Source organism: Achromobacter pulmonis (assembly GCF_002885955.2).
GTDB lineage: Bacteria > Pseudomonadota > Gammaproteobacteria > Burkholderiales > Burkholderiaceae_B > Achromobacter > Achromobacter pulmonis_A.
Map to the genome: position 1 here is coordinate 472619 of NZ_POQS01000005.1, position 48570 is coordinate 521188.

43 protein-coding genes and 5 pseudogenes are annotated in these 48570 nt (G+C 67.1%); 41 read left to right on the forward strand and 7 right to left on the reverse strand.

Annotated elements, in window-relative coordinates; translation table 11 throughout:
* The 9 genes from odhB (C1I89_RS21055) to C1I89_RS21095 form a co-directional block, all read left to right on the forward strand.
* Positions 1-930: 2-oxoglutarate dehydrogenase complex dihydrolipoyllysine-residue succinyltransferase (gene odhB / locus C1I89_RS21055; protein WP_102774500.1), on the forward strand; the 930-nt coding region annotated here is incomplete at its 5' end.
* Between the two features lie 102 nt (positions 931-1032).
* Positions 1033-2460, forward strand: a complete 1428-nt coding sequence (gene lpdA, locus C1I89_RS21060; RefSeq protein ID WP_102774501.1) for a dihydrolipoyl dehydrogenase — start codon at positions 1033-1035, stop codon at positions 2458-2460.
* A 243-nt stretch (positions 2461-2703) separates the two neighbouring features.
* Entirely contained in the window at positions 2704-3930 is a 1227-nt protein-coding gene (odhB, locus tag C1I89_RS21065; RefSeq protein ID WP_102774502.1) for a 2-oxoglutarate dehydrogenase complex dihydrolipoyllysine-residue succinyltransferase, read from the forward strand.
* Positions 3931-4032: 102 nt separating this feature from the next.
* Positions 4033-5460 carry a dihydrolipoyl dehydrogenase gene (gene lpdA, locus C1I89_RS21070; protein WP_102774501.1) on the forward strand — a complete coding sequence of 476 codons (1428 nt, stop codon included), beginning with the start codon at positions 4033-4035 and terminating at the stop codon, positions 5458-5460.
* Positions 5461-5540: 80 nt separating this feature from the next.
* Positions 5541-6632: a cell division protein ZapE gene (zapE, locus tag C1I89_RS21075; protein ID WP_102774503.1), complete on the forward strand. Its 1092-nt coding sequence runs from the start codon at positions 5541-5543 to the stop codon at positions 6630-6632.
* Positions 6633-6794: 162 nt separating this feature from the next.
* Positions 6795-7076 carry a DUF3649 domain-containing protein gene (locus tag C1I89_RS21080; RefSeq protein ID WP_102774504.1) on the forward strand — a complete coding sequence of 94 codons (282 nt, stop codon included), beginning with the start codon at positions 6795-6797 and terminating at the stop codon, positions 7074-7076.
* Complete coding sequence (locus C1I89_RS21085) at positions 7073-8701, forward strand: PepSY-associated TM helix domain-containing protein (RefSeq protein WP_102774505.1); 1629 nt, start codon at positions 7073-7075, stop codon at positions 8699-8701. Before C1I89_RS21080 ends, C1I89_RS21085 begins: the two co-directional genes overlap by 4 nt.
* Entirely contained in the window at positions 8698-9021 is a 324-nt protein-coding gene (locus C1I89_RS21090; protein WP_102774506.1) for a DUF3325 domain-containing protein, read from the forward strand. Before C1I89_RS21085 ends, C1I89_RS21090 begins: the two co-directional genes overlap by 4 nt.
* 67 nt (positions 9022-9088) lie before the next feature.
* Entirely contained in the window at positions 9089-10432 is a 1344-nt protein-coding gene (locus C1I89_RS21095; protein ID WP_102774507.1) for a tryptophan--tRNA ligase, read from the forward strand.
* 79 nt (positions 10433-10511) lie between these two features.
* Here C1I89_RS21095 and tex read toward each other — a convergent pair whose 3' ends face one another.
* Positions 10512-12884: an RNA-binding transcriptional accessory protein Tex gene (gene tex, locus C1I89_RS21100; protein ID WP_102774508.1), complete on the reverse strand. Its 2373-nt coding sequence runs from the start codon at positions 12882-12884 to the stop codon at positions 10512-10514.
* Positions 12885-13087: 203 nt separating this feature from the next.
* On the opposite strand from tex, the gene C1I89_RS21105 reads away from it, so the two are divergent.
* Entirely contained in the window at positions 13088-15184 is a 2097-nt protein-coding gene (locus C1I89_RS21105) for an ATP-dependent DNA helicase (RefSeq protein ID WP_102774509.1), read from the forward strand.
* A 33-nt stretch (positions 15185-15217) separates the two neighbouring features.
* On the opposite strand, the gene C1I89_RS21110 is transcribed toward C1I89_RS21105, so the two are convergent.
* On the reverse strand, positions 15218-16006 hold the full coding sequence (locus tag C1I89_RS21110; RefSeq protein ID WP_102774510.1) for an outer membrane protein assembly factor BamD: 789 nt from the start codon (positions 16004-16006) through the stop codon (positions 15218-15220).
* Between the two features lie 107 nt (positions 16007-16113).
* Between C1I89_RS21110 and C1I89_RS21115 the strand changes: the two genes are divergently transcribed.
* The 12 genes from C1I89_RS21115 (at position 16114) to C1I89_RS35620 (ending at position 26062) form a co-directional block, all read left to right on the forward strand.
* The gene (locus tag C1I89_RS21115) at positions 16114-17124 is read left to right on the forward strand and encodes an RluA family pseudouridine synthase (protein WP_102774511.1); all 1011 of its coding nucleotides are present in this window, start codon (positions 16114-16116) and stop codon (positions 17122-17124) included.
* Entirely contained in the window at positions 17112-17879 is a 768-nt protein-coding gene (gene pgeF, locus C1I89_RS21120) for a peptidoglycan editing factor PgeF (protein ID WP_102774512.1), read from the forward strand. The genes C1I89_RS21115 and pgeF overlap by 13 nt, the downstream gene beginning before the upstream one ends.
* Before the next feature lie 123 nt (positions 17880-18002).
* Positions 18003-19640, forward strand: coding sequence for a class I poly(R)-hydroxyalkanoic acid synthase (gene phaC / locus C1I89_RS21125; RefSeq protein ID WP_102774513.1), 1638 nt, complete (start codon positions 18003-18005; stop codon positions 19638-19640).
* 73 nt (positions 19641-19713) lie between these two features.
* Entirely contained in the window at positions 19714-20451 is a 738-nt protein-coding gene (gene phbB, locus C1I89_RS21130; RefSeq protein ID WP_102774514.1) for an acetoacetyl-CoA reductase, read from the forward strand.
* 117 nt (positions 20452-20568) lie between these two features.
* Positions 20569-21135, forward strand: coding sequence for a polyhydroxyalkanoate synthesis repressor PhaR (phaR, locus tag C1I89_RS21135; protein WP_042792481.1), 567 nt, complete (start codon positions 20569-20571; stop codon positions 21133-21135).
* Between the two features lie 225 nt (positions 21136-21360).
* Positions 21361-21897 (forward strand): iron transporter, encoded by a 537-nt coding sequence (locus C1I89_RS21140; protein ID WP_102774515.1) that lies wholly within the window; start codon positions 21361-21363, stop codon positions 21895-21897.
* Positions 21894-22253: a cupredoxin domain-containing protein gene (locus C1I89_RS21145; protein ID WP_440130656.1), complete on the forward strand. Its 360-nt coding sequence runs from the start codon at positions 21894-21896 to the stop codon at positions 22251-22253. The genes C1I89_RS21140 and C1I89_RS21145 overlap by 4 nt, the downstream gene beginning before the upstream one ends.
* A 14-nt stretch (positions 22254-22267) precedes the next feature.
* On the forward strand, positions 22268-23119 hold the full coding sequence (locus C1I89_RS21150) for an FTR1 family iron permease (protein WP_102774516.1): 852 nt from the start codon (positions 22268-22270) through the stop codon (positions 23117-23119).
* A gap of 39 nt (positions 23120-23158) precedes the next feature.
* Positions 23159-24556 carry a 4Fe-4S binding protein gene (locus C1I89_RS21155; protein WP_102774517.1) on the forward strand — a complete coding sequence of 466 codons (1398 nt, stop codon included), beginning with the start codon at positions 23159-23161 and terminating at the stop codon, positions 24554-24556.
* Positions 24557-24614: 58 nt separating this feature from the next.
* Positions 24615-25487 carry a PhzF family phenazine biosynthesis protein gene (locus C1I89_RS21160; protein ID WP_102774518.1) on the forward strand — a complete coding sequence of 291 codons (873 nt, stop codon included), beginning with the start codon at positions 24615-24617 and terminating at the stop codon, positions 25485-25487.
* A 66-nt stretch (positions 25488-25553) separates the two neighbouring features.
* Complete coding sequence (locus C1I89_RS21165) at positions 25554-25844, forward strand: nucleotidyltransferase family protein (protein WP_102774519.1); 291 nt, start codon at positions 25554-25556, stop codon at positions 25842-25844.
* On the forward strand, positions 25841-26062 hold the full coding sequence (locus C1I89_RS35620) for a HepT-like ribonuclease domain-containing protein (protein ID WP_102774520.1): 222 nt from the start codon (positions 25841-25843) through the stop codon (positions 26060-26062). The genes C1I89_RS21165 and C1I89_RS35620 overlap by 4 nt, the downstream gene beginning before the upstream one ends.
* Before the next feature lie 134 nt (positions 26063-26196).
* Here the strand turns inward: C1I89_RS35620 and C1I89_RS21175 are convergent, their stop codons facing one another.
* The 5 genes from C1I89_RS21175 to cphA (C1I89_RS21195) all read right to left on the reverse strand — a co-directional run bounded on the left by C1I89_RS21175 (position 26197) and on the right by cphA (C1I89_RS21195) (position 32815).
* Entirely contained in the window at positions 26197-26535 is a 339-nt protein-coding gene (locus C1I89_RS21175; RefSeq protein ID WP_102774521.1) for a BON domain-containing protein, read from the reverse strand.
* A 73-nt stretch (positions 26536-26608) separates the two neighbouring features.
* Positions 26609-26773, reverse strand: a complete 165-nt coding sequence (locus tag C1I89_RS21180) for a DUF1328 domain-containing protein (RefSeq protein ID WP_006389411.1) — start codon at positions 26771-26773, stop codon at positions 26609-26611.
* A 27-nt stretch (positions 26774-26800) separates the two neighbouring features.
* The gene (locus C1I89_RS21185) at positions 26801-27001 is read right to left on the reverse strand and encodes a CsbD family protein (protein WP_042792487.1); all 201 of its coding nucleotides are present in this window, start codon (positions 26999-27001) and stop codon (positions 26801-26803) included.
* A 565-nt stretch (positions 27002-27566) separates the two neighbouring features.
* Positions 27567-30137 (reverse strand): cyanophycin synthetase, encoded by a 2571-nt coding sequence (gene cphA, locus C1I89_RS21190; RefSeq protein ID WP_102774522.1) that lies wholly within the window; start codon positions 30135-30137, stop codon positions 27567-27569.
* Between the two features lie 62 nt (positions 30138-30199).
* A complete protein-coding gene (gene cphA / locus C1I89_RS21195) occupies positions 30200-32815 on the reverse strand; it encodes a cyanophycin synthetase (RefSeq protein WP_102774523.1) in 2616 nt (871 codons plus the stop codon).
* Between the two features lie 260 nt (positions 32816-33075).
* Between cphA (C1I89_RS21195) and C1I89_RS21200 the strand changes: the two genes are divergently transcribed.
* From C1I89_RS21200 to C1I89_RS21290, 19 genes and pseudogenes are all read left to right on the forward strand, one after another.
* Entirely contained in the window at positions 33076-35361 is a 2286-nt protein-coding gene (locus tag C1I89_RS21200) for a cyanophycin metabolism-associated ABC transporter (RefSeq protein ID WP_102774524.1), read from the forward strand.
* 20 nt (positions 35362-35381) lie between these two features.
* Positions 35382-35894, forward strand: coding sequence for a cyanophycin metabolism-associated DUF1854 family protein (locus tag C1I89_RS21205; RefSeq protein ID WP_102774568.1), 513 nt, complete (start codon positions 35382-35384; stop codon positions 35892-35894).
* A 23-nt stretch (positions 35895-35917) separates the two neighbouring features.
* The gene (locus tag C1I89_RS21210) at positions 35918-36550 is read left to right on the forward strand and encodes a hypothetical protein (protein ID WP_440130651.1); all 633 of its coding nucleotides are present in this window, start codon (positions 35918-35920) and stop codon (positions 36548-36550) included.
* 149 nt (positions 36551-36699) lie between these two features.
* Positions 36700-37121, forward strand: a pseudogene (locus C1I89_RS21215) (transposase); the annotation flags it as partial.
* Positions 37122-37247: 126 nt separating this feature from the next.
* Complete coding sequence (locus C1I89_RS21220) at positions 37248-37460, forward strand: AlpA family transcriptional regulator (protein ID WP_003158604.1); 213 nt, start codon at positions 37248-37250, stop codon at positions 37458-37460.
* A gap of 42 nt (positions 37461-37502) precedes the next feature.
* Positions 37503-38378, forward strand: coding sequence for a ParA family protein (locus C1I89_RS21225; RefSeq protein ID WP_102774525.1), 876 nt, complete (start codon positions 37503-37505; stop codon positions 38376-38378).
* Complete coding sequence (locus C1I89_RS21230) at positions 38362-38610, forward strand: hypothetical protein (RefSeq protein ID WP_022579828.1); 249 nt, start codon at positions 38362-38364, stop codon at positions 38608-38610. The genes C1I89_RS21225 and C1I89_RS21230 overlap by 17 nt, the downstream gene beginning before the upstream one ends.
* Positions 38611-38637: 27 nt before the next feature.
* Positions 38638-39210 (forward strand): annotated as a pseudogene (locus C1I89_RS21235) (ParA family protein); the annotation flags it as partial.
* Positions 39194-39442 (forward strand): hypothetical protein, encoded by a 249-nt coding sequence (locus tag C1I89_RS21240; protein ID WP_022579828.1) that lies wholly within the window; start codon positions 39194-39196, stop codon positions 39440-39442. The pseudogene C1I89_RS21235 and the gene C1I89_RS21240, both read left to right, overlap by 17 nt.
* Before the next feature lie 88 nt (positions 39443-39530).
* Positions 39531-39995, forward strand: a pseudogene (locus C1I89_RS21245) (ParA family protein); the annotation flags it as partial.
* Positions 39979-40227 carry a hypothetical protein gene (locus C1I89_RS21250; RefSeq protein WP_022579828.1) on the forward strand — a complete coding sequence of 83 codons (249 nt, stop codon included), beginning with the start codon at positions 39979-39981 and terminating at the stop codon, positions 40225-40227. The pseudogene C1I89_RS21245 and the gene C1I89_RS21250, both read left to right, overlap by 17 nt.
* Positions 40220-41910 (forward strand): annotated as a pseudogene (locus C1I89_RS21255) (ParB family protein). The gene C1I89_RS21250 and the pseudogene C1I89_RS21255 overlap by 8 nt, the downstream one beginning before the upstream one ends.
* A 15-nt stretch (positions 41911-41925) precedes the next feature.
* Positions 41926-42486, forward strand: a complete 561-nt coding sequence (locus C1I89_RS21260) for a DUF2857 domain-containing protein (RefSeq protein ID WP_022579830.1) — start codon at positions 41926-41928, stop codon at positions 42484-42486.
* Between the two features lie 3 nt (positions 42487-42489).
* Positions 42490-43734, forward strand: a complete 1245-nt coding sequence (locus C1I89_RS21265) for an STY4528 family pathogenicity island replication protein (RefSeq protein WP_102774527.1) — start codon at positions 42490-42492, stop codon at positions 43732-43734.
* Between the two features lie 317 nt (positions 43735-44051).
* Positions 44052-44858 carry a PFL_4669 family integrating conjugative element protein gene (locus C1I89_RS21270; RefSeq protein WP_102774528.1) on the forward strand — a complete coding sequence of 269 codons (807 nt, stop codon included), beginning with the start codon at positions 44052-44054 and terminating at the stop codon, positions 44856-44858.
* Positions 44855-45382 carry a DUF3158 family protein gene (locus C1I89_RS21275; RefSeq protein ID WP_023124754.1) on the forward strand — a complete coding sequence of 176 codons (528 nt, stop codon included), beginning with the start codon at positions 44855-44857 and terminating at the stop codon, positions 45380-45382. The genes C1I89_RS21270 and C1I89_RS21275 overlap by 4 nt, the downstream gene beginning before the upstream one ends.
* Before the next feature lie 73 nt (positions 45383-45455).
* Positions 45456-45896, forward strand: coding sequence for a single-stranded DNA-binding protein (locus C1I89_RS21280; RefSeq protein ID WP_023124755.1), 441 nt, complete (start codon positions 45456-45458; stop codon positions 45894-45896).
* Positions 45897-46165: 269 nt separating this feature from the next.
* Positions 46166-46594 (forward strand): annotated as a pseudogene (locus C1I89_RS21285) (toprim domain-containing protein); the annotation flags it as partial.
* Between the two features lie 166 nt (positions 46595-46760).
* A partial coding sequence (locus C1I89_RS21290; RefSeq protein WP_102774529.1) for a DNA topoisomerase III occupies positions 46761-48570 on the forward strand: 1810 nt, incomplete at its 3' end.

Genomic DNA, 48570 nt, shown 5'->3' on the forward strand with positions numbered 1-48570 from the left:
GCCGCCGCCGCCGCCGCGCCGGCCGCCGCCGCCCCGGCCTCGACCTCGGCCGCCGGCGTGGCTTCGCCCGCCGCCTCCAAGATCCTCGCCGAGAAGGGCGTGGACGCCGCCAGCGTCGCCGGCACCGGCCGCGACGGCCGCGTGACCAAGGGCGACGCCCTGGCCGCCAGCGCGCCCGCCAAGGCCGCTGCCGCCGCCGCCCCGGCCCCGACCACGCTGTCGCTGGACGGCCGTCCGGAACAGCGCGTGCCTATGAGCCGCCTGCGCGCCCGCATCGCCGAGCGCCTGCTGCAGTCGCAGCAGGAAAACGCCATCCTGACCACCTTCAACGAAGTGAACATGCAGGCCGTCATCGACCTGCGCGCCAAGTACAAGGACAAGTTCGAGAAAGAGCACGGCATCAAGCTGGGCTTCATGTCGTTCTTCGTCAAGGCCGCCGTCGCCGCGCTGAAGAAGTTCCCGCTGATCAACGCCTCGATCGACGGCAAGGACATCATCTACCACGGCTACTTCGACATCGGCATCGCCGTGGGCAGCCCGCGCGGCCTGGTCGTGCCGATCCTGCGCAACGCCGACCAGCTGTCGATCGCCGACATCGAAAAGGCCATCGCCGACTTCGGCCGCCGCGCCGCCGACGGCAAGCTGGGCATCGAAGAGATGACCGGCGGCACGTTCTCGATCTCCAACGGCGGCGTGTTCGGCTCGATGCTGTCCACCCCCATCATCAACCCGCCGCAATCGGCCATCCTGGGCGTGCACGCCACCAAGGAACGCCCGGTGGTGGAAAACGGCCAGATCGTCATCCGCCCGATGAACTACCTGGCGCTGTCCTACGACCACCGCATCATCGACGGCCGCGAAGCCGTGCTGGGCCTGGTCGCCATGAAGGACGCCCTGGAAGATCCGCAGCGTCTGTTGCTGGACCTGTAATCTCGACGCCCCGGCCCGGCGCCCGCGCGGCGCCCGGGCCCGGCTTGCAGCCGGCCCGCAGGGCGGGGCGTGTTTCACTCCCTTCCTCACCGCGAGAACACTATGTCCCAACAATTTGACGTCGTCGTGATCGGCGCCGGCCCCGGCGGCTACATCGCCGCCATCCGCGCGGCCCAACTCGGCATGTCGGTGGCCTGCATCGACGCCTGGCAGAACGGCCAGGGCGGCCCGGCTCCCGGCGGCACCTGCACCAACGTCGGCTGCATCCCCTCCAAGGCGCTGCTGCAGTCGTCCGAGCACTTCGAACAGGCCAACCACCACTTCGCCGAACACGGCATCGAGCTCAAGGGCGTCAGCCTCAAGCTCGACACGCTGATCGGCCGCAAGAACACGGTGGTCAAGCAGAACAACGACGGCATCCTGTACCTGTTCAAGAAGAACAAGGTCACCTTCTTCCACGGCAAGGGCGCCTTCGCCGGCCAGGTCGACGGCGGCTGGTCGATCAAGGTCACCGGCACCACCGAGGCCGACCTGGTCGCCAAGCACGTCGTGGTCGCCACCGGCTCCTCGGCGCGCGAGCTGCCGGGCCTGCCGTTCGACGAAAAGGTCGTGCTGTCCAACGACGGCGCGCTGGCCATCGGTGCCGTGCCCAAGACGCTGGGCGTGATCGGCGCCGGCGTGATCGGCCTCGAAATGGGCAGCGTGTGGCGCCGCCTGGGCTCCGAAGTCACCATCCTGGAAGCGATGCCGGAATTCCTGGCCGCCGCCGACCAGCAAGTGGCCAAGGAAGCCCTCAAGGCCTTCACCAAGCAGGGCCTGAACATCCAGATGGGCGTCAAGATCGGCGAGATCAAGGCCACCGCCAAGTCGGTGACCGTGCCCTACGTCGACGCCAAGGGCGCCGAGCAGAAGCTGGTGGTTGACAAGCTGATCGTCTCGATCGGCCGCGTGCCGTACACCGGCGGCCTGAACGCCGAAGCCGTGGGCCTGAAGCTCGACGAGCGCGGCTTCGTCGCCGTCGACGGCGACTGCAAGACCAACCTGCCCAACGTCTGGGCGGTGGGCGACGTGGTGCGCGGCCCGATGCTGGCGCACAAGGCCGAAGAAGAAGGCGTGGCGGTTGCCGAGCGCATCGCCGGCCAGCACGGCCACGTCAACTTCGACACCGTGCCGTGGGTGATCTACACCTCGCCGGAAATCGCCTGGGTCGGCAAGACCGAGCAGCAGCTCAAGAAGGAAGGCCGCGAGTACAAGGCCGGCAGCTTCCCGTTCCTGGCCAACGGCCGCGCCCGCGCGCTGGGCGACACCACCGGCTTCGCCAAGGTGATCGCCGACGCCAAGACCGATGAGGTCCTGGGCGTGCACATCGTCGGCCCGATGGCCTCGGAACTGATCTCGGAAGCCGTGACCATCATGGAATTCCGCGGCGCCGCCGAAGACATCGCGCGCATCTGCCACGCGCACCCGACGCTGTCGGAAGCCGTCAAGGAAGCCGCCCTGGCGGTGGACAAGCGCGCGCTGAACTTCTGATCGGCGCGCAGCCGATGCAAGACGAGGGCGGGTTCTCGGATCCGCCCTTTTTTCATGTTGCTTCTTAACCGCTTTCCCACANCAGGAGCAGCAGAAGGCGCTGATCGAAGCGGCTTTCGCTCCCAAGTTCAAGGTCATGTTGACGAAGTAACCATCGCTAGCTGCGCGCGTGGCGCGCGGCAGGTTTGCTGAAAGCCTGCCGCGCCTCGCGGTCAGAACTCAAACCTCTACGGAATAAACAAAATGGCTATCACCGACGTCGTCGTCCCCCAACTTTCCGAATCCGTCTCCGAAGCGACGCTGCTGACCTGGAAGAAGCAGCCGGGCGCTGCCGTCGAAGCGGACGAAATCCTGATCGAAGTCGAAACCGACAAGGTCGTCCTGGAAGTGCCGGCTCCCGCCTCGGGCGTGCTGGCTGAAATCGTCAAGGGCGACGGCAGCACCGTCACCTCCGGCGAAGTGCTGGCCCGCATCGACACCGCCGGCAAGGCCGCCGCCGCCGCGACCGCCCCGGCCGAAGCGCCCAAGGCCGCCGAGCAGGCCGCCGCCGCCGCCGCGCCGGCCGCCGCCGCCCCGGCCTCGACCTCGGCCGCCGGCGTGGCTTCGCCCGCCGCCTCCAAGATCCTCGCCGAGAAGGGCGTGGACGCCGCCAGCGTCGCCGGCACCGGCCGCGACGGCCGCGTGACCAAGGGCGACGCCCTGGCCGCCAGCGCGCCCGCCAAGGCCGCTGCCGCCGCCGCCCCGGCCCCGACCACGCTGTCGCTGGACGGCCGTCCGGAACAGCGCGTGCCTATGAGCCGCCTGCGCGCCCGCATCGCCGAGCGCCTGCTGCAGTCGCAGCAGGAAAACGCCATCCTGACCACCTTCAACGAAGTGAACATGCAGGCCGTCATCGACCTGCGCGCCAAGTACAAGGACAAGTTCGAGAAAGAGCACGGCATCAAGCTGGGCTTCATGTCGTTCTTCGTCAAGGCCGCCGTCGCCGCGCTGAAGAAGTTCCCGCTGATCAACGCCTCGATCGACGGCAAGGACATCATCTACCACGGCTACTTCGACATCGGCATCGCCGTGGGCAGCCCGCGCGGCCTGGTCGTGCCGATCCTGCGCAACGCCGACCAGCTGTCGATCGCCGACATCGAAAAGGCCATCGCCGACTTCGGCCGCCGCGCCGCCGACGGCAAGCTGGGCATCGAAGAGATGACCGGCGGCACGTTCTCGATCTCCAACGGCGGCGTGTTCGGCTCGATGCTGTCCACCCCCATCATCAACCCGCCGCAATCGGCCATCCTGGGCGTGCACGCCACCAAGGAACGCCCGGTGGTGGAAAACGGCCAGATCGTCATCCGCCCGATGAACTACCTGGCGCTGTCCTACGACCACCGCATCATCGACGGCCGCGAAGCCGTGCTGGGCCTGGTCGCCATGAAGGACGCCCTGGAAGATCCGCAGCGTCTGTTGCTGGACCTGTAATCTCGACGCCCCGGCCCGGCGCCCGCGCGGCGCCCGGGCCCGGCTTGCAGCCGGCCCGCAGGGCGGGGCGTGTTTCACTCCCTTCCTCACCGCGAGAACACTATGTCCCAACAATTTGACGTCGTCGTGATCGGCGCCGGCCCCGGCGGCTACATCGCCGCCATCCGCGCGGCCCAACTCGGCATGTCGGTGGCCTGCATCGACGCCTGGCAGAACGGCCAGGGCGGCCCGGCTCCCGGCGGCACCTGCACCAACGTCGGCTGCATCCCCTCCAAGGCGCTGCTGCAGTCGTCCGAGCACTTCGAACAGGCCAACCACCACTTCGCCGAACACGGCATCGAGCTCAAGGGCGTCAGCCTCAAGCTCGACACGCTGATCGGCCGCAAGAACACGGTGGTCAAGCAGAACAACGACGGCATCCTGTACCTGTTCAAGAAGAACAAGGTCACCTTCTTCCACGGCAAGGGCGCCTTCGCCGGCCAGGTCGACGGCGGCTGGTCGATCAAGGTCACCGGCACCACCGAGGCCGACCTGGTCGCCAAGCACGTCGTGGTCGCCACCGGCTCCTCGGCGCGCGAGCTGCCGGGCCTGCCGTTCGACGAAAAGGTCGTGCTGTCCAACGACGGCGCGCTGGCCATCGGTGCCGTGCCCAAGACGCTGGGCGTGATCGGCGCCGGCGTGATCGGCCTCGAAATGGGCAGCGTGTGGCGCCGCCTGGGCTCCGAAGTCACCATCCTGGAAGCGATGCCGGAATTCCTGGCCGCCGCCGACCAGCAAGTGGCCAAGGAAGCCCTCAAGGCCTTCACCAAGCAGGGCCTGAACATCCAGATGGGCGTCAAGATCGGCGAGATCAAGGCCACCGCCAAGTCGGTGACCGTGCCCTACGTCGACGCCAAGGGCGCCGAGCAGAAGCTGGTGGTTGACAAGCTGATCGTCTCGATCGGCCGCGTGCCGTACACCGGCGGCCTGAACGCCGAAGCCGTGGGCCTGAAGCTCGACGAGCGCGGCTTCGTCGCCGTCGACGGCGACTGCAAGACCAACCTGCCCAACGTCTGGGCGGTGGGCGACGTGGTGCGCGGCCCGATGCTGGCGCACAAGGCCGAAGAAGAAGGCGTGGCGGTTGCCGAGCGCATCGCCGGCCAGCACGGCCACGTCAACTTCGACACCGTGCCGTGGGTGATCTACACCTCGCCGGAAATCGCCTGGGTCGGCAAGACCGAGCAGCAGCTCAAGAAGGAAGGCCGCGAGTACAAGGCCGGCAGCTTCCCGTTCCTGGCCAACGGCCGCGCCCGCGCGCTGGGCGACACCACCGGCTTCGCCAAGGTGATCGCCGACGCCAAGACCGATGAGGTCCTGGGCGTGCACATCGTCGGCCCGATGGCCTCGGAACTGATCTCGGAAGCCGTGACCATCATGGAATTCCGCGGCGCCGCCGAAGACATCGCGCGCATCTGCCACGCGCACCCGACGCTGTCGGAAGCCGTCAAGGAAGCCGCCCTGGCGGTGGACAAGCGCGCGCTGAACTTCTGATCGGCGCGCAGCCGATGCAAGACGAGGGCGGGTTCTCGGATCCGCCCTTTTTTCATGTTGCTTCTTAACCGCTTTCCCACATGAACGTCAGCGAATACTACGAACACGCCCTGGCCGAACGCGGCTACAAGCCCGACGCCGCCCAGAAGAAGGCGATCGACCGGCTGCAGCGCTATTACGACGACTGGGTCAGGTTCAAGTCGATGCGCTCGAACGCGCTGAAGAAACTGCTGAACCGGCCGGACGTGCCGCGCGGCGTCTACCTGTGGGGCGGAGTGGGGCGGGGCAAGAGCTTCCTGATGGACGCCTTCTACGCCACCGTTCCGGTGGTGCGCAAGACCCGCCTGCACTTCCACGAATTCATGCGCGGCGTGCACCGCGAGCTGGAAGAAGTCAAAGGCATGCAGGACCCGCTCGACGAAGTGGCCCGCCGCCTGGCCAAGCGCTACCGCCTCATCTGCTTCGACGAGTTCCACGTCTCCGACGTGGCCGACGCGATGATCCTGTACCGCCTGCTGCTCAAGCTGTTCGAGTACGGCACCTCGTTCGTGATGACCTCCAACTACGAACCGTCCACGCTGTACCCCGACGGCCTGCATCGCGACCGCATACTGCCCGCCATCGCGCTGATCGAATCGCGCATGGACGTGCTGAACGTGGACGCCGGCATCGACTACCGCCGCCGTTCGCTGGAGCAGGTGCAGTGCTACCACACGCCGCTGGACGAACACGCCCGGCAGGCGCTGCAAAAGGCCTTCGACACGCTGGCCGACACGCCGCCGCAGGAACCGGTGCTGCACATCGAGCACCGCGAGATCCGCGCGCTGGCGCTGGCCGGCACCGTGGTGTGGTTCGACTTCGCCACGCTCTGCGGCGGCCCGCGCTCGCAGAACGACTACCTCGAACTGGCCAACCGCTTCCACGCGGTGATCCTGTCCGGCGTGCCCAAGATGGGGCCGCGCCAGGCCTCCGAGGCGCGCCGCTTCACCTGGCTGATCGACGTGTTCTATGACCACCGGGTCAAGCTCATTATGTCCGCCGAATGCGAGCCCGAGGAGATCTACACCGAAGGCGCGCTGGCCAACGAATTCCATCGCACGGTCTCGCGCATCCTCGAAATGCAGTCGCGCGAATATCTGGAATCGGAGCGCCGGTTGACGGTGTCGCTCTAGGGGAGGGCGGGGGGCGCCGCCTGACGGGTTTCCCAACGCCACATCGTAGTGAGAATGGTTATAATTCACGGCTCTGATTGAGCAAACCCGGCCTGGCCGGTCGTGAATCAAACCCATCTTGGCGTCCATACCCCAGTGAAAGCTCCCGCTGCCGGCGCAGGCATGATGCGCTACCGATTTGCCGTATTGTCCCGGGCCGCGGCCGCCATCCTGGGCGGTTATCTGCTGGCCTCGGCCGCGGCGGCCTGCCTGGCCGTGTGGCTGCCGCTGCAGCGCGCCGACGCCGTGGTCACGGCCCAGATGCTGTCTTTCGTGTTCTACACCTGCGGCGTGATCTGGGTTTTCGCCACGCGCAATGCGTGGCGCGCCTGGGCGGGCCTGCTGGCGCCGGCCGCGCTGCTCGGCGCGCTATTCCTGGCCGGGCGCGCGATGGGGGCGGCATGAAGGCGGCCAAGGCGCCGGGCCAGGAGGGCCTGCGCCAGGCCATGTCGTGGCTGCACACCTGGTCGGGGCTGATCTTCGGCTGGGCGCTGTTCGCGATGTTCCTGACCGGCACCCTGGCGTTCTTCCGCCCCGAGATCACGCGCTGGATGCAGCCCGAGATCGACGCGCAGCCGGTGCCGGCGGTCCAGGCGGTGGCCCTGGGGCAGCGCTACCTCGAGCAGCACGCGCCCGACGCCACGCGCTGGTTCATCACGCCGCCGTCGCGGCGCGAGCCGACGGTCCAGCTGCTGTACCAGCAGCCCAAGCCCAAGCCGGGCACGCGCGGTTTCGTGCGCGTCAAGCTCGACCCGGCCACCGGGCAGGCGGTGAGCGCGCGCGAGACGCGCGGCGGGGATTTCTTCTACCGCTTTCATTTCGAACTCGAAATGGCGTTTCCGTGGGGGCGCTGGCTGGCCAGCATCGCCGGCATGTTCATGCTGGTGGCCATCATCAGCGGCATCATCACCCACAAGAAGATCTTCGCCGATTTCTTCACCTTCCGGCCGCGCAAGGGCGGCCAGCGCGCCTGGATGGACGGGCACAACGCGCTGTCGGTGCTGGGGCTGCCGTTTCACCTGATGATTACCTTCAGCGGCCTGGTGCTGTTCATGACCATGCTGATGCCGGCCGGCATCCAGGCCGTCTACGAAAACCCGCGCCAGTACACTGACGAAGTCTTCAAGTCGTTCAAGATCACGCCGGCGCGCAATGCGCCCGCGCCGCTGGCCGAACTGGCGCCGCTGGTCGAGCAGGCCCAGCGCCATTGGCAGGGCCGGGTCGGCCGCGTGATCGTCAATCACCCCGGCGACGCCGGCGCGACCATCACGCTGGTGCGCGACGCCGCCGACGGCGTGTCGTTCGGCCGGCTGGCGCCCTATGTGCGGCTCGACGGCGTGAGCGGCCAGCGGCTCGAAGGCGAGGACGACCTCAGCGCCGCGGTGCGCACCGCGGGCGTGGTGACCGGCCTGCACCTGGGCCTTTTCGCCGAGCCTCTGCTGCGCTGGCTTTACTTCCTGGTCAGCCTGGCCGGCACCGGCATGGTCGGTTCGGGCCTGGTGCTGTGGATCGCCAAGCGCCGCCAGAAGGCGCGTCCCGGCGCGCGCGAGGCGTTTTCGCTGCGGCTGGTGGACGCGCTCAACGCCGGCACCGTCGCCGGCCTGTTCCTGGCGGTCGCGGCCTTCTTCTGGGCCAACCGCCTGCTGCCCGCCGACCTGCCCGGCCGCCAGCTCTGGGAAGTGCGCGCCTTCTTCGCCGGCTGGGGCCTGTCGCTGGCCTATGCCTTCCTGCTGCCGCGGCGCAAGTGGCGCGACCTGCTGGCCGCCGCCGCCACCGCGCTGGCGCTGGTGCCGGTGCTCAACGCGCTGACGACCTCGCGCCACCTGGGCGCGTCGCTGCCCGCCGGCGACTGGGTCATGGCGGGTTTCGACCTGACCTGCCTGGCCGCAGCCCTGCTGCTGGCCTGGATGGCCCGCAGAGCGGCACGCGCCGGCGCGGCGCAGTCCGCCAGGCGCGCTCCGGCGCCGGCCGCTCCGACCCAACAGGCGCCGGCCCTCGGCGCCTACGAAGCAAGAGGTGATACGCCATGACGCTAGCCGCCTTCTGCCTGGCCTACGCCGGATTCTCCGCCTTGTGCCTGGGCATGGACCGCCACTACGAAGACCTCTTCAACCGCGCGCTGACGCGGCGCCATCGCGTGCCGCTGCGGCTGTTCGGCTGGGCCGCGCTGGCCCTGTCGCTGTGCGCGTCTGCGGCGGTCTGGGGCTGGAGCTACGGTACGGTCGAATGGATAGGCATACTCAGCATCGCCGGCCTGCTGCTGATCTGGTTCCTCACCTTCCGCCCGCGCGCCGCGCTGACCGCCGGCGGCCTGTGCGCGCTGGCCGCGCCGGTGCTGGCCGTACTGTAGCGGCGGCGGGCGCGGCGCCCGTCCGGCACGTTACACTGGGCGTTTTCCCCCAACGCCTTTTCGCCTCATGAATACCCGCGTCCTCACCGGCATCACCACCTCTGGAACTCCCCACCTCGGCAATTACGCGGGCGCGATCCGTCCCGCCGTCCAGGCCAGCACCCAGCCCGGCGTGGACGCATTCTTCTTCATGGCGGACTACCACGCGCTGATCAAATGCGACGATCCCGTCCGCGTGGCGCGTTCGCGCCTGGAGATCGCCGCCACCTGGCTGGCGGTGGGGCTGGACCACGAGCGCGTGACCTTCTACCGCCAGTCCGACATCCCCGAGATTCCCGAGCTGACCTGGATGCTCAACTGCGTCACGGCCAAGGGCCTGATGAACCGGGCGCACGCCTACAAGGCCGCGGTGGACCAGAACGAGGCCAAGGGCGTGGAGCCGGATGACGGCGTCACGATGGGGCTGTTCTCGTATCCGGTGCTGATGGCCGCGGACATCGTCATGTTCAACGCCAACAAGGTGCCGGTGGGCCGCGACCAGATCCAGCACCTGGAGATGGCGCGCGACATCGCGCAGCGCTTCAACCATCTGTACGGCCGCGATTACTTCACGCTGCCGGAAGTGGTGATCGAGGAAGAAGTGGCGACGCTGCCGGGCCTGGACGGCCGCAAGATGTCCAAGAGCTACAACAACACCATTCCGCTGTTCGAGGGCGGCGCCAGCGCGCTGCGCGCCTCGGTGATGCGCATCGTGACCGATTCGCGCCAGCCCGGCGAGCCCAAGGACGCCGAGAACTCGCACCTCTACACCATCTACCGCGCCTTCGCCACGCCGCAGCAGTCCGCCGCCTTCCGCAAGCAGCTCGAAGAAGGAATGGGCTGGGGCGACGCCAAGCAGGCGCTCTACGACCATCTGGAGAACCTGCTCGCGCCCATGCGCGAGAAGTACTTCGACCTGATGGCCAACCCCGGCCGCATCGAAGACATCCTGCAGGCCGGCGCCGCCAAGGCGCGCAAGCTGTCCACGCCGTTCATGCAGGAACTGCGCCAGGCCGTGGGCCTGCGCAACCTGCAGGTGGCGAGCGCCGCGCAGGGCGCGCCGGCCAAGAAGGAAAAGGGCAAGGGCGCGCGCTTCGTCAGCTTCCGCGACGAGGACGGCGGCTTCCGCTTCCGCCTGCTGGCCGCCGACGGCGAGGAACTGCTGCTGTCGCAGCGCTTCGCCGATCCGAAGGAAGCCGGCGCCTTGATGCGCCGCCTGCAATCGGAGCCGGCCGACGCGGTGCTGCAGGCCGACGGGCAGGGCTATGCCGCCGTGATCGACGGCGTGGCCGTGGCGGCCGCGCCGGCCGGCGCGCAGGCCGAAGCGCTCGAGCGCGCACGCGCGGCGCTGGCTTCGATGGCCCAGGAATAGGCGATGGCCGGCAGGTCCGGCCCACGAATAAAAAATCGGCGCGATTGCGCCGATTTTTTTTGCAGGCCGGGAACGGGACTCAGCGTTTGAGCTTGGCGAAGGCGTCGGCCATGGCGCTGTTCATCATGCCGCCGCCGGCGCCGCCACGACCGCCATCGCCTTGCGGACGGCGGCCGGCGCCGGCGCCCTTGGGCGCATCGCCGCTGCGGCGGGCAGGGGCCGCGGTGTCGTTCAGGCGCATCGTCAGCGCGACCCGCTTGCGCGCCACGTCCACTTCCAGCACCTTAACGCTGACCGTCTGGCCCACGCGCACCACGTCGCGCGGGTCCTTCACGAACTTCTCGGCCAGGGCCGAGATGTGGACCAGGCCGTCCTGATGCACGCCGATGTCGACGAAGGCGCCGAAGTTGGCGACGTTGGTCACCACGCCTTCCAGGATCATGCCCGGATACAGGTCGTTCAGGGTCTCCACGCCTTCCTTGAACTGCGCGGTCTTGAACTCGGGACGCGGGTCGCGGCCGGGCTTTTCCAGTTCGGCGAAGATGTCGCGCACCGTCGGCAGGCCGAAGCGCTCGTCGGTGAAGTCCGAAGGCGACACGCCCTTGAGCGCGTCGCGCTGGCCGATGATCTGTTTGACCTCGGCCTTGATCTTGGCGACGATGCGCTCGACCACCGGATAGGCTTCCGGGTGCACCGACGAGGCGTCCAGCGGGTTCTCGCCGTTGGGGATGCGCAGGAAGCCGGCGGCCTGCTCGAATGCCTTGTCGCCGAAGCGCGGCACCTTGCGCAGCACTTCGCGGGTGGGGAAGGCGCCGTTCTCGTTGCGCCAGGCCACGATGTTCTTGGCCAGCAGCGAGTTCAGCCCGGACACGCGCGCCAGCAGCGCGGCCGACGCGGTGTTCACGTCCACGCCTACGGCGTTCACGCAGTCCTCGACCACGGCGTCCAGCGAGCGCGCCAGCTCGCGCTGGTTGACGTCGTGCTGGTACTGGCCCACGCCGATGGCCTTGGGATCGATCTTGACCAGCTCGGCCAGCGGGTCCTGCAGGCGGCGCGCGATCGACACGGCGCCGCGCAGCGTCACGTCGAGGTCGGGGAATTCCTGCGCCGCGGTTTCCGAGGCGGAATAGACCGACGCGCCGGCCTCGGAGACCACCACGCGGGTGACCTTGAGGTCGGGGAAGCGTTCCATCATGTCGCCGACCAGCTTTTCGCTCTCGCGCGAGGCAGTGCCGTTGCCGATGGCGATCAGGTCGACCTTGTGGCGCGCGACCAGCGCGGCCAGCGTGTTGATGGTGCCGTCGCGGTCGCGGCGCGGCTCGAACGGGTAGACGGTGGTGGTGTCCACGACCTTGCCGGTGACGTCGATGACCGCGACCTTGCAGCCGGTGCGGATGCCGGGGTCCAGGCCCAGCACGGCCTTGGGGCCGGCCGGCGCGGCCAGCAGCAGGTCCTTGAGGTTGGCGGCGAACACGCGGATGGCCTCGGCTTCGGCGCTTTCGCGCAGGCGGCCGATCAGCTCGCTTTCGAACGCCGTCAGCAGCTTGACGCGCCAGGTCCAGCGGCAGACTTCGCCCAGCCAGCGCGCGCGCGGCGAGGCGTCCAGCGCGAACAGGCCGTTGCCCAGCTTGAGAAAGCCGGCGATGCGGGCCACGCAGGGATGCGGCAGCTGCGCTTCGAGTTCGGCTTCCAGGCCCAGGCGCAGTTCCAGCACGCCTTGCTGGCGGCCGCGCAGCAGCGCCAGGATGCGGTGCGAGGGCAGGGTGCGCAGCGGTTCGCTGAAGTCGAACCAGTCGCGGAAATTGGCGCCCTCGGCTTCCTTGCCTTCGACCATCTTGGAATAGAGCAGGCCGGTGGACCACAGGTGTTCGCGCAGGTCGGCCAGCAGGTCGGCGTTTTCCGCGTAGCGCTCGGCCAGGATGTCGCGCGCGCCGTCGAGCGCGGCCTTGGCGTCGTTGATCGAGGCCTCGGGGTTCAGGTATTGGGCGGCCAGCGCGGCGGGATCGCAGGCCGGATCGGCCAGGATGGCGTCGGCCAGCGGTTCCAGGCCGGCTTCGCGCGCGATCTGGGCGCGGGTGCGGCGCTTGGGCTTGTACGGCGCGTACAGGTCTTCCAGGCGCTGCTTGGTGTCGGCGGCGCTGATTTCCTGCTGCAGTTCGGGCGTGAGCTTGCCCTGCTGCGAAATCGATTCGAGGATCGCGCCGCGGCGCTCTTCGAGTTCGCGCAGATATCCCAGGCGGACTTCCAGGTTGCGCAGCACGGTATCGTCCAGGCCGCCGGTGGCTTCCTTGCGGTAGCGGGCGATGAAGGGCACGGTGGCGCCGTCGTCCAGCAATTCCACCGCCGCGGCGATCTGGGAGGCGCGCGCGCCGAGTTCGGTGGCGAGTTGCGCGACGATGCGGGCGTTGTCGACGCCGGCGGCGACGTTCGTGATAGTGGAAGTTTCAGACATCTCTATACGACGACAAAAAGGGAAAACAAGGGGCGGATTGTGCCATAAGCCGCTGTTACAAAACGTGCCAGAGCGGACCGATATGTCCCTCTTGCGGCGCGCCGAAGTCCGGAAGCGGATGCGGCAGCGGGTATCATTTGGTCCTTTCCCACATAAAGTTGTCTGGCGCCCGAACCGCAACCGGCACCGGCGAGACTGTTCTGATGCTGGACCTGGATATTTCCGAATTCTTCGACGAGGACGGCCCTCTGGCCACGGCCTTGCCCGGCTACAAGCCGCGCCCCGCGCAAGTGGAGCTGTCCCAGGCCATCGGCCAGGCCATCCAGGACCGCGCCACGCTGGTGGCCGAGGCCGGCACCGGCATCGGCAAGACCTGGGCCTACCTTGTACCCGCCTTCATCCAGGGCGGCAAGGTGCTGATCTCCACCGGTACCCGCACCCTGCAGGACCAGCTTTTCTCGCGCGACCTGCCGCGTGTGCGCGCCGCGCTGGCCGCGCCGGTGACGGCCGCGCTGCTCAAGGGCCGCGGCAACTACGTCTGCCATTACCACCTCGACCGCCTGCAGGGCGACGAGCGCGCGCTCAAGTCGCGCAGCGAAATCCAGCAGCTGCGCCAGATTCAGGTGTTCGCCGGCATCTCCAAGACCGGCGATCGCAGCGACCTGGCGCAGGTGCCCGAAGACGCCGACATCTGGCAGCGCGTCACCTCCACGCGCGAGAACTGCCTGGGCCAGGAATGCCCGCGCATCCGCGACTGCTTCGTGGTCAAGGCCCGCCGCCAGGCGCAGGAAGCCGACGTCGTGGTCGTCAACCACGCGCTGTTCATGGCCGACCTGGTGCTGCGCGAAGAGGGCGTGACCGACCTGCTGCCCGAAGCCGACACCGTCATCTTCGACGAAGCGCATCAGTTGCCCGACACCGCCACGCGTTTTCTGGGCAGCAGCGTGTCCACTCACCAGCTGATGGACTTCGGCCGCGCCATGGAGGCCGCGGGCCTGGCCTACGCGCGCGAAGCGGCCAAATGGAGCGACGTCAGCCGCCACCTGGAGACGGCCGCGCGCGAGCTGCGCCTGGTCTGCGCGCCGCTGGACCGCATGCCCGGGCGCAAGGCCACCTTCGAGGCCATTCCCAATGCCGACGAGTTCGACGCCGCGCTGCACGTGCTGCGTGAGGCCGTCGACGGCGCGGCGCAGGCCCTGGCCGCGGTGTCCGAAAAACATCCCGACCTGATGGCCGCGGCCCGCAGCGGCGCCGAGATTTCCGCGCGCCTCAAGCGCTGGGCCACGCCCGGCCGCACGGGCGCGGAGCCGGCCGACGAAGGCTGGGGCCGCGACGACCAGGCGCCCGAACCGGTGGCGCAATCCGTGGCCGGAGACGGCCTGCCCACGCCGGCCGCCATCCTGGCCGGGGCCGCGGCCGCCGCGCAGCAATGGACCGGCCCGGCCGTGCGCTGGGTCGAGCACGGGCAGCACCACGTGCGCCTGCATTCCGCGCCCTTGTCGGTGGCGCAGGCCTTCTCCAAGTACCGCAAGCCCGGCCAGGCCTGGATCATGACGTCGGCCACCTTGTCGGTGAACGGCGAGTTCACGCACTTCACCAGCCAGCTGGGCCTGGACCAGGCGCGCACCGGCAAATGGGAATCGCCGTTCAACTATCCCGAGCAGGCCTTGCTGTTCGTGCCCCGCGGCATGCCCGAGCCGCAGTCCCCGCAGTTCCTGGACCGTTTCGTGCAGACGCTGATGCCGCTTCTGGAGGCCAGCCCGGGCGGCACGCTGGTGCTGTGCACGACGCTGCGCGCGGTGGACAAGGTCGCGAACCTGCTGGCCGATGAATTCGACGACGCCGGCCACGACTGGCCCCTGCTCAAGCAGGGCGACGGCACGCGCCGCGACCTGCTGGACCGCTTCTGCCGGCTCCAGCATCCGGTGCTGGTGGGCAGCGCCAGCTTCTGGGAAGGCATCGACCTGCCCGGCGACGTGCTGACCCTGGTGGCGATCGACAAGCTGCCGTTCGCCCCGCCCGACGATCCGGTGATCGAGGCGCGGCTGCGCGCCTGCCGCGCGCAGGGCGGCAATCCGTTCTCGGAATACCAGTTGCCCGAGGCCGCGATCTCGCTCAAGCAGGGCGCGGGCCGGCTGATCCGTACCGAATCGGATTGGGGGGTGTTGATGGTGGGCGACGGCCGTCTGGTCGAAAAACCCTACGGCAAGCGTCTGTGGCGCGGGTTGCCGCCGTTTGCGCGGACCCGGGAATTGGAAGAGGTGCTGGCGTTTTATCGGCGCAAGGCCGAGGGCGGGTAGCGCGCGGCCCATCGGCCGCGCGCGGAAATCAGATCAATCGAACGGATTCCACCAGCTCCGGTCCGCCTTCAGGCCCTTGGTGCGGAACTCGCTGTTGGGGAAGTTCTTTTCGTAGACGCGCTGCGAGTCGTTCTTCAGTTCGGTCATGCCGAGCTTGTCGTAGGACTCGACCATCAGGTAGAGCGCTTCCTCGGTGGCCGGCACGCCTTCGAAGTCGGTGATGACGGTCTGTGCGCGGTTGGCCGCGGCCACGTAGGCGCCGCGCTCGTAGTAGTAGCGCGCGACGTGCACTTCGTTCATGGCGATGGTGTTGACCAGCCAGGCCACGCGCTTTTCCGCGTCCACCGTGTACTTGCTGTCCGGATAGCGCTTGATCAGTTCGTTGAAGGCGTCATAGGACGCGCGCAGGCCCTTGGGGTCGCGCTCGGACGGGTCCTGGCCGGTGATGTTGCTCATGAAGGCGCTGGCCGGCGTGAAGTTGATCAGGCCTTTCAGGTACAGCGCGTAGTCGGTGCCCGGATGGTTGGGATAGAGCTGCTGGAAGCGGTCGATGGCGGCCAGGGCCTGTTCGTTTTCGCCGTCCTTCCAGTTGACGTAGGCCAGCTCCAGCAGGGCCTGCTGGGCATAGACGCCGAAGGGGTAGCGGCTTTCGATGGCGGTCAGGCGTTCGCGGGCTTCTTTCCAGCCGCCCGAGGACATTTCGGCCTTGGCGTCGGCGTAGAGCTGCTCGGCGCTCCAGTTTGCGGTCTTGTCGTACTTGCTGTTGGACGAGCCGCAACCGGCGATCGCGATGACGGCAACCAGCGCGATGACCACGCGCAAGATCGGCCCGCTGCGGGAGGCGGGGTTCGAGGGAGCTGCGGAGTGGTGAATCACGAGAATCCTATCCTTGGTGTTAGCATGGCAGGCTGATTATATGATTTGTCTCCATGTCTGATACAGCCGCCGGCGCCGATCTCGTTTCCGACGATGACTTCCTGGGTATTCCGGACGGAAATCCGGAGCAGAATCCCAGGGGAGAACCGCAACTTGTAACCGTGCCTGACGGCACGCGGGCCGACCGGCTCGACAAGGTGCTGGCGGGGCTGATGCCCGATCATTCCCGCAGCCGGCTGCAGGGCTGGATCGAAGCCGGCAACGTCCACGTCAACGGCGCGCCCGGCAAGGTCCGGCAGACGGTCGGCCCGGGCGACGAGATCGCCGTGTGGCCGCAGCCCGCGCCCGAGGCGCTGGCCTTCTCGCCCGAACCGGTGGAATTCGGCGTGGTCGCCGAAAGCCCGGACTGGATCGTGGTGAACAAGCCCGCGGGGCTGGTCACGCATCCCGGCGCGGGCAACTGGAGCGGCACCCTGCTCAACGGCCTGCTGCACCGCTATCCCGAACTGGCCCAGGTGGCGCGCGCCGGCATCGTGCACCGGCTGGACAAGGACACCTCCGGCCTGATGGTCGTGGCCCGCAACGAAACCGCGCAAACCCATCTGGTGCGCCAGCTGCAGGCGCGCAGCATGGGCCGCGAATACGTGGCGCTGGCGCATGGCTGGCTGGCCGCGGCCGGCAAGGTCGATCGCCCGATCGGGCGCGATGCGCGCGTGCCGGTGCGCATGAGCGTGGAGCGGCCGGTGGCGCCCAAGCCCGCCGTGACCCATTATGCGCCGGCGCGCCGCGGGCAGGTCGAGCCCGGCGGGCGCGTCACCGAAGTGGTGTGCCGCCTGGAAACCGGCCGCACCCACCAGATCCGGGTGCACCTGGCCAGCCTGGGGCACCCGCTGCTGGCCGATACCATTTACGGCGGCAAGCTCATCGCGGGCGCGCAGCGGCAGATGCTGCATGCGCGCGCGCTGCATTTCGAAGATCCGGGCGGCCGCGGCGAAGTCGAATTCACCGCCGCGGCGCCCGCCGACATGACCCAGGTACAGGAAAGCATCGCATGGAACGCGTAGTGGCAGGCCTGCCGGTGGTGACCGGCCCGCAGTGGGCGGGCGTGAACTATTTCTGCACGACGCGCGCCGGCGGCGCCGGCGTCGCGCCGCACGACACGCTGAACCTGGGCCGGCGCGCCGGCGACGATCCCGACACCGTCGCGGAGAACCGGCGCCGGGTGCGCGCGGCCGTGCCGGACGAGCCGCTGTGGCTGCGCCAGGTCCACGGCAGCGAGGTGGTGGATGCGGATCGCGCCGACCTGCCCGAGGAGCCGGCGGTCGACGCCAGCGTCACCGCGCGTCCCGGCCGGGTGCTGGCCGTCATGGTGGCCGACTGCCTGCCCGTGGTGATCGCCGACGCGCAGGGCACGGTGCTGGGCGCGGCGCATGCCGGCTGGCGCGGCCTGTCGGGCGGTGTGCTCGAAAACACGCTGGCGGCCATGCGCGCCAAGGCGCCGCAGGCCGCCGGCTGGCGCGCCTGGGTGGGGCCGGGCATCGGCCCGCAGGCGTTCGAAGTGGGCCAGGACGTGCTGGACGCCTTCGTCGCGCAGGCCGAGGACGCGCGGCGCTACTTCACGCCGCGGCCCGAGCGGCCGGGAAAATGGCTGGCTGACCTCGCCGGTCTGGCCGATTTCCGCCTGCGCCGCGCCGGTGTAGAAGAAGTGCACCTGAGCGGCCTGTGCACCGTGGCTCAAGCGGACCGGTTCTTTTCCTACCGGCGCGATGGAGAAACCGGCAGAATGGCCTTGCTGGCCTGGCTCCAGCGGAATTCTTGATCTTTCGCAAGAAGACCGTTTGGGTTTGCGGTCTGCGCGGCAGCTCTCCTTGTATACCCGCATTGACAGGCCCTGACCCGGAATGCAACATCAATCGCGTAGTTTCGATAACAAGGTGTCGAAGTGAATGCCAATCTCTCCGCCGCAGGGCCCATTCCGGTGAGCGTGGCACCGGAAGCACTGGCCGACATACAGGCCGAATTCTCTCGCGAATGGCAACGCCTTTGCGATGATGCACGCCGCGGCGCGCTCGCCCCGCCGCCGGACCGCCGTTTCGCGGGCCAGGCCTGGGCCGCCAATCACTCGCACCTGCTGCTGGCGCACACCTATCTGTTGTCGGCTCGCGCCATGTCGCGCATGGTCGACGCCGCGCAGGTCAGCGAACCCTTGCGCGAGCGGCTGCGCTTTTCCATCATGCAGTGGGTCGACGCGCTGTCGCCGTCGAACTTCCTGGCGCTGAATCCGGACGCGCAGCAATCCATCGTCGAAAGCGCCGGCCGCGCGCTGAATGAAGGCCTGGCCAATCTGCTGGGCGACGTCAAGAAAGGCCGCATCACGCAGACCGACGAGACCAAGTTCGAGATCGGCCGCAACGTGGCAGTGACGCCCGGCGAGGTCGTGTACGAGAATCCGCTCTTCCAGCTGATCCAGTACGCGCCGTCCACCGCCACCGTGCACGAGCGCCCGCTGGTCATCGTGCCGCCCAACATCAACAAGTTCTATATCCTCGACCTGCAGCCCGAGAACTCCTTCGTGCGGCATGCGGTGGAGCAGGGTTTCACGGTCTTCCTGATCTCGTGGCGCAATCCGGTCGCCAGCGACACCGACGGCGTGGACCGCGCCACCTGGTCCGACTACCTGGACAACGCGGTGCTGCAGGCGCTGCGGGTGGCCAGCGACATCACCGGCCAGCCGCAGGTCAACGCACTGGGTTTCTGCGTGGGCGGCACGATGCTGGCCTCGGCGCTGGCGCTGGCCGAAGCGCGCGGCGAGCATCCGGTGGCCTCGCTGACGCTGCTGACGTCGCTGCTGGACTTCCACAACACGGGCGTGCTGAACGTGTTCGTCGACGAGGCCCACGCGCTTTTGCGCGACCATCAGCTGGGCAAGGGCGGGCTGATGCCGGGGCGCGAGCTGGCCACCACCTTCTCGTTCCTGCGGCCCAACGAACTGGTCTGGAACTACGTGGTCGGCAACTATCTGAAGGGCCAGACGCCGCCTGCCTTCGACCTGTTGTTCTGGAACGGCGACAGCACCAATCTGCCCGGTCCCTTCTTCTCCTGGTACTTCCGCAACACCTACCTCGAAAACAATCTGAAGGTGCCCGGCGGCGCGCAGGCCGCGGGCCTGCCGCTGGACCTGACGCGCCTGCAGATGCCGGCATACATCTTCGGCTCGCGCGAGGACCACATCGTGCCCTGGGTCTCGGCCTATGCGTCCACCCAGGTGCTGCGCGGTCCGCAGCGTTTCGTGCTGGGGGCTTCCGGGCATATCGCCGGCGTGGTCAATCCGCCGGCCAAGAAACGCCGCAGCTACTGGGTGGCGGACGAACTCGAACAATCGGGCCATTACCTGCCCGGCGATCCCAACGCCTGGCTGGCGCAGGCGGTGGAGCAGCCCGGCAGCTGGTGGCCGGACTGGACCCATTGGCTGGCCGGCCATTCCGGCAAGCAGGTCAAGGCGCGAACCAAGTTGGGCAACGCCAGGCACCGGCCGATCGAACCGGCGCCTGGCAGGTATGTGAAGGTCCGGGCAGCCTGAAACCGCGGATTGCGGTAGGCCCGGGGCAGTAAATCAATCAACGAGGCGTCCGTCGCACACAGGAGGAAATCCAATGAGCGGAAAACTGGCTTACGTTACAGGCGGGATGGGCGGGATCGGCACCTCAATTTGCCAGCGCCTGGCCAAAGATGGCTTTCGCGTGGTGGCAGGCTGCGGCCCCAGCCGCAATTACCAGCAGTGGCTGGACGAACAGGCCGCGCAGGGCTATACGTTCTACGCGTCCGTGGGCAATGTGTCCGACTGGGACTCCACGGTGGAGGCCTTCGAGCGGGTCAAGCGCGACCTCGGTCCGGTCGACGTGCTGGTCAACAACGCCGGCATCACGCGCGACGGCTTGTTCCGCAAGATGAGCGCCGACGACTGGCGCGCCGTCATCGACACCAACCTCAACAGTCTTTTCAACGTGACCAAGCAGGTGATCGACGACATGGTCGAGCGCCAGTGGGGCCGTATCGTCAACATCAGCTCGGTCAACGGCCAGAAGGGGCAGTTCGGCCAGACCAACTATTCCACGGCCAAGGCCGGCATCCACGGCTTCACCATGGCGCTGGCGCAGGAAGTGGCCAGCAAGGGCGTCACGGTGAACACCGTGTCGCCCGGCTACATCGGCACCGACATGGTCCGCGCCATCCGTCCCGACGTGCTGGAAAAGATCGTCGCCACCATTCCGGTGCGCCGCCTCGGCACCCCGGAGGAAATCGCGTCGATCACGTCGTGGCTGGCCTCGGATGAGTCGGGCTTCTCGACCGGAGCGGACTTCTCGCTCAACGGCGGCCTGCACATGGGCTGACGCACACCGGCCGCCGGCAGGCGGCCCCCTGGCGCCGGACGGTCTCGGGGAGAGGGCCGTCCGGCATTACACTAACCTTATTCTAAGTCTTAGAGATCGCCCGATCCGGGGACAACCATGACGCAAGCACAAACCGGCGCCAGCCTGCGCCTGATTAAAAAGTACCCCAACCGTCGCCTGTACGACACCCGGACCAGCACCTACATCACGCTCGCCGATGTCAAGCAACTGGTCCTGGCCAACGAGGAGTTCCAGGTCGTCGACGCCAAGAGCAGCGAAGACCTGACCCGCTCCATCCTGCTGCAGATCATTCTCGAAGAGGAAAGCGGCGGCATGCCCATGTTCTCCTCGAACATGCTGTCGCAGATCATCCGTTTCTACGGCCACGCCATGCAGGGCATCATGGGTTCGTACCTGGAGAAGAACATCCAGGCCTTCATGGAAATCCAGCAGCGCATGGCCGAGCAGTCCAAGGGCCTGTACGGCAGCCAGTTCGGACCCGAGGCCTGGGCCCAGTTCATGAACGTGCAGACGCCCATGCTGCAGAACATGATGAACAACTACATCGACCAGAGCAAAAACCTGTTCGTGCAAATGCAGGACCAGATGCAGGACCAGACGCGCGCAATGTTCTCGACCTTCCCGTTCACGCCGGGCGGCACGCAGGGCCCGGGCCGCAAGTAGCCGCGCCGTCGCGCCACACCTTGAATGTGCACGCCCCTGCGGGGGCGTTTTGTTTTGCCGGCCGCCGCGCCGGGCCGCGAAGCGCGCTTGACCAAACGCAACGATCTCGGAATTTTCCCAGGCGCAGGTTCAGGGATATGTCAGTTGTTTTGGTTACATTAATGAAAACGGTTCTTGTTTATGTTTTTGAGCCGCCACTTCATTCGTGTCTCGAGGATTATGCACATGTTCAAGAAAGCCTTGGCCCTGGCCATCGTCGCGCTGAGTGCTTCCGCCGCGCATGCGGCCGAATACCCCATCGGCAAGCCGGTGGAGAAGGGCGGCATGGAAATCGGCGCCGTGTACCTGCAGCCGATCGAAATGGACCCGCCCGGAATGATGCGTCCGGCGAAGGATTCGGACGTCCACCTCGAGGCCGACATCCACGCCACCGCCGGCAACAAGACCGGTTTTCCCGAGGGCGAGTGGGTGCCTTACCTGGTCGTGAAGTACGAGATCCAGAAGGTCGGCAGCGACAAGATCCAGAAGGGCACCTTCATGCCCATGGTCGCCAACGACGGCCCGCACTATGGCGAAAACATCAAGCTGGAAGGTCCGGGCAAGTACAAGCTGAAGTACTCTATCCTGCCGCCGACGGCAGACAAGATGAGCCACTTCGGCCGCCACATCGACAAGGAAACCGGCGTGGGTCCGTGGTTCGAGCCGTTCGACCTGGAATATGAATTCGTCTTTGCCGGCACCGGCAAGAAGGGCGGCTACTGATCGTGAAACGCCTGCTCCGCGTCGCCGCCGCATTGCTGATCGGCCTGGCCGGCCTGGCCGGCACGGCGCCCGCGCGGGCGGCCGACCTGCCCACCTTCACCCTGAAGTTCAAGCCCGACGGCACGTTCGAGCCCGCCACGCTGGAAGTGCCGGCGGGCCGTTTCAAGATCGAACTCATCAACGAAAGCAACGAGCCGGTGGAATTCGAAAGCATTCCGCTGCGCAAGGAAAAAGTCCTGGGCCCGGGGGTGAAATCCTTCGTGGTGATCACCATTTCGCGCCCGGGCGAATATCCGTTCTTTGACGACTTTCACCAGAGCGTGAAAGGCACCCTGGTCGTCAAACCCAAGGAATAACGCGGTACCTATACATGGAACAGGTTCTATTCATCGTCTGGCGTGAAAGCGTCGAAGCCATGCTGGTGGTGGGCATTCTGTACACCTGGCTGCGCTCCACGCCGGAAGGCAAGCGCGGGCTGAACTACCTGTGGGGCGGCGTGGCCGGCGGCCTGGCCCTGGCCGTGGCGCTGGCGCTGGTGCTGCTGGGCGTGTCGTCCTGGCTCAGCGACGAAGGCCAGGAATGGTTCCAGGCCATCATGTCGCTGGCCGCCTGCGCGCTGGTGGTGCAGATGGTGGTGTGGATGAAGAAGCACGGCCGCACGCTCAAGGGCGAACTCGAAGGCGGCGCGCGGGCGTCCATCGCCAACGACAACTGGTGGGGCCTGTTCGTGCTGGTGGCCATCGCCGTGGCCCGCGAAGGCAGCGAAACCGTGGTGTTCCTGTACGGCACCGTGTCGGCCGGCAGCGACGGCAGCAGCATGCTGATGCTGGCGCTGGCCGGCGTCGCCGGCTTCGCGATGGCGTTGCTGACCTTCTGGCTGCTGCAGCTGGGCGGCAAGCTCATCACCTGGCGCCGCTTTTTCCGCGTGACCGAAATCCTGCTGCTGCTGCTGGCCGGCTCGCTGCTGGTCGGCGGCCTGGACCACCTGATTTCCCTGGACGTGCTGCCCACGCTGGTCGATCCGGTCTGGGACAGCTCCTGGCTGCTGGACGACAGCACCGGCCTGGGCAAGGTGCTGGCCGACTTCGCCGGCTACCGCGCCTATCCCGCCCTGATCTCGGTGCTGTTGTGGGCGGCGTACTGGCTCGCCGTCTGGGCGCTGCTGCGCTGGGCCGATGCAAAGCCCGGCCGGGCGGCGTCGGCGGCCCGCAGCGCGTCCTGACCCGGAGCCGCACCGGACCGAACACTCGAAGGCTAGACCATGGCTGCTGCACTCGGGAGGGCGACCTCCCGTATCGCCGATTTCCTCCGCGACCATGCCCCGCTGCTGCGCAAGCTGCAGTGGGGCATCGTCGCGATATACGCATTCCTGCTGATCGTGCCCGTGCTGCTGCCGCTGCCGGACAACGCGTCATCGGTGTTCAACAACCTGACCATCGTCGCGCAGTTCGCGTTCTGGGGCGTGTGGTGGCCGTTCGTGCTCATCTCCATGCCGATCCTCGGCCGCGCCTGGTGCGGCTGGCTGTGCCCCGAGGGCATGCTGACCGAATGGGCCAGCGAACGCGGCAAGGGGCTGGCGATTCCCAAATGGATACGCTGGGGCGGCTGGCCGTTCGTGGCGTTCGCGCTGACCACCATCTACGGCCAGCTCGTCAGCGTGTACCAGTATCCGCTGGCGGTGCTGGCGGTGCTGGGCGGTTCCACGGCGGCCGCCATGGTGGTCGGCTGGCGCTATGGCCGCAGCAAGCGGGTCTGGTGCAAATACCTGTGCCCGGTCAACGGCGTGTTCAACCTGCTGGCCAAGCTGGCGCCGTGGCACTTCAAGGTCGATGAAGAAAAATGGCGCCATCCCGTCATCCGCATCGAACCCATCAACTGCGCGCCGCTGGTGCCGCTGCGCCACATGAAGGGCGCGGGCGATTGCCACGTCTGTGGACGCTGCAGCGGCTACCGCGGCGCGATCCAGCTGACCCCGCGTTCGCCCGAAGAGGAAATCGTCCGCGTCGCCTCGGGCGATCCCTGGCAGACGGCGCTGCTGTGCTTCGGCATGATGGGCATCGCCATGGGCGCCTTCCTCTGGACCGCCAGCCCCTGGTACGTGACCGCCAAGCAATGGGCGGCCACGTGGCTGGTCGAGCACGACATCATGTGGCCGCTGCTGGACAACGCGCCCTGGTTCATCCTGACCCATTACCCCGAAGTCAACGACAGCTTTTCGTGGCTGGACGGCGCGGGCATCTTGCTGTTCGTCTTCGGCGCCGCGATCAGCGTCGGCGGCGCGGCCTTCCTGTCGCTGTGGATCGCCGACCGCCTGGCCCCGGCCGCGCCCGAGCCGGGCGAAACCGCGGGGCGCTGGGGCCGTCCGGGCCTGCACAAGCTGGCCCAGGCCCTGATCCCGTCGGCCGGCATCGGCGTGTTCCTGGGCCTGTCGGCCACCACCATCAACCTGCTCAAGCACGAGGGCGTGGAGGCTGCGTGGGCCGCGCCGGTGCGCTTCACGCTGTTGAGCCTGGCGGTGCTGTGGACGCTGCGCCTGTATGCGCGCCTGCTCAAGCCGCGCGCGGCCAGCGCCTGGCGCAAGGGCCTGGCCTGGCTGACGCTGGCGGCCGGGCTGGCGCCGTTCTGCATCGCCTGGGTGCTGTTCTTCGCGATCTGGTAGCCGGCCCCGGGGGGCTGCGATAAAGTGGAGGGCCGCTTCCACGACATCGCCTGCTCCCATGGCTTCATACGCTTTCCGCCTGCTCAATGTTTTTGCCGCCACCACGTTCGGCGGCAACCAGTTGTGCGTCTTCGAAGACGCGCGCGGCATGGACGACGCCACCATGCTCAATCTGGCGGCGCAATTCAACCTGTCCGAAACCACGTTCATCCTGCCGTCGCAGCGCGCCGACGCGCGCGTGCGCATCTTCACGCCGGGCTACGAAATGAAATTCGCCGGCCATCCCACCATCGGCACTTCGCAAGTGGTGCGCGACCTGTTCAAGACCGGCGATGCGCTGACACTGGAATTCACGGCCGGCGTCGTGCCGGTGACCGCGCAAGGCGACGCCTGGACCTTCACCGCGCCCTGTCCCGACGGCGTGCGCACCGCGCCGCCGACGCTGGGCCGGGCAGAGATCGCCGGCCTGGCCGGGCTGGACGAGTCGGACCTGCTGGACGACCCGATCTGGGTGGACACCGGCGCGGACCAGCTGCTGGCGCCGCTGGCCAGCGTGGACGCGGTGCGCCGCGCCGCGCCCGACGTTTCGCGGCTCGAGCGCTGGCAGGCCAACAGCCTGGATCGCAAGATCCTGTACGTGTTCGCCTTCGACGGAGACCGCAGGCAGGACGGCCGGCAGGTCGTGGTGGCCCGCTACTTCTACGCCAAGCCCGGCGGCGGCGTGAACGAGGACGCCGGCACCGGCTCGGCCTGCGCCAACCTGGGCGGCTGGCTGCGCCATCGCGGCCATGCCTTGCCCGCCAGCATCCTGGTGGAGCAGGGCGACCAGATGGGCCGCCCATGCCGGCTGCTGCTGGACGTCCAGGCCGACGGCCGCATCCAGGTGGGCGGGCGCGCGCTGGAGATCGGGCGGGGTGTCGTGGATATCTGATCGCGCGGTTGTCTTCCAGCGCCGGTTGCACTACCGTGGAACCAGACCATGTAGGGAGACCGCCCGATGAAACCGTCTGAAGCCCTGGACTCGAACCGCATCGTGATCCGGCGTGTGGTCGAATCCCATCGAGCCCGCAATGCCAGGGTTTTCGGTTCCGTGCTGTACGGCCTGGATACCGAAGGCAGTGATTTGGACATACTCGTCGACCCGACAGCGGAAACGACGCTGATGGACGTGGCCGCCATTCAAGTGGAATTGCAACGTCTGCTCGGCGTGTCGGTCGACGTGCTGACTCCCAAGGCTTTGCCCGATGCGTTTCGCAACCGGATTCTCTCCGAAGCCGTGCCGGTATGACGCAAGCGCAGCGCATCCCCGACTACCTCGCGCATATTCTGGAGGCGATCGATCGCATCCATCGTTATACGTCCGACATGGATGAAGCCTCGTTCCTGGCCAATGAGCTGGTGCAGGACGCTGTCATTCGCAATATTGAGAGATTCAGAGCGACTTACCCGCCTTGCGCAAGCAGATCCATGGCGTGCAGGCCGATATCGCTCCCAACCCAGGCATGAAGTCCTGACGAAGCATTCACTGATCCGGGGCCCAAAGGCTTTGGGTCCGCGCATGGAACCGCAAAGAAAACGGCGCCCGCATATCGATGCAGGCGCCGTTTGCCGCTTCGGGCGCAGCCCGAAGCCATCTTGCCTTAACGCTTGTTCTTGGCAGGGTCGACCTTGACGTTGTTCATCACCTGCTTGACGCCTTCGACTCCGCGCGTGACGGTGGCGGCGTGATCGGCTTCGGCGGCGGTGCCGACGGTGCCGGTCAGGGTGACGACGCCGTTATTCGTTTCCACGGCGATGTCGAGCGCGCTCAGCTGCTTGTCGGCCACGAAGGCTGCCTTGACCTTGGTGGTCACGGTGGCGTCGGACGCATATTCACCCACGGACTGTTTCGGCTTGCCGTCGTCGGCGGCAAAGGCGATGGAAGTGAAGGCGGCGCCCGTGCCCAGTGCGGCGGCGGCGATCAGCTTGCGTAGTTCCATAGTCGTGCTCCTTGTTGATATGGTTGGGCGCGTTCGAGGCGCAACAGTGGTCGGAATGCCTTGGGTACGGGTTCTATTTCTTGCGGAATGCGCCGCCCAGGATGGACAGCAGCGCCAGTACCAGGAAGACGAAGAACAGGATCTTGGCGATGCCCGCGGCGCCGGCGGCGATGCCGCCGAAACCCAGGACAGCCGCGATGATGGCGATGACGAAGAAAACGACGGCGTAGTGCAACATGTCAGCTTCTCCTGGTGGGGTGAGGGATCAGGGATTGCGGTCGAAGAAGTCGCGGACTTCCTTCTCGGCTTCTTCCCGGGTCTTGCCGTAGCGTTCCTGGATCAGGCCCGCCAGGCGTTCGGCGTTGCCTTCGGTGCGGGTCAGCTCGTCATCGGTGAGTTCGCCCCAGGCCGCTTTCGCCTTGCCCGTCAGTTGTTTCCATTTGCCCGCGATGATGTCGTTATTCATGGTGACCTCTCCGTTTGCATGCGGCGGCGGGGTTTGCGGCCTACAAACCTTGCCCCCGCGGTTGAGTGGGACACTGATCAGTCGGCCTGTCTGGCGGATGCCGCCGGCGCAGGCCATGTATTCAACGTACGGGGCGCCGGCAAGCGCTGTCAAACGCGGCTGTGGGCAAATGTAACGGCGCCGCGAGGGCGGCTTCGCGGAATTTCCGGCGGCAGGGGTTGCAGGCGCACTAGGGGCGTACGTTACATTCTGGCAACGTCTTGTCCGCTTTTGTGGGGAGGCTGGTAACGGGATCTACGGGCGGAGCCGGGCGCCGCGGCAGGGTATAGTCGTGGCGGAATCCGCGCGGGCGGAATGAAAGAGGAGCAGGGATGACGCAACGACTTTGCAGTGCGATCTTGTTGGCGCTGGCCGCGATGGCGGCGACGGGATGCGCGCAGGTGACGGACCGCTACCAGGCCAATGCGCCAGCGGCGGCCGCCGCCGGCTGAGCCGGGCCGCAAGCGGCCATGCATGAAAAAGGGGCGCCCGCGGGCGCCCCGTTGCATTGCGCCGACGCGCCGCTTCAGGCTTGCGCGATGCGGCCGGCGATATGCGCCAGCGCCTCTTCCACCTGGTCCACCAGGATCAGGCACAGGTCGCCCGGCGTCAGGCGCGCGAGCGCGGTGTCGATAGCCAGGAACTCGCCGTAGATCTCATCGACGCGCTTGCTGCGCGTGGCGTTGGCCAGGCCCTGCTGCAGCAGGGCCAGCACCTCGCCGTCGGCGCGGCCGCGCTGGCACTGGTCCTGATAGAGCACCACCTCGTCGAAGGCCTCGCCCAGGATCTCGGTCTGCATGCGGATGTCTTCGTCGCGCCGGTCGCCGGCGCCGCTGATGACGACCGAGCGGCGCTTGGCCGGCATGGCGTCCACCGCGCGCACCAGCGCCAGGATGGCGTCGGGGTTGTGGCCGTAGTCCGCGATCACCGTGGCGCCGCGGTAGTCGAACACGTTGAAGCGTCCGGGCGCGGTCTGGGCGTCGTTGACGAAGCTGGCCAGGCCGCGGCGGATCACGTCCTCGCTCAGGCCCAGCGCCCAGGCCGCGGCGACCGAGGCCATGGCGTTCTCGACCTGGAAGCTGATCGTGCCGTTGCGCGTGAGAGGAATCGCCGCCAGCGGATAGCGCGTCTCCGCCGCGCCCTGCGCGGCCACGATCGCGTCGCCGTCGCGGTACACGGCGCGCAGGCCCTGCGCGCGGTGCGTGGCCATCACCGGATGGTTGCGGTCCTCGGCGAAGTAGGTGATGGAGCCCGGGCAGCTCGCGGCCATTTCGGCCACGATGGGGTCGGCCGCGTTCAGCACGGCGGTGCCGTCGGGATGCACGTGCTGCACGATCACGCGCTTGACCACGGCCAGGTCCTCGACGGTGCTGATGTAGCCCAGGCCCAGGTGGTCGCCCATGCCGATGTTGGTGACCACGGCGACGTTGCAGCGGTCGAAGGCCAGGCCTTCGCGCAGGATGCCGCCGCGCGCGGTCTCGAACACGGCCGCGTCCACGTCGGGATGCATCAGCACGCTGCGGGCGCTGCGCGGGCCGCTGCAGTCGCCGGTGTCGATGCGCAGATTGTCCACGTAGACGCCGTCGGAATTGGTCATGCCGACCCGGTTGCCGGCCACGCCCAGGATGTGCGCGGTCAGGCGCACCGTGGTGGTCTTGCCGTTGGTGCCGGCCACCGCCACCACCGGGATGCGGCCGTCGTCGCCGTCGGCGTACATGTTCGCGATGATGGCCTCGCCCACCGCGCGGCCCTTGCCGAACGAGGGGTTCAGGTGCATGCGCAGGCCGGGCGCGGCGTTGACTTCGACCACGCCGCCGTGCTGGTCCTCGAGCGGATACAGCACGCTTTCGGCCACCACGTCCACGCCGCAGATGTCCAGCCCGATCATGCGGGCCGCGGACACCGCGCGCGCCGCCATCTCGGGATGCACTTCGTCGGTCACGTCCGTGGCCGTGCCGCCGGTGCTCAGGTTGGCGTTGTTGCGCAGCAGGATCAGGGTGCCGGCCGGCGGCACGGAATCGGCCTCGAAGCCCTGCTTCTTCAGCGTGGCCAGGGCGATGTCGTCGAAGCGGATCTTGGTCAGCGAGGTCGCGTGGCCGTCGCCGCGCAGCGGGTCGGCGTTGACCTGGTCGACCAGCTGGCGAATGGTGTGCTGGCCGTCGCCGGTGACCTGCGGCGGGTCGCGGCGCGAGGCCGCCACCAGCGAGCCGCCCACCACCAGCAGGCGGAAGTCATGGCCCGGGATGTAGCGTTCGACGATGACCTCGGCGCTGATCTCCTCGGCTGCCTCGAACGCCTGGATCACGCGCTCGCGGGTCTCGATATTGACCGCCACGCCGCGTCCCTGGCTGCCGTCGCGCGGCTTGACCACGACCGGGCCGCCCAGTTCCTGCGCCGCGGCCCAGGCGTCTTCGGCGGTGGTGACCGAGCGTCCCATCGGCACCGGCACGCCGGCGGCGTCCAGCAGCATCTTGGTCAGGTCCTTGTCCTGCGCGATGGATTCGGAGATGGCGCTGGTCCTGTCGGTCTCCGCGGCCTGGATGCGGCGCTGCTTGCTGCCCCAGCCGAACTGCACCATGCTGCCCTGCGTCAGACGGCGGTAGGGAATATTGCGCGCGACCGCGGCGTTGACGATGGAGCCGGTGCTGGGGCCCAGGCGCACGTCTTCGTCCAGCTCGCGCAGGCGCTTGAGGGCGTCGGCCAGGTCGAACGGCGCGTCGTCCAGCGCGGCGCGCACCAGCGTCTGCGCCAGCTCCATGGCCAGCCGGCCGACTTCCTCCTCGCTGTATTCCACCACCACCTGGAACACGCCGGGCTCGATGGTGGAGGCGACGCGGCCGAACGTGACCGGGCAGCCGGCGTGGGCCTGCAGCGTCAGCGCGACGATCTGCAGCACGTGGGCGATGGACACCGCGCCCTGGTGGCCTTCGGGGCGCAGCACCCCGGTCTGCGGCAGCCGCGCGCGCAGGCGCGCTTCGAACTCGGGCAGGTTGTCGATGGAGCACTCGGCGTCGGCGCAGGAGACGATGGCCTCGATCGCCGTGTTCTTGCTCCACAGATTGGGACCGCGCAAGGCTCGGATACGGGAAACTTCCATGGCAGGTATTCCTGTCTAGCTCGCGCGCGCCCGCGCGATGCGCAGGGCGCGCGCGGATATTGTCAGTATTGCTGAATCCAGCGGCGGACCAGGTCGATGGTGGGGCCGGAGAACGCCTCGTCCGATTGCAGCAGGATGAAGTCGCCCGCGACGATGCCCTTGAGCAGGCTGTCGATCGCCTTGCCGTGGTCGGGCTCGTCCAGCACTTCCTGCACCCGCGAACCCTGCGCCAGGCCCTGGCGCAGCAGCGCGCGCGCCTGGCCCGGCGGGCGCTTGCTCCGCACCGTGAGGTCGTCGTAGAGCACCACGCGGTCGAAGGCGTCGCCCAGCAGCCTGCCTTGTTCGATCAGGTCCTGGTCGCGCCGGTCGGCGCCGGCCGAATAGGCGGCGGCGCGGCGCGCCGACGGGAACTGGTCGATGGCGGCGATCAGCGGGCGCAGGGCCGAGGCGTTGTGCACGTCGTCGACCACCACGGTGCTGCCGTTGCGTTCGAACAGCGTGAACTGCCAGGGCGCGTCGGCCTGGTCGATGTCGAAGGTCTCGATGCCGGCGCGGATCAGTTCGACCGGAATGTCCAGCGCCCAGGCCGCGCCGACCGCGGCCAGCACGTTCTCGACCTGAAAGGCCACGCGCCCGCCGTGGGTCAGCGGAATGGCGGCCACGGCGGCCAGCTTTTCCTCGCGCGCGCCTTGCGCCAGCACGATGGCGCCGTCGCGCACGAACACGGCGCGGCCATCCTGGGCCAGGTGCGCGGCGATGGCGGGCAGGGCGGGGTCGATGCCGAAGAAGATCACCGCGCCGTCGCACAGCTCGGCCATCTCCACCACTTGCGGATCGCGCGCGTTGAGCACCGCCGCGCCGCCGGGCAGCACCACGTCGACCTGGGTGCGGAACACATTGAACATGCGCTCCGTGTCGTTGATGTCGAAGTCGCCCAGGTGGTCGGCGTCGTCGATATTGGTGACCACGCCGACCTGGCAGCGGTCGTAGGAAAGGCCCTGGCCCAGGATCACGCCGCTGTCGTTCTCGATGACGGCGGCGTCCAGGTCGCGGTTCATCAGCAGGCGCGTGCCGGAATCGAAATCGGCGCGGTCGCCTTTCTGCACCAGGCGGCGGTCGAGGTACAGGCCCTCGCTGCAGGCCAGGCCGGTGCGCTTGCCCGACAGGTGCAGCAGTCGCGCCACCAGGCGCGCCACCACGGTCTTGCCGTTGGTGCCGGTCACGCCCACGATGGGGATGCGGCCGCTGTCGCCCTCGGGGAACAGGTGGTCGACGATGGCGCGGCCCACCGGACGCGGCGCGCCGTCGGCCGGCTTCAGGTGCATCAGCAGGCCGGGGCCGGCATTGACCTCGACGATGGCGCCGCGCTGCTCGTCCAGCGGGCGCGAGATGTCTTCGGCCACCAGGTCCACGCCGGCGATGTCCAGGCCGACGATGCGCGCGGCCAGGGTCACGGTGGCGGCGACGCTGGGATGCACGCGGTCGGTCACGTCGAAGGCGACGTTGCCGCTGCGCTGCACCAGCACGCGCTGGCCTTCGGCCGGCACGCCGTCCTCGGACAGGCCCTGGCGCGCGATCTCCAGGCGCGCCGCCGAATCCAGGCGCACCGGATTCAGCGGGTGGTTTTCGGTGCGGCCGCGGCGCGGGTCGGTATTGATCTGGCTGTCGATCAGCTCGGCGATGGTGGACTTGCCGTCGCCCGTCACCCAGGCCGGCTCGCCGGCGGCGGCGGCCACCATGCGGTCGCCGACCACCAGCAGGCGGTGCTCGTTGCCCAGCACGAAGCGTTCGACGATCACGCCGCTGCCTTCGTCCACCGCCACGCGGTAGGCCGATTCCACTTCCTCGCGCGTGACCAGGTTGGTGAATACGCCGCGGCCGTGGTTGCCGTCATAGGGTTTCACGACCACCGGCAGGCCGATGTCCTCGGCCGCCGCCCAGGCGTCTTCCGCGCTGTCGACCAGGCGGCCTTCGGGCACCGGCACGCCGCAGGTGGACAGCAGCTCCTTGGTCAGGTCCTTGTCGCGCGAGATGCCTTCGGCGATGGCGCCGGTGCGGTCGGTCTCGGCCGTCCAGATGCGGCGCTGCGCCGAGCCGTAGCCGAACTGCACCAGGTTGCCCTCGAACAGGCGGATGTACGGGATGTCGCGGTCGTCGGCGGCGTCCACGATACAGGCGGTGCTGGGACCCAGGCAGTGCTGGTCGATCAGGCCGCGCAGCTTGGAGACGGCGGCGGGCACGTCGTAGGGGCGGTCTTCGATGGCGGCCATGACCAGGTCGCGCGCCTCTTGCAGCGCGGCGCGGGTGACCTGTTCCTGCCAGGCGCGCACGACCACCTTGTAGACGCCGCGGGTGGAGGTTTCGCGGGCCTTGCCGAAGCCGCCGCGCAGCCCCGCGAGGTTCTGCAGCTCCAGCGTGACGTGCTCCAGGATGTGGCCCGGCCAGGTGCCTTCGCGCACGCGGGACAGGAACCCGCCCCGCACGCCCGGGCTGCAGCGGTGCTCGATCAGCGTGGGCAGCCATGCGGTCAGGCGTTCGTAGAAGCCGGGAATCGTGTTGGAGGGATAGTCCTCCAACTCTCCGATATCCACCCATGCTTCCAGAACCGGGCGATACGTCCAAATGTTCGGGCCGCGCAAAGCCACGACATCGAGAAATTCAATGTCTTTCTTTTTCATGTTTTAATTTGCTGAAGAAGCAGGTTGGCACGCGCGGACGCCCCTATGCTAGACCGCGAATTTATTGGGGTTGCGCCTTTAGAATAATGCCAACGAGTCGGGGGATCCCAGATATTCCTAATTAGAAAAATCGGCTGATACTATACGACGCCTTCAGGGCGTTAACTCGTTGTGTTGTAAGGAAGGGACACGTTTCCCGCCCCTCCCGGTGGCGAACCGGTGGCCTCGTAGGGCAGAGTCCTGGCCCGGTATGCGCTTCAATGAAAAAAACACACCTGTTTTCCGGCTTGGCCGCTGCCGTTCCTGCCCGCTGGCAGGATGAAATCCGCGCCGAACTGGCCGATGGCGAGAGCCTGCTCGCCTGGGTCGAGACCGATCTGGACGCCCGTCTGCAATTCCGGCCCGGCCTGGTCGCCGCCACCGACCGACGCCTGCTGGCCCGTCGCGCCGACGACGCCGGCTGGGAATCCTGGGCCTATGGCCCCGGGCTGAAGCTGGGCCTGAGCGACCACGCCGGCGCCGCGCTGCTGGAGCTGCACGACGACGCCGCCCGCCTGGGCGCGTGGCGCTTCACCCTGGCCCGCAACCCGGCCGCGCTGCGCCTGCTGGCGCAGTTCGAGGCCCAGCAGGCCATCCGCCTGTCCGGCCGCCCCGCCGAGGAGCCGGCCGAACGCACCTGTACGATCTGCAACAACGCCATTCCCGCGGGGGCGCAGGAGTGCCCCACGTGCAAGCAGGAACAGGCGGCGCCGTCCTCCACCTGGGCGCTGCTGCGCCTGTGGCGTTTCGCGCGGCCCTACCGCGGCCCGCTGCTGGCCGGTTTCCTGCTGACGCTGATGGGTACGGCGGCCACCCTGGTGCCGCCGTACCTGACCATGCCGCTGATGGACGACGTGCTGATCCCGTTCCAGAACGGCGCGCCCATCGACTACGCCAAGGTCCGCCTGTACCTGGGCGGCCTGCTGGCGTCGGCCTTCCTGGCCTGGGGGCTGGGCTGGGCCCGCACCTACATCCTGGCCTGGGTCAGCGAGCGCATCGGCGCCGACCTGCGCACCACCACCTACGAACACCTGCAGCAGCTTTCGCTGGAATACTTCGGCGGCAAGCGCACTGGCGACCTGATCTCGCGCATCGGCAGCGAGACCGACCGGATCTGCGTGTTCCTGTCGCTGCACCTGCTGGACTTCGCCACCGACATCCTGATGATCGTCATGACGGCGGTGATCCTGGTGTCGATCAATCCCTGGCTGGCGCTGGTCACGCTGGTGCCGCTGCCCTTCATCATCTGGATGATCCACGCGGTGCGCGACCGGCTGCGCCACGGCTTCGAGAAGGTCGACCGCATCTGGTCGGAAATCACCAACGTGCTGGCCGACACCATACCCGGCATCCGCGTGGTCAAGGCCTTCGCCCAGGAAAAGCGCGAGGTCGCGCGTTTCCGCGAGGCCAACAACCGCAACCTGGAAGTCAACGACCGGGTCAACACCACCTGGTCGCTGTTCTCGCCCACGGTCACGCTGCTGACCGAAGTCGGCCTGCTGGTGGTGTGGATCTTCGGCATCTGGCAGGTGTCGCAAAAGCAGATCACCGTCGGCGTGCTGGCCGCGTTCCTCGCGTACATCGGCCGCTTCTACACGCGCCTGGATTCGATGAGCCGCATCGTGTCGGTCACGCAGAAGGCGGCCGCCGGCGCCAAGCGCATCTTCGACATCCTGGACCACGTCTCCAGCGTTCCGGAGCCGCAGAATCCGGCCAGGCTGCCGCACATCGACGGCCGCATCGAACTGCGCGATGTGGGCTTTCGCTACGGCAACCGCCAGGTCATCCGCGGCCTGAACCTGAACATCGAGCCGGGCGAGATGATAGGCCTGGTCGGCCACAGCGGTTCGGGCAAGAGCACGCTGATCAACCTGATCTGCCGCTTCTACGACGTGTCGGAAGGCGCGGTGCTGGTCGACGGCGCCGACATCCGTTCGGTGCGCGTGGCCGACTACCGGCGCAACATCGGCCTGGTGCTGCAGGAGCCTTTCCTGTTCTTCGGCACCATCGCCGAGAACATCGCCTACGGCAAGCCCGAGGCCACGCGCGACGAGATCGTGGCCGCGGCGCGCGCCGCGCACGCGCACGAGTTCATCCTGCGGCTGCCGCACGGCTACGACTCGCTGGTGGGCGAGCGCGGCCAGGCGCTGTCGGGCGGCGAGCGCCAGCGCATCTCGATCGCGCGCGCGCTGCTGATCGACCCGCGCATCCTGATTCTGGACGAGGCCACCTCGTCGGTCGACACCACCACCGAAAAGGAAATCCAGAAGGCGCTCGACAACCTGGTGCGCGGACGCACCACGATCGCCATCGCCCACCGCCTGAGCACGCTGCGCAAGGCCGACCGGCTGGTGGTGCTGGACCGCGGCCAGATCGTGGAGCAGGGGCCGCACGAGGAACTCATGGCGCGCGAGGGCGCCTACTACCGGCTCTATCAGGCGCAGGCGCGCCAGGCCGAGGCCGACGCCCAGGCGTCGGGCAGTGAAGACATGGCCGCCGTGGCCTGACGCCAACCGGAATGACCGCCATGACCCTGCCGCCGTTTCAATTGCGCCGCAACGCCTTCGGGCGCCTGGAGTTCCAGTCCGCCGAGGGCGAGGTCCACGAGGGCGTCATCCCGGTGCGCGCCTTCCCGATCAGCGAGGCCGGCCGCGGCCTGTCGCTGGTGACCGGCGAAGGCCGCGAACTGCTCTGGATCGAACAGCTGTCCGACCTGCCCGCCTCCGCGCGCGCGTTGGTCGAAGAAGAGTTGCAGCGCCGGGAATTCATGCCCGAGATCCGCAAGCTGGCCAGCGTGTCCAGCTTCGCCACGCCCAGCGTCTGGAAGGTCGAAACCGACCGCGGGCCGACCTCGTTCACGCTGCGAGGCGAAGAGGACATCCGGCGCCTGAGCCCGCAGACCCTGCTGATCGCCGACAGCCACGGCATCTTCTATCTGGTGCGCGACATCCAGTCGCTGGACAAGCACAGCCGCAAGCTGCTGGACCGGTNCTCGAAGCGTCCATCCGCTGGGCCGGACTGCTGCGATACGAGCAGGTGATTCTGGCTTCGGTCTCGTCGCCGATGAATCTGCCGCAGTCGCTGGACTGCCCACGTTTGGGCGAACTGCGGCTGTACACCGACCGCATCTATGACGGCATCCTCAACGGGGAACTGCCCTTCGGGCAGCACGGCATCACGACGCGCGACACCACGTTGATCGAATCGCCTGATCTGACGGTGCGCCATGTCGATCTGAAGTGCTGGATGCGCCAGCACTACCCCGAGCAGCGGCCCGGCTTTCTCTTCTCCCGCAGCGAGCGCATCACCCATCCCTTCATCTCTCTGGAAACAGGGCAAGCCATGCTGGTCGAACGCCAGGCTTTGAAATCCGTCCTGGAACAGACCAAACGTCAGCTTCGCGAGTTGCAGGACAAGCATGACGCGCTGCTCAAGCAGCCCACGGTGATTCCGGCATGCGCGCAGTGTCCGATCAGTGATCGAGCCGAGGCCACCTACCTGAACATCGTTGGCGGCCTGTTGGAGCTGATGCTCGGCCAGTCGCCATCGGGCACGCCGTACTCCAGCTTCAAGACGCAGGAGGCCGTGGTCAGCGCGCTGGTTGCCCATCACAGCGGCGCCATGGGCATCGCGGAGCGGACATTGAACGGTAAGTTTGCCACCGCCAGGCGCCGGCTGCGTAGCGCCTCCCGCTGAGATTTGCCAGCTTGTATGTGCAGTCGCGGAGATTGCANGAGCAAGAACTCCAACATCCAACGCGCGAAACCCATCAGGCGGCGCATGGTCTGCCCCCTGAAAAGTGGTCCTCCCTGAAGTAGGCTATTGAGCCGTAGGAGGACGTTGGAATGCCCCAGAAGAAGCACAAACCCGAAGAGATCGTGGCGAAGCTGCGCCAAGTCGATGTTCTGTTGTCGCAAGGTCGTTCTGTCGGAGAAGCGGTCCGTTTGATCGGCGTGACGCAGTTTACGTATTACCGGTGGCGCAAGGAGTTCGGTGGCCTGAAGGGTGACCAGGTGAAGCGGCTGAAGGAGCTCGAGAAAGAGAATGACCGGCTGCGCAAGGCGGTCTCGGACCTGACACTCGAGAAGCTGATCCTGAAAGAGGCTGCTTCGGGAAACTTCTGAGCCCCGCTCGCCGTCGCCGTTGCGTCGATCGTGTCATGGCGAAGTTCTCCGTCTCGGAGCGGTTTGCCTGCAAGGTTCTCGGCCAGCATCGTTCGACCCAGCGCAAAAAGCCGCAAGGCCGGCCCGATGAAGAGGCGTTGACCNCCGCTGAGATTTGCCAGCTTGTATGTGCAGTCGCGGAGATTGCATTTGCAATGTCTTTTCGCAGCCGTGTCTATTGAATAGAGGTCACGCCAACAAACGCCGCTGAGCGTTCAGGAGTGACTGCCATGTCGCAAACATCTGTACTGCAGCCAAACGAGCGCCGCATCCTGCGCCTGGAAGAAGTCGAAGCGAAATCCGGTTTCAAGCGCGCCCACATCTACAACCTGATGAAGAAACGCCAGTTCCCGCAGGCCCTGCGTCTGGGCGTGCGCGCCGTGGGCTGGGACTCCATCGAAATCGATCAGTGGATCGACGAGCGCGTCAACAACCGGGCCTGACCCGTTCTCCCGCGGACTTTCCATCTTGACACGGAGAACGCCATGCAGGTCGTATCCATCATTTCAACCAAAGGTGGGGTCGGCAAGACCACCACCGCTGCGAACCTCGGCGGTCTCGCTGCGGACGCCGGACTGCGCGTGCTGCTGCTCGACCTCGATGTGCAGCCCACCTTGTCCTCATACTATGAGCTGGCTCACCGCGCGCCGGGCGGTATCTATGAATTGCTGGCCTTCAACGAGCGCGACCTCGACCAGCTTGTGTCCCGCACGATCATCGCGGGCCTGGACTTGGTGCTCTCCAACGACCACCGAGGCGAACTGAACACCTTGCTGCTGCACGCGCCAGACGGGCGACTGCGGCTGCGACACCTACTGCCGATACTGAACCCCCTCTACGACCTGGTGCTGATCGACACCCAGGGCGCGCGCTCGGTGCTGCTGGAGATGGCGGTGCTGGCCTCCGACCTCGCGCTGTCGCCCGTGACCCCGGAAATCCTCGCCGCCCGCGAACTGCGGCGCGGCACCATGCAGTTGCTGGCGGACATTGCGCCGTACCGGCACCTGGGCATCGAGCCGCCGCCGTTGCACCTGCTCATCAACCGCGTCCATCCGGTGTCCGCCAACGCACGGCTGATCCAGCAGGCGCTGCGCGATCTGTTCCAGGGCCACACCGGCATTCGGGTTCTGGCTACCGACGTGCCGGCCATTGAGGCTTATCCGCGGGCCGCGACGCGCGGCCTGCCGGTGCATCGGGTCGAGTACCGCCAGCCAGTGGGCAGAGTCGCTCCCGCCGCGCTCACCACCATGCGCGATCTTGCCGACGAGTTGTTCCCGCAGTGGCAGGATCGATTGGCCGCAGTGTCCGGCCGTCCGCCACAGCCTCTTGATATCAGGAGGCCCCATGGCGAACGCACATGAACTGGCCCGAGGCCACAATCGGCTGCGCGCCCTGATCGAGTTCGCCGTCGGCGAAGGCTGGCACGTCAAGCGCACGGCGGGCGGTCACCTCAAGTTCACCAAGGCAGGCTGCGCCGCGATCTACACCAGTTCGACGGCCAGCGATCACCGGGCAGCCCTCAACGCCCGTGCGCAGATCCGTCGTGCCGAGCGCGAGACCCGATCCCAAGCGCAGGGGGGCGGCCATGACTGAGATCACCTCCCAGCAGATGGCCGGCNAGACGGGCGACTGCGGCTGCGACACCTACTGCCGATACTGAACCCCCTCTACGACCTGGTGCTGATCGACACCCAGGGCGCGCGCTCGGTGCTGCTGGAGATGGCGGTGCTGGCCTCCGACCTCGCGCTGTCGCCCGTGACCCCGGAAATCCTCGCCGCCCGCGAACTGCGGCGCGGCACCATGCAGTTGCTGGCGGACATTGCGCCGTACCGGCACCTGGGCATCGAGCCGCCGCCGTTGCACCTGCTCATCAACCGCGTCCATCCGGTGTCCGCCAACGCACGGCTGATCCAGCAGGCGCTGCGCGATCTGTTCCAGGGCCACACCGGCATTCGGGTTCTGGCTACCGACGTGCCGGCCATTGAGGCTTATCCGCGGGCCGCGACGCGCGGCCTGCCGGTGCATCGGGTCGAGTACCGCCAGCCAGTGGGCAGAGTCGCTCCCGCCGCGCTCACCACCATGCGCGATCTTGCCGACGAGTTGTTCCCGCAGTGGCAGGATCGATTGGCCGCAGTGTCCGGCCGTCCGCCACAGCCTCTTGATATCAGGAGGCCCCATGGCGAACGCACATGAACTGGCCCGAGGCCACAATCGGCTGCGCGCCCTGATCGAGTTCGCCGTCGGCGAAGGCTGGCACGTCAAGCGCACGGCGGGCGGTCACCTCAAGTTCACCAAGGCAGGCTGCGCCGCGATCTACACCAGTTCGACGGCCAGCGATCACCGGGCAGCCCTCAACGCCCGTGCGCAGATCCGTCGTGCCGAGCGCGAGACCCGATCCCAAGCGCAGGGGGGCGGCCATGACTGAGATCACCTCCCAGCAGATGGCCGGCAAACTGCTTGCGTCCGGGTTCGAGCGCAGCGGCCCGTCAGCAACGACCTTGAGCGACCCGATCGNGGCCTCCGACCTCGCGCTGTCGCCCGTGACCCCGGAAATCCTCGCCGCCCGCGAACTGCGGCGCGGCACCATGCAGTTGCTGGCGGACATTGCGCCGTACCGGCACCTGGGCATCGAGCCGCCGCCGTTGCACCTGCTCATCAACCGCGTCCATCCGGTGTCCGCCAACGCACGGCTGATCCAGCAGGCGCTGCGCGATCTGTTCCAGGGCCACACCGGCATTCGGGTTCTGGCTACCGACGTGCCGGCCATTGAGGCTTATCCGCGGGCCGCGACGCGCGGCCTGCCGGTGCATCGGGTCGAGTACCGCCAGCCAGTGGGCAGAGTCGCTCCCGCCGCGCTCACCACCATGCGCGATCTTGCCGACGAGTTGTTCCCGCAGTGGCAGGATCGATTGGCCGCAGTGTCCGGCCGTCCGCCACAGCCTCTTGATATCAGGAGGCCCCATGGCGAACGCACATGAACTGGCCCGAGGCCACAATCGGCTGCGCGCCCTGATCGAGTTCGCCGTCGGCGAAGGCTGGCACGTCAAGCGCACGGCGGGCGGTCACCTCAAGTTCACCAAGGCAGGCTGCGCCGCGATCTACACCAGTTCGACGGCCAGCGATCACCGGGCAGCCCTCAACGCCCGTGCGCAGATCCGTCGTGCCGAGCGCGAGACCCGATCCCAAGCGCAGGGGGGCGGCCATGACTGAGATCACCTCCCAGCAGATGGCCGGCAAACTGCTTGCGTCCGGGTTCGAGCGCAGCGGCCCGTCAGCAACGACCTTGAGCGACCCGATCGCCGACACGCCCATGGTCGTGACGCTCGACCAGTTGCGCCCCTACGACCACGACCCGCGCAAGAAGCGCAATCCGGTGTACGAGGAAATCAAGGCNTGCGCCCCTACGACCACGACCCGCGCAAGAAGCGCAATCCGGTGTACGAGGAAATCAAGGCATCCATCCGCGAGCGTGGCCTGGACGCGGCTCCGGCCATCACCCGGCGGCCCGGCGACGATCACTACATCATCCGCAATGGCGGCAACACGCGACTGGCAATCCTGCGCGAACTCTGGTCGGAGACCAGGGACGAACGTTTTTTTCGGATCTCATGCCTGTTCCGCCCATGGCCCGAGCGTGGCGAGATCGTCGCGCTCACCGGACATCTTGCGGAAAACGAACTGCGCGGTGGCCTCACCTTCATCGAGCGCGCTTTGGGCGTCGAGAAAGCGCGCGAGTTCTACGAACTGGAAATCCGCTCCACCCTGAGCCAGTCCGAGCTGGCCCGCCGCCTGGCCGCGGACGGATACCCCGTGCAGCAGTCGCACATCAGCCGGATGGCCGACGCCGTACGCTACCTGCTGCCCGCAATCCCGACCGTGCTCTACGCCGGCCTGGGGCGTCACCAGGTCGAGCGGTTGTCGGTCATGCGCAAGGCCTGCGAGCGCACCTGGGAGCACTACGCCAAAGGCCGCTCACTGGTTCAGGACTTCGACGAGTTCTTTCAGGATGTGCTGTCGCAATTCGATGTCCAGGCCGACGAGTTCTCTGCGCAGCGCGTACAGGACGAGCTGATCGGCCAGATGACCGAATTGCTGGACGTCGATTACGACGTGCTCGCTTTGGACATGACCGAATCCGAGAGCCGCCAGCGGGCCTTGGTCAGCGAGCCGACGCCGCCCTCGACGCCGCCTGCCTTGCCAGAGCCAGAAGCCATCGCGCGCCCACCGGCCGATACTGCGCCACCTGCTGCGAGGCCGACGGCAACGCCCTCGACGGGCGAGAGCGACGCGGACGCCAGTCATTCTGGCGCAGCCAGTCCGGCGGTAGATGACGACGTGCTTCGGGAGCACATCGTCTCGCCAGCGCCGACGACCGAACGGCTTGAGTCCATCCAGCGCATGGTCGCCGACCAGTTGGGCGATCCACTGCCGCACGACTTCTCGGCGAATGTCTTGCAGTCCATCCCGGTGCAGGCCGGCGGGCTCTATCCGATCTCGGATGTCTGGTACATCGCCCCCGGCCTGGACACACCCGAGCACCTGCGCATCCACGTCGCGCAGTTTGCCCGCGAGATTGCGGTCGAGGCAGACCTGGGCGAGTGCATCGATGACCGCCCAGACGGCATCGGCTTCGCCTGCCGTGCTCGCACCACAAACCCAGCGCCGCTGGGCCGTGCCGTCCATACGCTGTTGGCTTGCCTGGCCGGTCAGCAGCCCGCCGATGTCGGTCTGGACAACGGGCAACTCGTCATCGACCTGCCGGCGCTGCTGCACGGCCAGGGCGACGTAACCCGACGATTGAGCGACACCGCGCTGGTCAAGCTGTTCCGCCTGCTGCGACTGGCCCGCCGCCTGCTCGATCTCGAAGCCGGCGCTGCGGACTCTGGAACCTAAGCGAGGGAGGCCAGCATGTCCACAGCACACCCACTCAACCAGGCTGTCATCGCCCAGGCCCTCTATGACCTGCGCAATGGGCAACTGCGCCGCTGCAAACTGATGGGGTTTGGCGAGGCAGAGCTGGACGCCCTCAAGCATCCCGCGCTGATCAGCGTGCTGGCCAACGCCAACGTCTCCTGGTGCTCAGTGACGGTCAACCGCGAAGTGCTGCGGCGGCTGCTCCAGCAGGCGCAGGACGTGGAGAAGGAAATCGCCACAGTCGATCGCATGCTCAGGCTGGGCGCGAGCACGGAGATGGTCAGCAAGTTCTATGGCTTGACGCATCAGGAAGTAGCGCTTCGCCGTGAAATCCTCGGTCTGCCCAAGCGCAAGGGCCGACATCCCGTGCTGGACGAGGAGCAGGACACGGAGCTGTGGCGGCAATGGAAGGCCGTGACCAACAGCAGGACGGTCGATCTCGAAGACGAAACCTCCATTCTCGATGCCGCCATGGACTTGGCCGAAGGCATGTCGCTGCCTCTGTCGGTGGTCTGGGCCTCGATCAAGGGCTGGGTCGATCAGGGATTGGCTTGAGTCATGGCCGTGGACGACACCGCACCACGAGTCCGACGCCAAGGCCCCATCGCACTCGCAGAGCTGTTCGATGCTGCGCTGAAAGACCTTGCGCCCAAGCCCGCCCCCAGCGCACCTGCGCCTACACCGGCACAGTCGCCCACGCCTACCTCCGGCGATGCTTTCCTCTTCAGTGGCAACCGGCACGAGACGGTGCCACGCAAGTTGTTCCTCGACCGCCGCCTGACGCCGCTGGAACGAAACGCCTGGCAAGTGTTCCGGCTGATGCTCAACGACGATGGTGTGACCGCATTTCCCACCTACGAGCAGTTGCGGCCCTGGCTGGCGTCCATGCCCTGCGCAGGCCAGGCCTCGCATGAAACCGTGGCACGGGCGCTGACACTGATGCGCCTGACCCGCTGGCTGAGCCTGGTTCGGCGACGGCGTGACCCCAAGACTGGCCGCATCCTCGGCAATCTGTACGTGCTGCACGACGAACCTCTGACACCGTTCGAGGCCATGCAGCTCGACCCGGACTACCTGCAACTCGTCAGCCAGGCGCTCGGCCATTCTGCCAAGGCCGTGCAGATCGTGGGCCTGCACACGCTCAAGGAAATCGGTGAAGACCCATTGCTGGCCGGACGCACCCTCCCGTCACGGTTGCAGGTGATGGCCGAACGCCTCGCCAACCAGGACCTTACGGCCAGCGATAGTTATCCACAGGAAGACGCCATTCACGATTCCGAAGAAGGGGCTCCGAGCCTTCTTCGGAATGGCGAACGCCCCACTACGGATTCCGAAGCAGGGCCGAAACCCGCGCCAGACGTCTCTCTTCGGAATCCGAAGCAGGCCCGTACAGTACGTAGTAGTTGTATTAATGAAATACGTACTACTGCGCAGGCGCGCGCACTGGACGATCTGCAATGGCCCAAGCGCTTTGCGCAACTGAAGGCGGAACAGCAGGCGGGTGCCAAGGTGGCATTGCAGCAGGTTGATGCCTCGCTGAGGCAGGACGTGCTGGACGAATGGGCCGCGCGTTGTAGCAACCACGGCATCCGCAATCCCGCAGGGTATCTGTTCGGCATCATCCAGCGGGCCATCCACGGTGAGTTCAATGCCTGGGCAAAGAAAGACCCGCCACCGGCACCCACTCAACCAAACGAACGGCCACCACCCGCACCGCCGGCCCAAACGCAGGGTAAGCCGGTGCCACCAGAAGTCGCCAGGCAGCACATCGAGCGGCTGCGAGACCTGCTCGCCAGCAAGTGAGCCGGCTGACAAGGCCGTGAAGTGGACGCCCATGGATGCCAATAGAGCTATCCCCTGGGGATAGTTCCACCGTTGGGGCGGATGCCGTGCAGTCGCAAGCCTGGCCTCGAACATCTGCAGCAGCATCGGCGTTGCCCACCCTGATCCCGACGTGCAGCGTTCGTTGGCGCTCCATGGAGCTATCCCCTGGGGATAGCTCGCGCCGCAGGCGGCCATCACGCGCTGAACCGGGGTCTGGCAGGTTTCGGTTTGTTGACTGACTGCCTTCCGCTTCCTGCCGAAGCTGACCGCTCCTTTTCACACAACGAGCGGACACCATGGCAACCAATGAACCTCTGCAACTGAATCTCGGCTCCCTGCGCAGCGCGATGTCGCTGACGCTTCACACGCACCACGCTTCGCGCATCTGGCATGGCCGTGCCGCCGCCGAGGGGCGACCGGGTATCGTCGGCCTGAACGGCTACATCGCGCAGATGAACAAGATGCGGAGGGGCTCGGAGCAGGACGACCCGTACTCGGACTGGTGGATGCTGCGCATCGAGGTAAAGCTCGACCAGACCAAGACCACGCTGCAATCGCTGCGCGAGCAGGTGGATCAGGCGCTGGCGAGCGTGCCTCCGGCACTCAGCCTGGGCGAGAACCTCAACGTGCAGCCCGTCAAGTTGCCGCTGTTCGTCAATGCGCAGCTCGGCTTTGCCGCCGTCTATCTGCTGGCCGATTACGACGACATCGCCCGCAAGCTGATCCTCGCCCACCACACGGCGCTCATCGACCGCAGCACCTTGGAGCGCTGGCTCAACGAGGGCGCCCATGCACTGCGCAGCCTGTTCTCGCTGGCCCAGCAATACCGCTATTCGGGCTGTACGCGCGACGACTTCGTGTCGAAGAACGCCGCAGCACGGGTGGCGCTGGAGAAATTCGGCGAACTGCCGCAGGACGTGCTGGAAGGCACGCACCGCTCGAAGTTCGCGCCGCCCATCGTGCGCCGTGGCCTGCAACAGCGTGCTGAGAGTCCTGCTGCAGCGCCTGCCCCCAACGACGCGGCCACCACCGACGAGCCCGCCATTGACGCAGCACCCGAGGTCAGCGCCGGCGAGGTCGAGGACGAGGACGAGCAGGCATGAGCGATCCGAACCGCGAACCCCGCTACTTCCAGGGCCTGCAACAGGCTGCCTTCATGAAGCTGGAACACGCTGCCTCTCTAAAAGGCCTTTTAAAGCCTTTTAAGGGTAAGGGGGATCTTGAGGGCTGGGCCAGCCAGTGCTTCGCCATGCGCGACGAGTTGATTGGCTTGGCGCAGCGGCAGGTGCTGCAACAGGCAGTCGGGCATCCCTTCCACCTGCTGCCCGTGGAGTTGGCCCAGCAAACCACTGGCGCAGGCACGGCGTTTTTGCGCTGGCGCAAGCACGACCGCTCAGCCATGGGCGTAGCCCTGTGGCAGGAATTGATGGCGAACATCGGCACGCCGGTCAACCTGTTGGCCGAGCTGCACGCGATTGAGCTTCAGCGCATCACGCTGAACATGCAGATCAGCCTGTTGCACACCTTGGGCAGGCAGGCCCAGGAGTGCGCCAGCAAGGCCGCCAAGGCGGAAGACGCCTACCTGCGCAGGCTCAAGTCCATCCCACCTGGAATGCGTGATCGGTGATGACACCGGACACCCCAGTACGCGCCCGACGCCGACGCGGCTCGGGTATTTCAATCACCATGGAGATTGCAACATGAGCACGCATTTTTGGGGCGAAGGCAACATTGGCTCCCCGCCCGAGTACCGGGAGTTCCCCAACGGCAACGACGAGCCGCGGCGCTTGCTGCGGCTGAACGTGTATTTCGACAACCCCGTTCCCACCAAAGGCGGCGACTTCGAGGATCGCGGCGGCTTTTGGGCGCCAGTGGAAATCTGGCACCGTGACACCGCGCACTGGAAAAACCTCTACCAGAAAGGCATGCGCGTGCTGGTCGTCGGCCGCATGGAGCGCGAGCCCTGGACGGACAACGAAGATCAGCCACGCGAGACCTGGCAGATCAACGCGCGCAGCGTCGGCATCCTGCCGTTCCGCATCGAGTCCGTGACCCTCAGCCCGAAGCCGCAGGATGCGGAGGCAAAGTCCCAGGCAGTCCAGGAACCGGCTGCGCCAAAAGAGCCGCGGCGTAGGAAGTGACCCGGCATGGGCCGGCCACTGTTCGCCGTTCCATGCTCTCGCGAGCTATCCCCAGGGGATAGCTCCATCAACGTCCACCGGCTTCCATGCGCTCCCGAAAATCGCGGCTCCCGGCCCGCACACCCCGGCTGCACGCCATCTCCGCCCCAGCCATTCCATCCTGTGAAAGTGGTCGCCACCGCTTGCGACTTGTTTGCTGCTGCCCCTGGCGGTGCCCGGCATCCTCGATTCCAGCAACTCAATGAACCACGGAAATCGGATGGACGGACATGCGGCTGTTCTTGTGCGAGAAGCCCTCCCAGGGCAAGGATATTGGCCGGATTCTCGGCGCGACGCGGCGCGGTGAAGGCTGCCTCAACGGCTCCGGCATCACCATCACCTGGTGCATCGGCCATCTCGTAGAAGCGGCAGCACCCGAGGTCTATGACGCGGCGCTCAAGCGCTGGTCGCTGGAACAGTTGCCCATCATTCCCCAGCAGTGGCGGGTCGAGGTCAAACCGAAGGCCGCCACGCAATTCAAGGTCGTCAAGGCGCTTCTGGCGAAGGCGACCCATCTCGTCATCGCCACCGATGCCGACCGCGAGGGCGAACTGATCGCCCGAGAGATCATCGACCTGTGCGGCTACCGTGGCCCCATCGAACGCTTGTGGCTGTCGGCGCTCAACGATGCGTCGNGCTTCCATGCGCTCCCGAAAATCGCGGCTCCCGGCCCGCACACCCCGGCTGCACGCCATCTCCGCCCCAGCCATTCCATCCTGTGAAAGTGGTCGCCACCGCTTGCGACTTGTTTGCTGCTGCCCCTGGCGGTGCCCGGCATCCTCGATTCCAGCAACTCAATGAACCACGGAAATCGGATGGACGGACATGCGGCTGTTCTTGTGCGAGAAGCCCTCCCAGGGCAAGGATATTGGCCGGATTCTCGGCGCGACGCGGCGCGGTGAAGGCTGCCTCAACGGCTCCGGCATCACCATCACCTGGTGCATCGGCCATCTCGTAGAAGCGGCAGCACCCGAGGTCTATGACGCGGCGCTCAAGCGCTGGTCGCTGGAACAGTTGCCCATCATTCCCCAGCAGTGGCGGGTCGAGGTCAAACCGAAGGCCGCCACGCAATTCAAGGTCGTCAAGGCGCTTCTGGCGAAGGCGACCCATCTCGTCATCGCCACCGATGCCGACCGCGAGGGCGAACTGATCGCCCGAGAGATCATCGACCTGTGCGGCTACCGTGGCCCCATCGAACGCTTGTGGCTGTCGGCGCTCAACGATGCGTCGATCCGCACCGCGCTCGGCAAGCTACGGCCGTCGTCCGATACGCTGCCGATGTATTACTCGGCGCTGGCGCGTTCGCGGGCAGACTGGCTCGTCGGCATGAACCTCAGCCGTCTGTTCACGGTGCTCGGGCGGCAGGCGGGCTACGACGGCGTGCTGTCGGTCGGACGTGTCCAGACCCCGACCCTGAAGCTGGTCGTGGATCGCGACCGCGAAATCGCGGCTTTCAAGTCGGTGCCGTTCTGGGCCATCGACGTGTCTTTGTCCGCAGAGGGTCAGGCTTTCTCCGCGCAGTGGGTTGCGCCCGATGGCTGCACCGACGACGCCGGTCGTTGTCTGCAACAGCCGGTCGCCCAGCAGGCGGCGCAGCAGATTCGTGCTGCGGGCAGCGCCCAGGTGGTGTCGGTCGAGACCGAGCGCGTGCGCGAAGGCCCGCCGCTGCTGTTCGACCTGGGGACGCTTCAGGAGGTCTGTTCCAGGCAGCTCGGGCTGGACGTGCAGGAGACATTGCAGATCGCCCAGGCCCTGTACGAGACGCACAAGGCCACGACCTACCCGCGCTCGGACTCTGGCTACCTGCCCGAAAGCATGTTCGCCGAGGTGCCCGCCGTCCTGGACAGCCTGCTCAAAACCGACCCGTCGCTGCGACCGATCATGAGTCAGCTCGACCGCTCCCAGCGTTCGCGTGCATGGAACGACGGCAAGGTTACGGCGCACCACGGCATCATTCCGACGCTCGAACCCGCGAACCTCTCTGCTCTGAGCGAGAAGGAGCTGGCGGTGTACCGGCTGATTCGGGCGCATTACCTGGCGCAGTTCCTCCCGCACCACGAGTTCGACCGTTCCGTGGCTGAGTTTTCCTGCGGCCAGCAGACGCTGGTGGCCACCGGTAAACAGGTGGTCATCAAGGGCTGGCGTCTGGTGCTGGCCGAACCGCAAGCGGACGAGGACGGCGACGACGCGGCACGCAGCCAGGTGCTTCCCCCACTGCGTGAGGGCCTGGCGTGTCAGGTGGCCGAGGCCGAGATCAAGGCGCTCAAGACGATGCCGCCCAAGCCCTACACCCAGGGTGAATTGGTCAAATCAATGAAGGGCATTGCGCGCTTCGTAACCGACCCGCGCCTGAAGCAGAAGCTGAAGGACACGACGGGCATCGGCACCGAGGCGACGCGGGCCAACATCATCAGCGTGCTAATCGCCCGTGGCTACATCGTGAAGAAGGGTCGCTCCATTCGCGCATCGGATGCGGCGTTCACGCTGATCGACGCCGTGCCCGCAGCGATTGCAGACCCCGGCACAACGGCGGTGTGGGAGCAGGCGCTCGACATGATCGAGGCCGGACAGCTCACCCTGGACGTATTCCTCAGCAAGCAGGCCGCCTGGATTTCGCAGTTGATCGCGCAGTACG

Excerpts from the sequence above, each read along its gene's own strand:
- tex (WP_102774508.1), bottom strand. The coding sequence starts at position 12,884 with ATGTCTGAAACTTCCACTATCACGAACGTCGCCGCCGGCGTCGACAAC.
- C1I89_RS21180 (WP_006389411.1), bottom strand. The coding sequence starts at position 26,773 with ATGTTGCACTACGCCGTCGTTTTCTTCGTCATCGCCATCATCGCGGCT.
- C1I89_RS21080 (WP_102774504.1), top strand. The coding sequence starts at position 6,795 with ATGATGCGCTACCGATTTGCCGTATTGTCCCGGGCCGCGGCCGCCATC.
- C1I89_RS21230 (WP_022579828.1), top strand. The coding sequence starts at position 38,362 with ATGGCGAACGCACATGAACTGGCCCGAGGCCACAATCGGCTGCGCGCC.
- C1I89_RS21175 (WP_102774521.1), bottom strand. The coding sequence starts at position 26,535 with ATGGAACTACGCAAGCTGATCGCCGCCGCCGCACTGGGCACGGGCGCC.
- C1I89_RS21090 (WP_102774506.1), top strand. The coding sequence starts at position 8,698 with ATGACGCTAGCCGCCTTCTGCCTGGCCTACGCCGGATTCTCCGCCTTG.
- pgeF (WP_102774512.1), top strand. The coding sequence starts at position 17,112 with ATGGAACGCGTAGTGGCAGGCCTGCCGGTGGTGACCGGCCCGCAGTGG.
- phaR (WP_042792481.1), top strand. The coding sequence starts at position 20,569 with ATGACGCAAGCACAAACCGGCGCCAGCCTGCGCCTGATTAAAAAGTAC.
- odhB (WP_102774502.1), top strand. The coding sequence starts at position 2,704 with ATGGCTATCACCGACGTCGTCGTCCCCCAACTTTCCGAATCCGTCTCC.
- C1I89_RS21280 (WP_023124755.1), top strand. The coding sequence starts at position 45,456 with ATGAGCACGCATTTTTGGGGCGAAGGCAACATTGGCTCCCCGCCCGAG.
- C1I89_RS21140 (WP_102774515.1), top strand. The coding sequence starts at position 21,361 with ATGTTCAAGAAAGCCTTGGCCCTGGCCATCGTCGCGCTGAGTGCTTCC.
- C1I89_RS21185 (WP_042792487.1), bottom strand. The coding sequence starts at position 27,001 with ATGAATAACGACATCATCGCGGGCAAATGGAAACAACTGACGGGCAAG.
- C1I89_RS21105 (WP_102774509.1), top strand. The coding sequence starts at position 13,088 with ATGCTGGACCTGGATATTTCCGAATTCTTCGACGAGGACGGCCCTCTG.
- phbB (WP_102774514.1), top strand. The coding sequence starts at position 19,714 with ATGAGCGGAAAACTGGCTTACGTTACAGGCGGGATGGGCGGGATCGGC.
- C1I89_RS21115 (WP_102774511.1), top strand. The coding sequence starts at position 16,114 with ATGTCTGATACAGCCGCCGGCGCCGATCTCGTTTCCGACGATGACTTC.
- lpdA (WP_102774501.1), top strand. The coding sequence starts at position 1,033 with ATGTCCCAACAATTTGACGTCGTCGTGATCGGCGCCGGCCCCGGCGGC.
- C1I89_RS21220 (WP_003158604.1), top strand. The coding sequence starts at position 37,248 with ATGTCGCAAACATCTGTACTGCAGCCAAACGAGCGCCGCATCCTGCGC.
- C1I89_RS21275 (WP_023124754.1), top strand. The coding sequence starts at position 44,855 with ATGAGCGATCCGAACCGCGAACCCCGCTACTTCCAGGGCCTGCAACAG.
- C1I89_RS35620 (WP_102774520.1), top strand. The coding sequence starts at position 25,841 with ATGACGCAAGCGCAGCGCATCCCCGACTACCTCGCGCATATTCTGGAG.
- C1I89_RS21165 (WP_102774519.1), top strand. The coding sequence starts at position 25,554 with ATGAAACCGTCTGAAGCCCTGGACTCGAACCGCATCGTGATCCGGCGT.
- C1I89_RS21265 (WP_102774527.1), top strand. The coding sequence starts at position 42,490 with ATGGCCGTGGACGACACCGCACCACGAGTCCGACGCCAAGGCCCCATC.
- C1I89_RS21210 (WP_440130651.1), top strand. The coding sequence starts at position 35,918 with ATGAATCTGCCGCAGTCGCTGGACTGCCCACGTTTGGGCGAACTGCGG.
- C1I89_RS21160 (WP_102774518.1), top strand. The coding sequence starts at position 24,615 with ATGGCTTCATACGCTTTCCGCCTGCTCAATGTTTTTGCCGCCACCACG.
- C1I89_RS21200 (WP_102774524.1), top strand. The coding sequence starts at position 33,076 with ATGAAAAAAACACACCTGTTTTCCGGCTTGGCCGCTGCCGTTCCTGCC.
- lpdA (WP_102774501.1), top strand. The coding sequence starts at position 4,033 with ATGTCCCAACAATTTGACGTCGTCGTGATCGGCGCCGGCCCCGGCGGC.
- C1I89_RS21085 (WP_102774505.1), top strand. The coding sequence starts at position 7,073 with ATGAAGGCGGCCAAGGCGCCGGGCCAGGAGGGCCTGCGCCAGGCCATG.
- C1I89_RS21250 (WP_022579828.1), top strand. The coding sequence starts at position 39,979 with ATGGCGAACGCACATGAACTGGCCCGAGGCCACAATCGGCTGCGCGCC.
- cphA (WP_102774523.1), bottom strand. The coding sequence starts at position 32,815 with ATGAAAAAGAAAGACATTGAATTTCTCGATGTCGTGGCTTTGCGCGGC.
- zapE (WP_102774503.1), top strand. The coding sequence starts at position 5,541 with ATGAACGTCAGCGAATACTACGAACACGCCCTGGCCGAACGCGGCTAC.
- cphA (WP_102774522.1), bottom strand. The coding sequence starts at position 30,137 with ATGGAAGTTTCCCGTATCCGAGCCTTGCGCGGTCCCAATCTGTGGAGC.
- C1I89_RS21155 (WP_102774517.1), top strand. The coding sequence starts at position 23,159 with ATGGCTGCTGCACTCGGGAGGGCGACCTCCCGTATCGCCGATTTCCTC.
- C1I89_RS21260 (WP_022579830.1), top strand. The coding sequence starts at position 41,926 with ATGTCCACAGCACACCCACTCAACCAGGCTGTCATCGCCCAGGCCCTC.
- C1I89_RS21095 (WP_102774507.1), top strand. The coding sequence starts at position 9,089 with ATGAATACCCGCGTCCTCACCGGCATCACCACCTCTGGAACTCCCCAC.
- C1I89_RS21270 (WP_102774528.1), top strand. The coding sequence starts at position 44,052 with ATGGCAACCAATGAACCTCTGCAACTGAATCTCGGCTCCCTGCGCAGC.
- C1I89_RS21240 (WP_022579828.1), top strand. The coding sequence starts at position 39,194 with ATGGCGAACGCACATGAACTGGCCCGAGGCCACAATCGGCTGCGCGCC.
- C1I89_RS21225 (WP_102774525.1), top strand. The coding sequence starts at position 37,503 with ATGCAGGTCGTATCCATCATTTCAACCAAAGGTGGGGTCGGCAAGACC.
- C1I89_RS21150 (WP_102774516.1), top strand. The coding sequence starts at position 22,268 with ATGGAACAGGTTCTATTCATCGTCTGGCGTGAAAGCGTCGAAGCCATG.